This is a genomic window from Bacillus hominis (assembly GCF_030348325.1).
In the GTDB taxonomy this organism is placed as follows: Bacteria; Bacillota; Bacilli; order Bacillales; family Bacillaceae_G; genus Bacillus_A; species Bacillus_A hominis.
Genome location: NZ_JAUCFS010000005.1, coordinates 3477852 through 3535522 on the forward strand (window position 1 = coordinate 3477852; position 57671 = coordinate 3535522).

The window sequence follows — 57671 nt, forward strand, 5'->3', positions numbered from 1 at the left end:
ATTTAACTTTTCTGGCATGCGATCTTTTAGCGTAGTATCCCATTCAAATTCAGGATGCTCTTGTAAAAATTGCTTTATTACTTGTTCATTTTCTATTTTTTCAATTGTGCACGTACTATAAACAAGACGACCGCCTCGTTTTAACAATGGTGCTATTTTTTCTAGTATCGCAAGTTGAATCGTTGATAACCTTTCACTATCGCCCTTATCTTTACCTAACTTAATATCAGGTTTACGTCTAATAACACCAAATCCAGAACATGGTGCATCTACTAATATTTTGTCAAAAGATTCATTTGCAAAATGCTCTTGAACTTTTCTAGCATCTAAAGCCATCGTTTCTACATTTTCTAAACCAAGCCTCTTCGCCTGTTGTTCAATTAAACGTACTTTATGTGCGTGTAAATCAAGCGACATTACCTTACCAGTTCCGTCCAAACGCTCTGCAATATGAGTTGTTTTTCCACCAGGAGCAGCACAACTATCTAGAACTGCATCTCCTTTATTCGGTTCTAAAGCACGTGCTACAAGCATCGAGCTTTCATCTTGAATAGAAAGGAAACCGTTTTTGAACGCTTCTGTATGTGCTACATTTCCTCTTTCAATTTGAATTGCATCCTCTGACAATTCGCCACGTTTTGCTTCTATACCCTCATCAGCTAATAACGCAACCGCTTCTTCTACCGTTACTTTATCAACATTTACGCGTGCTGTTGGTACAGGTGGCAACATATTTACTTCACACATTTTCTCTGCTGTCTCTAAACCATATTCAGATGCCCATTCTTGTACAAGCCACATTGGATGACTCGTTGCAATTGCAAGACGTTCTACTGGATCCTTAATTTCATCTAAAGAAGGTATACCTTCTCTCTGAATCGAACGTAATACACCGTTCACCATGCCTGAAATCCCTTTATGCCCGCGACGCTTTGCAATCTCAACCGCTTCATGAATAGCCGCTCTTTCTGGCACTCGGTCTAAATAAATCATTTGATATAAAGATAGGCGAAGCAATACTCTTACCCACGCCTCAACCTTTTTTCTTAAAAAAGGTTGTAAATAATAATCTAATGTGTCACGACGTTGAATCGTTCCATATACAATTTCAGTTAATAAACCTATATCTTTTCTATCGATTGTACTTTTTTCAATTAGGTTATTTAAAAGTAAGTTGCTATATGCACCACTTTTTTCTACTTGAATTAAGCCATCCAGAGCTAACTCACGAACATTTTGTCTCATGCATTTTCTCCTAACTTCGTACCAATTTCAGGTTTTGTTCCACGTAAAAATTGTGAACAACTCATACGCTTTTTACCAGACGGTTGCAATTCAGTGATTTTAACACCTGTCTCATTCCCTGTTGCAACAACAAATCCATCTTCTTCAAGAGCTACTATTGTACCTGGTTCAGCTTTCTCTGTAATAGAGACCTTCTCTCCCCACCATACTTTAATAACTTGTCCTGCCAAAGTCGTATAAGCAACTGGCCATGGATTCAATCCGCGAATGTGATTGTATACTTCTTCACCTGTTTTTGTCCAATCAATTATCTCTTGCTCACGTTTAATATTATATGCAAACGTCACTTCAGCTTCACTTTGTTTAATTGGTTCTAGTTTACCCTGAATTAGTAAAGGAACCGTTTTAGATAAAAGGTGTGCTCCTGCTTCGCTTAACTTATCAAATAATGAACCTGTTGTTTCACGCTCTTCGATTTCTACTTCTACTTGCGTTAATATATCGCCAGCATCTAATTTTTCTACCATATACATAATTGTAATACCTGTTTTCTCTTTACCTTCCATGATCGCATAATGAATTGGTGCACCACCGCGAAGTTCTGGAAGTAATGACGCGTGGACATTAATACATCTATACTTTGGCGCTTCTAAAATTTCATTAGGTACGATTTGTCCAAATGCCGCTGTTACAATTAAGTCTGGCTCTAGTGCTAATACTTTTTCATATTCGTCTTTTTCACGAATTTTTAACGGCTGTAATACTGGAATACCATGTTTCTCCGCTTCTACTTTAACAGGAGTAGGTGTTAAAACCTTTTTTCTACCAACTGGACGATCAGGTTGCGTGACAACACCAACTACGTCATATCCGTCCTCTATAAGACGACGAAGCACCGGCACAGAAAAGTCCGGTGTCCCCATAAATACTACTTTCATCATTCAAAAACCGCTCCTTTTAAACCTATTCTAATTCGCCTGCTTCATAATATCTTTTCACTTTAGATGTAAATAAAACACCGTGTAAATGATCGATTTCATGCTGAATTGCACGCGCTAAGAAGTCATCCGCTTCTAATAAAAATATTTTACCGCGACGATTTTGCGCACGTACTTTAATGTAATCCGCACGCTCCACTTCACCATAAAGTCCCGGAAAGCTTAAGCAGCCTTCGGGACCTACTTGTTCACCGCGTTTTTCTAAAATAACAGGATTAATTAATTCAATTTTACCCGTATCATCACCGATATCAACAACAGCAACTTGTAAGCTTACACCTACTTGTGGCGCAGCTAGACCAACGCCGTCTGCAATTAACATTGTTTCATGCATATCTTTTAACAATTTCACTAACTTTTTATCAAAGTTAATTACTCTTTCGCATGGTGTTTCTAACACTTCATTTGGATGCTTTACAATTTCTAAAACTGCCATATTTCCCTCCGCTACATTAACATTGTTGGATTAAAATCAATTGAGATTTGTAGCTCTTTTTGCATTTCTGCTTGATAATGTTCATTTACCATTTTGAGCACGTTCTTTAAGTTTGGTTCCCGTTTGTATTTTATCATGCATTGGTAACGATATCTATCTTTTATCCTTGGAATTGCTGAAGCAACCGGCCCTAACACCATTGTTTGCCTTGAACAATGCGTTCGTAAATGGCCGACAATTTTTTCCGTTACTTGGACTGCCTTTAATAATTCCGGATGAGATACAGTTACAAGTACAACGTAGTAATATGGCGGATATTGTCTCATTCGCCTCATTTGCATTTCTTGCTCATAAAATACATCATATTGTTGATTCTTTGCTAATTCTACACTGTAATGTTCCGGCGTATACGTTTGAATTACAACTTCCCCTGGCAATTCATGTCTTCCTGCACGTCCACTCACTTGTGTCAATAGCTGATATGTCTTTTCACTCGCTCGAAAATCAGGTAAGTGGAGCATCGTATCCGCCGTTAAAACACCAACAAGTGTCACCTTCGGAAAATCAAGCCCTTTTGCAATCATTTGTGTTCCAAGTAATATATCTGCTTTCTCTTCACCAAACGCCTTTAATAATTTTTCATGCATTCCTTTACGACTTGTTGTATCCACGTCCATTCGAATGACCCGCGCTTCAGGAAATAGTTTTGTGATTTCTTCTTCAACCTTTTGCGTCCCTGTACCAAAGAAACGAATATACGTACTATTACAAGCAGGACACTCCGTTGGCATATTTTCCTCATGACTACAATAATGACATTTTAAACGATGGTTCATTTTGTGATATGTCAACGAAATATCACAATGCGGACATTGTACGACATACCCACAATCACGGCACATCACAAATGTAGAGTGACCCCTTCTATTTAAAAAGAGAACCATTTGTTCTTTCTTTTCTAATCGATCTGCTATTTTTTCATGCAGTGCCTTTGAAAACATTGAACGATTTCCATCACGAAGCTCTTCCCGCATATCAACAATTTCTACAGTCGGCAAAGCTTGTTTGTTCATACGTTTTTCCATTGTAAGCAACCCATAGACACCTTTTTTCGCTCTAGCAAACGATTCAAGTGTCGGCGTTGCACTTCCGAGAACGATTGGACACTTATGGTATTGTCCTCTCCACACTGCTACATCTCTCGCATGATACTTCGGGTTATCTTCTTGCTTATAACTCGATTCATGTTCCTCATCAATAATAATGATTCCTAAATTTTCAAAGGGAGCAAAAATAGCTGAACGCGCACCAACTACCACTTTCACTTCTTTTCTTAAAATTTTGCGCCATTCATCATACTTTTCTCCAACAGAAAGCGCACTATGAAGAACTGCAACTTGCGAACCGAACCTACCTTTAAAGCGATCTACCATCTGGGGTGTTAGCGCAATTTCAGGAACAAGCACAATTGCTTCTTTTCTTTTCTCGAGCACCGCTGCTATAGATTGTAAATACACTTCTGTCTTACCACTTCCTGTAACACCATATAGTAAAAATGGATTGTAAGTTTCATTTGTAATTGATGACAAAATCGGTGTAATTACTTGTTTTTGTTCCTCAGTAAGTGGAAATGGTTTCGTTTGTTCAAAATCATCATCGTCATACGGATTTCGGTATACTTCCACATACTTTTCTGAGATTAATCCCTTTTTAGCAAGTGCTTTTATTGGGGCATCTGTTATTTGTAACTCTTCTGTTATCACTTTCAACGGTACACTTTTGTAATTCTCCACAAAATAATAGAGCACATCTTGTTGTTTTTTACTTTTCAGTTCAAATGCCGCTAATTCCAATTTATCTTCTGGCAACTCTGGTTGAACAACTCTTTGCTTCTTCTTCTGCACTTTATCTTTCACTTGATAAACTAGTTCCACCGTGCCGTTTTTAATCTCTTGTTGAATCATGCGGTATAAATGTGGTTGCGCCTCGATAATTTCCCAATCGATTGCTTCCTTATCCTGAAATAAATACAGTATTTCAGGTGCTACTTCTTCTTTTTTACGCAGTTGTAGACGCTTTTTATACGTTGCTTTTATCGCCGTTGGAAGCATTACTTGAAAAGCTGAAATCATATAACATAATGTTTCACTTGTAAGCCAATATCCTAGCTTTAATAATTCTTCATTTAATACCGGCGTCACATCTAATATTTCATGGATTGTCTTTAATTTCTTACTCTCTACGTCAACTGAATCTTTGATCCCAATAATAAAACCTTGCAATTTCCTTGGACCAAATGGAACTACTACACGCATTCCCGTCTGGACAATATCTTCCCATTTTTTAGGAATAATATAATCAAACGGACGATCTGTTTGACGTGCAGGTACATCAACAATTACACTTGCAAACTTCATACACGATCATCTTCTAACATCATTTCAATTTGCTTTAATATTTCACGAGCAACTTCTTTCTTCGTTAAAAGTGGCAGCTCAATAATTTCTCCATCTTTTCTATACATTGTCACAATATTTGTATCTGTACCAAACCCAGCTCCTTGAGCTTTCACGTCATTCGCAACAATCATATTTGCATTTTTCTCACGTAATTTTCTCATTGCGTATTCCTCTATGTTTGTCGTTTCAGCTGCAAAACCGATAAGTAGCTGTCGGTCCTTCTTCTCACCTAACGTTTTTAAAATATCCACTGTTCTTTCTAATTCAATTACAGCATCGCCATTTTTCTTTTTCATTTTATTATCATGAACATATTTCGGACGGTAATCTGCAACGGCTGCTGTTTTAATGACAACATCCACATTCTGATAATGTTGAAGGACTGCCTCTAACATATCTTGTGCAGATTCTACTTGTATTGTTGTTACATGTAATGGTGACTCTAATGCTGTCGGTCCTGACACAAGTATGACATCAGCACCTAAGCTTGCTGCAACTTCTGCGATCGCATACCCCATCTTTCCAGAAGAGAAATTCGTCATAAAACGAACTGGATCAATCTTTTCACGTGTCGGTCCAGCTGTTATTAATATTCGCTTTCCTTGCAATGGTTTTTGTTCTGAGAAAGCCTCTTCTAATCGTCCAATAATCACTTCAGGTTCTTCCAGTCTTCCTTTTGCTACATAACCACATGCTAAAAAACCTTCCCCTGGCTCAATAAATGTATATCCTAATGTTTTTAACGTCATCATGTTTTTTTGAACAATTTTATTTTCATACATATGCACATTCATAGCAGGTGCAATCCATACTGAAGCTGTAGTAGCTAACAAAGTAGTTGTAATCATATCATCGGCAATACCACCAGCTAACTTTCCAATACAATTAGCTGTAGCAGGTGCAACAAGCACAACATCTGCCCAATCCGCTAAATCAATATGAGCGATAACAGCCGAGTCTTTCTCATCGAATGTATCTGTATATACATCATGGCGAGAAAGTGCTTGAAATGTAAGAGGCGTTACAAATTTCATTGCTGACTCACTCATCATTACTTTTACAATTGCCCCAGCTTGTGTCAATTTACTTGTTAATGCCGCTGCTTTAAAAACCGCAATGCCTCCTGTTACACATAGAAGTATTTTTTTCCCTTTTAGCATATGACTCGTCCTCTTTCTTTTTAAAACTTATTCTGCTGAAATGGAATTTTTTCAGCTCGTCAGTGCTAGCATTTCGTTTCATCTTTATCCAAGTTCTTTTCAGCTCTGTCGTAAAAAAATAACAACCTACTTGTAAATAGGTTGTTACCGTTACATAGAAAATTATAAAGTCTATGTTTTAATTTGTCGAAAAGAATGTCTTAATCAATTATTTTGTCATCGCTTGGTACATATTTTAATACTTCTGCATCGATTTCTTCTAATGATTTACCTACACATTTATGAGAAACAGGCTTTTCAATAACACAATTGTCAGCAATTTGCATTTCACGTGCACGCTTTGCAGCTACTGTTACAAGTGTATATTTAGAATCGATTTTTGTTAATAATGAGTCAATTGATGGATTTAACATAATTATAGACCCTCCGTCATTTCTTTATAGTATTTTGCCACTCTTTCGCGGCGGCAATGTTCACCAACCACAATTGCTTTAATTCGGTCGCAAGCTAATTCAACTTGATCGTTTTCTACAACATAGTCATAAGCGTCCATCATTTCGATTTCTTCTTTCGCTACAGTTAAACGATTTTCAATAACATCTTCAGTTTCTGTACCACGGCCGACAATTCGGTTCTTTAGTTCAGATAAACTTGGAGGTGCTAAGAAAATAAATACACCTTCAGGGAAGGCTTTCTTAACTTGAATTGCTCCTTGCACTTCAATTTCTAAGAACACATCTTTTCCTTCTTGTAACGTTTTTTCAACATAATCAATCGGTGTTCCGTAATAATTACCAACGAACTCAGCCCATTCAAGTAACTTTTCATTACGAATCATTTCTTCAAATTCTTCTCTCTCTTTAAAGAAATAATCCACACCATCTACTTCACCTTCACGCGGTTTACGTGTCGTTACTGAAATAGAGTACTGAAAACGTGTGTCTTCATGGCTAAACAGCTCTTTTCGAACCGTTCCTTTCCCGACACCAGAAGGTCCCGAAAGAACGATGAGCAATCCTCTTCTACTTCTCATAAATATGTAAAACCTACCCTTCCTCACTTAAATCTTCTTTATTATTCAAACGATGTGCAATCGTCTCTGGCTGAATTGGACTTAATACTACATGCCCATCATCCATAACAATAACCGCCCTTGTTTTTCTCCCATACGTAGCATCAAGCAAAGCATTATGTTCACGTGCTTCCTGTACTGTTCGTTTAATAGGAGCTGACTCCGGACTTACAATAGCAATAATTCGATGAGCAGATACAATATTTCCGTACCCAATATTTAAAAACCGCATGGCCATAGTTTGCGCCTCCTAGTAAGTCTATCCGATTTCTCCACCACGTATAACTTTGTATATTTTTTGAAAGCTACTCAATATTTTGTACTTGTTCACGAATTTTTTCAAGGTTATTTTTCATTTCTACAACATATTTTGAAATTGTTAAGTCATTTGCCTTAGAACCTATCGTATTAACTTCCCTATGCATCTCTTGCACGATGAAGTCCATTTTCCTTCCAACAGGCTCTGTAATTTGCAGTGCTTCACGAAATTGTTCTAAATGACTTTGTAAGCGAACTAATTCTTCGTGAATATCTGAACGCTCTGCAAAGATTGCTATTTCTGTCAACAATCGTTGTTCATCTAAATCTTGGTTATGTAATTCTTTTAAACGATTTTCTAATCGTTCACGATATTTTTGTGTAACAATTGATGCATGTGGAATAATTGCATTTACACAATTATGAATCTCTTGCAAACGATATGCTATATCTTTATGTAATCGTTCTCCTTCGCCATCTCTCATCGTTTTCAACATATGAGCAGCTTGGCGAACAGCCTCATATAAACTGGTTTCAAATTGTTCATTTACATTTTCTATTTCTTCAATTGCCGTTACTTCTGGCATTCTCATTAGTTGCCCGAGTGTAATAGAATCTTGTAATTGAAATTTCCCTTTTATATCTTCCATAATGGATTGGTACTGCTTGAGAAGTTCCCAATTCACAGTTAATTTTCTTTCAACAAGCCCTTTACCTGTTATACTAATAGACACTTCAATACGTCCACGGCGAACTTGCTTTGCAATTATTTTACGAATCTTGTCTTCAAACACCATCATTTGCTTCGGAAGCCGAATACTCATTTCTAAAAAGCGATGGTTCACCGACTTCATTTCTACTGTTATTTGAAAAGTATCGTTTTCTACTTTCGACCTTCCAAATCCTGTCATACTACAAATCATCTTTATCACATCCAAGCCATGAAATAACTCAATGAAAAAGGTAATAGAGACAAGGCTCTACTACCTTCTGTAAATTATATCATACTTTCATATCATTGACTATTTCAAGTTTAATCCCTTCTTATATAACAGTGGCTTTTTCTTTTTCTCCTTTTTTCTTGTTAATAAGGATCCTACTAATAAGAAGGTCGGAATAGATGATAATCCCCCAATTAACAACCAATCTCGTGCTTGTATCGGCATTGTGCTAAAAATTGGCTGTAATGGTGGATAATATATAACTACAAGCATTAACAGTAAAGAAATAATAACCGCCCCTACTAAATATATATTTCCAAACGGGTTGCGGTGAAATATAGAATGTTCACTACGACAATCAAATACATGAATAAGCTGAGCAAGTACTAATGTTGCGAAGGCTACCGTTTGTGCATACTTCAATTCATTTGGATGCTGGTTAAATGCAATAATGAACGCTACTAATGTCACTGCTCCGATTAGAAAACCACGACTTATAATTTTCCACGCAAGCCCTCTAGCGAACACCCCTTCTTTCGGATGGCGTGGTGTTCTCTTCATCACATCTCCTTCAGCCTTATCCAAACCTAATGCCATCGCTGGTAAACCGTCAGTAACTAAGTTCACCCATAAAATTTGAATTGGAACCATCGGCAATGGCAGTGCAAGTAACATCGCAAATAACATAACTAAAATTTCACCAACGTTAGATGCTAACAAATACCGAATAAACTTCCGAATATTTTCATATATGTTTCTACCTTCTTTAATCGCCGATTTAATCGTAGCAAAGTTATCATCTAACAACACAAGTGAAGAAGCTTCTTTTGCAACATCTGTCCCTGTAATTCCCATCGCAATCCCTATATCAGCTGTTTTTATGGCCGGGGCATCGTTCACTCCATCACCTGTCATAGCTACTATATGCCCCTTATTTTGCAGCGCCTTAACGATTTTTAATTTATGCTCAGGAGACACACGAGCGAATACATATGTATCTTCTACAATATCTTCTAATGCCTCTACATCCATATTCGCAAGCTCTACACCTTCAACAACGCGTCCACCTGCTGGTAAAACCCCTAACTGTTCCGCAATTGCCATTGCTGTCACTTTATGATCTCCCGTAATCATTACCGTTCTAATACCAGCTTCCTTACACTCTTTCACCGCTTGCGCCACTTCTGGTCTTGGCGGATCTATCATTCCTTGTATTCCAACAAGCATAAAATCCTGCTCGACTTCTCTTTCATGTTCAATTGAATCTGTAGCTTTTAACGGTTTAAATGCCACCGCAATCGTTCGTAAAGCTTGACTTCCTAAACTATGAATCGCTGCCTGCACTTCTTTTCGATACATTTCACTTAAAGGCTGCTGCTTATTTCCCCACAAAATTGTTTGACTCATTTGCAAAAGAACATCTGGTGCTCCTTTTGTAATAACAAATTTTTTCCCTTCACGATCACGAACGATAACGCTCATCATTTTTCTAGTTGAATCAAAAGGAAATTCACGAATGACTTCAAACTTTCCTTTAAGAACTTCACGTGATATTCCCGCCTTCATTGCAGCAGCAACGAGAGCTCCCTCTGTTGGATCTCCATCTAACACATACATCTTTTTCTTTTGAATAACATTCGCATTATTACATAAACAGCCAAATGTAAGTAGTTGATACAGTGATTTCGCCTTAGTAGGGTCAATTACTTCTTCACCTTTCATAAACGAACCCGTTGGCTCATAGCCTTGACCTGTTACTTTCCACAATTCTCCACCTGACCACATATGCGTTACCATCATTTTATTTTGTGTCATTGTTCCTGTTTTATCTGAGCAAATAACAGAAGCACAGCCTAACGTTTCTACAGCTGGTAACTTTCGCACAATTGCCCTCTTTTTAATCATACGCTGTACGCCGAGTGATAGCGCAACCGTAACGATAGCTGGTAATCCTTCTGGAATAGCTGCAACAGCAAGCGAAACCCCAGCCAAAAACATGTGATACACTTCATTCCCTTGATATACACCAGCTAATACAACAAGAGCCGTCAAAATAAGAGCAACGATAATTAAAATTTTTCCAAGCTGTTCTAATCTTCTTTGTAATGGCGTTTCCATTTGCTCAGCATTTTGTAACATATTTGCAATTTGCCCCATAGCTGTATTCATTCCAGTCGCTACGACTACTCCCGTTCCAGCACCTCTCGTTATCAGCGTCCCCATAAATGCCATGTTTTTTTGATCACCAATTGAAACATCTTGCCCTTGTAACGCCTCTACCTTCTTTTGTACAGGCAATGACTCTCCTGTAAGAGCCGATTCTTCAATATATAAACTTGAAGATTCCACAAGGCGAACATCCGCGCCAATACGGTCACCACTAGAAAACTTAATAATATCACCTAGTACAAGCGCTTTTGACGGCGCTTTTATCCACTTCCCATTTCTTAGTACAGTAACTTGAGGGGCTGCCAATTCTTTTAAAGCTTCCAACGATTTTTCAGCTTTCCTTTCTTGAAAGAAACCGAGGACACCGTTGATAATAACAATTGCAACAATTGCAATCGAATCAATATACTCTCCTAAAAAAGCTGAAATAATTGTAGCACCAAATAAAACAAGTACCATAAAGTCTTTAAATTGCGCTAAAAACACCATAAGCGCAGAAGGACGCTTTGCTTCTTGCAATTCATTTGTACCAAATTTCTTTAATCTACCCTCTGCTTCTTGTTCTGTAAGACCTACCTCCACATTCGTATTCGTTCTTTCCTCCACTTCATGTGCTCGCATTTCATACCAATTCATCCTGCCATCGACCTCCTGATTCCAGACATACTCTAATGAAAGCTTATTCAGCCTCGTCCAAAAAAATGCTATAATTAACTTTTAGTTAGAAAGGAGTGTTCATTCATGGCATTCGATGGATTATTTACAAGAGCAATTACACATGAAATTGCAAATTCTCTTCAAACAGGAAGAATTTCAAAAATATATCAACCCTCAAAATATGAAGTTTTATTACATATTCGAGCAAACGGAAAAAACCAAAAGCTGATTCTTTCATCTCACCCTACATATGCGCGTATGCACTTAACAAATCAAAACTACGATTCACCAGCGCTACCGCCGATGTTTTGTATGCTTCTTCGCAAACATTTAGAAGGTGGATTTATTGAGAAAATCGAACAAATTGACTTAGAACGTATTATTCAAATTACAGTCCGCAGTCGTAATGAAATCGGTGACGAATCAGTAAAAACATTAGTAATCGAAATAATGGGACGACACAGTAATATTATCTTAGTAGATACGAAAACAAATGTTATTTTAGATAGCTTAAAACACGTTTCTTTAGCGGTAAACCGACATCGTACTGTATATGCGGGAGCTGAATATGTTGCCCCACCAGCACAACATAAGGTTAATCCGCTTCTTATCGAAACAGAAGATGATTTTATTAGACCGCTAGACTTTTTATCTGGCAACATGGACAAACAACTTGTCGGAGCATTCATGGGAATTTCCCCATTATTTGCAAAAGAAGTTGTAAAAAAAGCAGGTATGGCAAATGAAAAAGCATTATCTGAAGCTTTCTTCAGCTTGCAAAAACCTTTGCTAACACATCAGTACGTGCCAGCAATGATAACAGCAAATGGAAAAGAGTTCTTTTACCTATTCCCTCTTTCTCACTTACAAGGAAATGAAAAAACATTTTCATCTGTCAGTGAATTATTAGATCGTTTCTTCTTTGGTAAAGCAGAGCGCGATCGTGTAAAACAACAAGCTCACGATTTAGAACGCTTTATGCAAAATGAAAAAACAAAAAATGAAAAGAAGCTAAGTAAACTAGAAAAAACATTACAAGATGCCGGAAAAGCAGATAAATATCAACTATTTGGAGAGCTACTTACAGCCAATATGTACGCTTTGAAAAAAGGCGATAAAGATATTGAAGTCGTTAACTATTACGACGAAAATGGTGGGACTGTAAAAATCACATTAAATCCTTTAAAAACACCATCTGAAAATGCACAACGCTATTTCCAAAAGTACCAAAAAGCGAAAAATTCAGTTGCTATTGTAGAAGAACAAATCGTAAAAACAAATGAAGAAATTCTTTATTTTGATAGCTTACTTCAACAAATGGAGGCTGCTTCTTCAAAAGATATTGAAGAAATTCGTGAGGAATTAGCCGAAGAAGGTTATGTACGTAGTCGCAAGACAAAGAACGCGAAGAAAAAACCAACTAAACCAGTATTGGATAAATATTTATCAAGTGATGGTACAGAAATTTTCGTCGGTAAAAACAATAAGCAAAATGATTATTTAACAACGAAATTCTCCCGTCGTGATGAAATTTGGTTACATACGAAAGACATACCTGGTTCCCACGTTGTCATTCGTTCTCTTGAACCTACGGAAGAGACTTTACACGAGGCCGCTAAAATCGCCGCTTATTACAGTAAAGCAAAAGATTCTAGCTCTGTTCCTGTAGATTTCACAAAGGTACGCCATGTCAAAAAACCGAGTGGTGCAAAACTTGGATTTGTTACATATGACAATCAACAAACATTATATGTAACACCAGATGCTGATACAGTAATGAAATTAAAAGCGTAAATATTAAAAAATGCGTTGCTTGTAAGCGACGCATTTTTTTAATGTTTTCAATTTAGTTCATATATCCATTCACTAATTCATAACATCTTTCTTTTGTCATCTTATATTTTTCATCTGCAGCTTCGATATATCTCATCGTTCCATTATTTTCATCTGTAGCAATTGCTTTAACTTTACTTTCCTTTTCTTTAACCCATGCAACTTGTTTCGTTTTCAACGACTGAAACGCGTCAGCTGACATAGTACTCTTTAATGTACTATAAATTTCATTTAGTTTATTATCCCAAAGTTGATAATTTCCTTCTATTTCATTTACTATGTCATTTGTTGACATAACGTTTGTATGTTTTTCTTCGTTTTCTAGAACAGCTAACTCATTTAGAACCTTAGTTTTACCTAACACGGAAGAAGATTCTTTTTTTGGCTGCTTCTCTTCTTTTAAACTAGTATACGTACTGGAACCATTTCCCTTAACTGTTTCTTGCTCTTGAATAAAATCTTGTTTCGTTACCTTTTCTTGTTCTTTATCATCTACATTGTGAGTAATAACAGATGTTTGGGCATCCACAGCAACTACTCCGTTACTTTCTTTAAAAATATATTTCTTATTTCCACTATTCTCTTCTCTAACAAAAGAAACATTCTTAAAACCTTGAACTCTAAGAAGTTCGTTAGCTTCTTCTTTAGTTAACTTTAAATCTGCTGGCGTATTTGATGACCATCCATCCATTAGCCATTTTCCATCTGTATAAACTAAAATAAATTCCCACGTCTCTGCATCATTCCCCATATCATTTGCAAGGGTAAGCGTCTCAATCTTTAAAACATCATTTTTCTGCGAATAAGTTATCCGCACGTCTGGTTCAATATGAATTGGGAATGGCAACATATCCGTTTCCCTTGACCTATTAAATGTATCAAGCAATCCTGGAAGCTGTTTCTCCACAAACTTATCTGAAACTAATCCCTTAACTCCTTTTTTAGCTGTCCCCAAATCTCCAGGATTATTTCGACTCCATCCATTCTCTTTTTCCATTTCACTAAAAGAGTTTGCAATTTCATCTACACTCTTTCTTACAATTTTTTCAGCTTCCTTCTCTGTCACTTCTGGTGCTTCATCCAGTTGCTCAATTTTTTCACTTAGTTGAGCATTGTTATTACTTTTTTCACAGCCTGTTACAACGAACATACTAGCTACCAAGCAAAATGACATCACTTTATTTAATTTCTTCATGTACTCACAATCCTTATCCCTTTCATATTCGTTACGTATCCCTATCTTCGAGAGAAATCCAACAATTACCTATTATATCAATACTCATCATTTATTTATATATTAAATTTTATACTCGAATAAAACAAATAACATACTTTCCAAATATATAATCTAAAAGTCGCTTATATTTTCCTTTCCTAAATTCAATATTATCAAAAAATTTGACAGTTCTATTTCGTATTTGTATAAATTTTTTTACAGTGTGTAAAGAAAGTGAGCCTTGAGTTGATGTTTTTTTCATTCTTCCACTGCTAATTGAAGGAATCTGTATTTCACGAGCAGCCCACCGCCCACAAATAATGGGCTAAATTTCTTATCTTCTCTAAAACATATGTAATTCCCACTATCTTTTCTCTAAAGATATTTTTTGGCATGCTATTTGCTTTATTCAATACTGTGAATAGGAGGAGGAATTAACATGACTTTACAAATTAATAAAATCCAAAAACAACTACAAAACTATGGGATTGACGGGTTACTCATTACAAAAAAAGAAAATCGCCAATATGCAACAGGATTTACAGGTAGTGCTGGCGTCGTCTTAATCTCTGCGGATACAGCTGTTTTTATAACCGATTTCCGCTATGTAGATCAAGCAAAATCACAAATAAAAAAAGCTGAAATCATTATGCATAATGGGAATTTAGAAAAGGAAGTTGCAAATCAAGTATCAAAATTAAATATCCAAAAACTTGGAATTGAAGAAAACAATATAACTCTGCAACAATTTAAGAAACTACAAAAATATATACATACGGAAATGGTTCCAGTTTGCGAAATCATTGAAAATATTCGCCTTATTAAAGACACACCTGAAATAGAAACAATGAAAATTGCAGCTAATATCGCTGACGAAGCATTTCACCACATCCTTCAGTTTCTAAAACCAGGAATAAGTGAGACTGCTGTCCGAGACGAATTAGAATTTTTCATGCGAAAAAAAGGAGCTGCATCTTCGTCGTTTCAAATCATTGTAGCTTCTGGTGTTCGTTCTTCCCTTCCTCATGGAGTCGCATCGAATAAAATAATCGAACGCGGCGATATCGTTACATTAGATTTCGGCGCCCTTTATAATGGATATTGTTCCGATATTACACGTACTGTAGCAATCGGCGAGCCATCAGAAGAATTCAAAAAAATATATAATGTTGTGTTAGAAGCATTAAAGCGTGGAACTGAAGCGATTAAACCTGGAGAAACTGCGAAAAGTATCGATGATGTAACGAGAAATTACATTACAGAACATGGATATGGTCAATATTTTGGTCACTCTACAGGGCACGGTCTTGGCTTAGAAATACATGAACCTCTTCGCCTATCCCAAGAAAGTAAAGCTACTTTAGAAGAAGGTATGGTTGTTACAGTTGAACCAGGTATTTACATACCAAACTGGGGCGGTTGTAGAATTGAAGACGATATCGTAATTACAAAAGACGGATATGAAGTTATTACAAAATCAAATAGAGAGCTAATTGTTATTCCTTGTTAAAAATTATGAACTTTTTTAACAGGAGTTTTTCTCTGCACATAGAATTCCTTCTTTGGAGTATTCGTTTAAAGAGGGGGAATTTTAATTGAACTTTGTAATTGATAAAATAGATGGTTTACAAGTTGAATTTTCAAAACTTGTTTCCATGATGAATTACGCTCGTTACACAACGATGCAAGCGGTGGAAGGTTTAACAATTGAAGAACTTGATTATTTATATGATGATGAAGCAAATTCAATTGGCATGCTATTATATCACATGGCTGCTATTGAATTTTACTACCAAATTCATACCTTTGAAGATCGTGAACCGACAGATGCTGAATTAGAACGTTGGTTACCTGCTGTTGAACTAGGGAATCTTGGACGAGAAAAAATAAAAGGAAACTCCATAGAGTTTTACATAAATACATTACAAGAAGTACGCTCTAAAACAATTGAAACTTTTCAATCGTTACCCGATGAATGGTTATTTAAAACGACAGATTTTTGGTATGACAAACCAGCTAACAATTATTTCAAATGGTTTCACGTATTTGAAGATGAGATCAATCACCGCGGACAAATTCGTTTGATTAAGAAGATGCAAAAAGCTCATGCAGTGAAATGAGAAAATGCCACCGAATAAGGTGGCATTTTCTTTTATTCATTAACGAATAACTTTTCGTTTACTGTTTTAGTGACTACCGCTACCAACATTAAAATGCATATTAAATATAACAACTTCGCAATAAACAACCACCCTTGAAACATTACAATTCCATCTATTATCTCATTTCCTTTCAATAATAAAAACGGTATCGTGCTAATTATAATGACAAACTCGATACTAAAAATAATTTTCTTTTTTCGACTATATGCTTTCCATTCATTCCAGCGATACATAGGTGCAAAAATCAATACTCCTATACATAATATAACTGGTACCCATTCACTTTTAAGAAATTGCCCTGAAATAACTGATAATAGTAAACAAACGAGCACACCATAATACCCTATTTTCCCTCTCATTCGTACTCCCCCATTCTACTTCTCTTTAAATTCCATTTTTAGGATTAATTGCATTGTAACATCCATTTCTTACTCTTACCATTACAGTACATGAAATTTCATTTTTCTTTTTCCTATACTCACATACTTTCACTGCTTTCATACAATGAACTACACGAACGCCTAAAGGATGTGAATGTTATGGGAGTTGAATTAACGCTTTTGCACGCTCTCTATGTTCTTTGTTTACTAACCATTATTACCTTCTTTATTCTTCGGAAAGATACGACGATCATTTGTATCGTTTTTATCTTTTTACTGGCACTAACCGCAACAAGTTCTATCCCTCTTGCCATTAGCGGTATTTTTCAAAGTTTCATTTACGCCATTACTGAACTATTACCAACTATATTAATCATTTCCATTATCGTATCGATGAGCAATTTACTCGTTCATACCGGCATAAATGATACGATGATTTCACCATTTACAAAAATGATTCGCACTCCTACACATGCCTACTGGATTATCGGTCTTTTAATGATGACAATTTCCTTTTTCTTTTGGCCCTCTCCGGCTGTCGCTTTAATGGGAGCTATTTTATTACCTGTCGCTGTACGCGTCGGTCTTCCGCCAATTGGAGTCGCAATTGCTATGAACTTATTCGGACACGGCATCGCCTTATCTGGAGATAAAACCCCTTAATGTAAAGTATTTTTAAAAGGATGTATGATGAAACTTCACTTTGTCCTATTTCATTCTCATTTTGCAAGTAGGTAATTGTAAGGTTCAGAAATTAAACCACTAAACTTGTAGAAAAGGAATGATTTAAAATGACAAACATTGTAACAAAGATCAAAGGAACGGAAATTATTTGTAAAGGGAATGTTGAAGGTAACTTTGAACAAGTACCAATGCAATTATTCGATTATATTCAGTTAGGATTGATTACTCATACTGATTTAGTGGTATATGTGAAGCTATTGCAACTATATAATGAAAATTATGGTTATGCATTCCCAACTATTGAACATTTAATGATTGATACTCGTATAGGTGGAAAAGCAACTATTCATAACAGCCTTAAAAGATTAGATGAAGTTGGGCTAATACAGAAAAGCAAGACAAACAAAGGAAATAATGTTTACGTGGTCTACAAGCCATTAAACAGGACAGCATTATATAAATGTGTTCCTGATAAGGTTGAACAATTTAAAGAGTTTGAAAGTAAGTTAATGAAAATATCAGTTCATGACAAGGAACGTTTTCAACAGCATCTACAAGACAAGCAAATGAGGGAACAACAAGAACAGCAAATTCAAGCAAAACAAGTTGTTCCTAAAGAGAAAACAATACCTTATGATGAAATGGAAAATCTTTCACTTAAAGAATTAAAAATGTTACTGAAAGAACGTGGTGAAATGTAATAGTACAAATTATGTACCTCAAAGTCACAAGAATAGGGATTAAGTAGTTCAAATAATGAACCTCAGTAGTTCAATAATTGTACTTGAGATAGTTCGGATTATGAACGTTATACATACTTACTTTAAACAAACTTATATAATCAAACTTAAATATATTCTCTAAAAGAATACTATGAAAAGGATAAAAGAAATCTGTTAAAAGAATGAAGTGAAGTAAAGAAAGTATTAACGTTCATTATTTGAACCGTGCACAACGAGTCTTTGCTGAGAATCCGCATGATAGCAACGTTTGTGACATATTTAGCTTGTTCATTTTTGTGCAATTCCTCACGTTTTTCCGCTTCCATGCCCTCTTTATACAGCCGACTCAGAAATGTTTTTCCTGCACAATTGAACAGCCAAAATAAAAGAAGACCACCAGCATTAGCTGTTAGCCTTTCGTTTTGCACGTATTAAGGTACTTTTACTAATGCCAGTCTTATTTTCTACTTCTTTGTAAGACTCGGTTTCTAATAGCTTTAAAGCATGTTCTATCTGTTTTTTACTGTATTTATTTGGACGCCCTTCTCTAAAGTCGTCACGCTGTTTAGCAATGGCTTTGCCTTCCTGAGTACGTTCTACAATTAAATTTCTCTCCATTTCTGCCACTGCTAGTAATGTAGTTAAGAAGAATCTACCCATTGTCGTATCTTCTAATAGTCCCACATTTAAAACATGAACTCTTACACCTTTAGAAAATAGTCCTTTTACGATTTCGATTCCCTCAACAGTGTTTCTTGCTAATCTATCTAGTTTAGTGACAACTAATGTATCACCTTCTTTTAGGATTGAAAGAACTTCTTGTAATTGCGGTCTATCTGATTTAGTTCCTGTAAACTTCTCAGAATAAATATTGTCACAGCCTTCATTTTCTAATGCTGTTAATTGTACCTCTAATTCCTGTGACACCGTACTTACTCGTGCGTATCCGTATTTCATTATGTATTATCCCCTTTTTTACGGTTCATTTATGACACTAAGTTACGACACCTTCCGATACCTTGATAATACAGCAATGACTTCTCGGTGTCAATACTGTTAAGTTATGACCCTTCTATTTGTAATGGATTTAATATTGTATACTAGTTCAAAGAGGGGGCTGTTAATGGATAATGATGGGGGTTCTTTATACGATAGGTTACCGTTAGAAATGTTAGCAGGTTTTTATTACCACATAAGCAAAAATATAGAGAATGGAATTTTATCTAATGCTATGTACCATGAAATAAACCTAATTGAACAAGTAGCCATCAAAAGGGGGATCTCATTGATAGACCTATATAATCAAGGTTCATTTATGAAATAATATACACAGATTTTTTTAGAGATAATTTAAAGGGTAGCAACATTATGTTGTTATCCTTTTTACTATTATGTACGTCTATTAAAAGGGCGGTGCTATGGCATGGCTATATAGCCCCTATTGGAATGGTAGTGTGGGTAGTAGTAGGACGAGGGACGGTGCTGGGTAGCGAGGATAGAGGGACAGGGAATGGCAACAGTACCAGCACTGACAGTAGCAACGATGGTAGCAAGGACTCAGTGAGGTGAGATAAGAAAGAAGAAGAAACAAATGAGAATGAGATCAGTGAGATAAATGAGAAGAACGAGGATTGGTGATAACGTCATGCGGTAATAGTTGCGACGCCTACTATATTTTTATATAGGGATACCCCACCCTATGGGGGGGGCCCCCCTGTATATGGGCTGTCTGGTGTCTGCAAAATATACGCACCATTTTCAAATTCCTGAGTGGAAATAACTGGAAGTTCAAAAGGGATACACAACCTAAATAAAACAATATGTCAAATAGGTGCGTTGCTGAGGGCTATTGTAAGGAGATTAACTTTTACTTTATTGATAGTTACCTTATTATTAAACTAATTGGGCAGTTTAGTTTAACTACACATTTTTAACATTATGTAAAGCAAGGATGTGATTGTATGTTTCAAGAGGGGTTTCCAAACTATTTGAGAGACGATGTTACTAAAGCGGTTGGATCGATACCTAATAAAACTTATAATAATGTCACTATTGGTGTGTCTCAGGATATTATTCAATATTTTCAAGATAATAACGTAATTAGGTTTCCTTATCGTATCTACTACATTGATAGTTCAGATGAAGTTATAGACAATTTAAGTGAACGACAAAAGATGATTTTGCATTGCATATATTCAAGAAGTTGTGACGGGCTTGTTCGCCAAAAGCATATGTATTCGTTGCTTCAGATGGATTATGAAGATTGGGCTATTCCTTATATCGTAAAAATCTGTGATGAATATGTCGTAGAAATATTAGAAATGACTTATGATATTTTAAAAGAACAGGATACAGAACGGATTAAAAAATTTTGTATTGAAAATATTGGGGCGTTTTGCAAAAGCTATAATAGAATGATTAGCTATTGGAACGAATATTACAGATATAAATACAATAATTTTCAACAATATATTGGTAGGAAGTTATTTAGAGATTGTTTTGGTTACTCTAAATCAATGGAACGCAGGAAAAAAGAAGTTTGTGAAACAATACACTTTAACTAACGGGTGCTTTACTTTAAGAGGGTTTACCTTGCCATTTGTTAATAATAAATAATTTTGCGACGGATTTTGAAAACTTTTTAGGGGGTCTAGCTGCATGACAGAAAATGAGAAGAAACTAATGGAACAGATATATGCAAAGTTATGTGAAATGGAGAAGAAAATGGATAAGTTAGATGGTAGGTTAGATAATTTAGATAATAAGTTAGATAGGTTGGAGGGGAAAATGGATAGTTTGGAAGGTAGTTTTAAAGGACTACAAGCCACATTCGAACAGGGCTTTGCTGACGTGCATAAAGGATTAAATGAAATCATTGAAATAAATAAGCATCGAAAGACAGCAAGGGAAATCGTTGAGGGCATCGCCGGGAATGGAAAATAAAAGGAGTTTTTATAAGTCGAGAAAAAACAAATCGAAAATTTATGTGAAAGTGTTTATTCTTTATTTCATTATATTGATCCTATATGCTGTATTGTTTGAGTCTGGTAAAGAGTATATGGAGGTAAGAATAGATAATGTTCTTTTACCTCAATTATATTTGGCTGTAGGGCGTACGCTGTTGGGATTGTCGATATGGCTTCTTCCGGATAAGTTAGGTATTAAGATTCATTTTATTTGTAAAATTCTTATATATGTCATTACGATGATACCTGTGTTTATCTTTTTAGATGTGTTGGGTTTGTTGGAGTAGTAGAGTTTGATACTTCCACCCCTATTTTACTGGAAATAAAAGTAAGGGTATGACCTATCTTTACACATATCTCGGCTGAACCCCAAATGAAGACAGAAAAGGAATCCGGTTCTTTATAGAACAGATTCCTAATGTCCGCTAATCCTTGTTGCGTGATTTTGTTCCATTGCTACACACACACCGAATATACCTGACCTTCATTTTTTGGATTAGAAATGCCTTATACCAAGCCCTCATTTTGCAAAGCTAATCCATATTGCATAGCTAACACTGGTGGTAGTCCCTTCAATACGTCTGTATTTCCCCTTCTCAGTTCCGCTAGTACGTCCTGCTTTACAATGCTAGTTAAGTTAGGTGTATTCATATTTATTTTGCCTCCTTAGGTTGCTTTAAGTGTTCTGGTAAATTCCCACGAGTAGCTGAAAACATATCGTTCTTGGAAATCACTGACTTATCAAACCAACTAAAGTGTGGTTGATACTGGTCTTGTTCGAAAGAATATTCTAGTCGTGGAAACACTTCTTTTACCTTTGTATCTTCAAATATTTCATGAATATCAGGTGCAATCGAATGGTATTGTTTTTGGAACTGTTTACCCATTTCAGCTACCTCAGTAAGTAATTCATAACGGTGGCGGATGGCAAGTTCTGTCACGTTATACTCATTAGCACTAGTACGGTCTCTTCTCAGTACCTCTTGAAATACTGGAACATACGCAATCTTTAAAGCTGATCTTTTCTCATTTAATTCTTCTAACATAGAATGAATGATTTCTACTTTAGAGTTGATTCCCTTTGCCTGTGCCTTTAAATAAATACGTTCTGACAAGTTTGCATTCTCCTGGTCTAACAGAATTGCTGTCATTTCCTCTTGCATTGCTGCCAATTCCATTTGTAGTTCCTGTTCTTCTTTGTCCAGTCCCTCAGCATATTCCTTGTATTCAGCTACAATTTTCTTAGTTTCAACAAACAAATCTTTAACTTCCATTTCTCCATACCTCCATTTAGTTATTTAATTCTTTGTTCCTTTAGTTCTACAATTCTTTTCACTGATACCAGTTCTAGTTGACTGATATTCAAAGCATGAATACCGTCCATGATTTTAGCTTCATAGTGTGGCGAAAGTGGTAACTCACCACGTTCCAGCTTTGCTAGTACACTTTGGTCTATTTTGCATACCTCACCGAACTTTCCCTGAGTCATATTTCTACTTAAACGAACGTATTTAATCATTTGATAATTTACCTTTCGTTCGTGCGGTAAGCTGTTCACATTTACACCAATCATTTATCTCACCTCAGTTTCTTTAAAGTTCCTATTTTAGGAAGTCATGACAAATTAAAAATGACGCGTCATAAGACACGCCTTCACATAGGGAAATTATTCACGTAGGAAATCCTCAACAAGACTTCCACACTTACTTGTTCTTGACGACTAGGGACATTACTGGTGATAAAAACAAGTTTTTTAAATTTATTTTCAAATCAATGTCCTAATTCATTCCGTATTTGCAAGTACCTAACTGACAACACAAATTCAGTGAGGTGCTAGTACAGATGAAAGATGTAAATAGAAGTAGAAAAACGGAAGGAAATAATGGATTATTAAGTAACAAAAAAAATCAATCTGAATACCATGGCTTACATGGGGTGATGTGTTTATGAAAAATAAACGTATACCTAAAGTAACCATAATTAAAGCCACTAATCCTAACTATAAACAAGTAGCTGAAACAATCGTGAAATTATCTCAGCCTAACATAGAAACAAAGAAAGACGTTTCCTAATTGGAGACGTCTTTTTCTTTTAGCCTTATTTCAAATTCATCCACTGTATTTACAAGTTCTAGATGTTCAAACAGTAGTCTGTATACCCTATTTTGATTTTCAATGCTTTCGTTTTCAATGTTAATTAGCGAATCAACAGCGTTTTGAATAACTGCACTTCTATCATAGTCAGTCAAACTAGCAAGTAGTCGTTCATTATCTTCTAGTGCCACATTTAAATCCTTTAAATCCTTCGCTAAGGGTGGTACTAATCCTACATAATCTGCTTCAGATAAAACTCCTTTGATTAAATAGCTTTTAGCGTTTTGTATTTCAATTTGTATTTCAGCTATACGTTTTGATATATCCTTTATTTGTTCCATGACTTTAATTTTCATATCACTGGTTGTATCTATTTCTACACTTTCTATTTCTTCTCTTAATGAATCCTTATAGCTTTCAATAGCAATATAAAAGTGTGGAAGTAGTTCCTTCAATGAAATCGATTTATTAGGACATTTCTTCTCATTGTATTCACCCATAACCTTTTGGCATTTCCCCACCTGATAAGATGTAACCCCTTCTTTATTAGTCCATGATTTATGAATTGGTAACCTATTACCGCATATTCCACATACAACTAATCTATCCAGCACTGTATTGATTTTAGTATACCTGATACCTTGTGGGTTCCTGCTACGTGAACGAATCATGTTACTTATTTTTTGAAATTCTTCAATAGTTAATAATGCTGGATGTGTATCACGCACTATAACATCTTCCTCAAACATCTTACTGTAATAGTGGCTTTCACCTAAGTAAACACGATTAGCCAACATCCTTGTAATTGTACCTACGTCTTTCCATTTCTTATTAGATTTTGTGGTATACCCTAGTTGGTTAAGTTTCCCAATGATTTCAGCTATTACATATCCTTCTAATACTTTGTCTACAATAAACCTAAACGTCTTGCTTTCAATAGGGTGTGGTGTCAGTTTGTCCTTATCTTTGAAATAACCGAAAGGTAGCTTATTGACATATTTACCTTCCTTCGCACTTGCTAAAACCTTTACATTCATCCTATAAGCAAAGTTTTCAAGTTCTTGCTGATTCATAGCACCACGAATGATATTAGTTAGAAACTGATTTCTATCATTAGGGAAGATGTAGCCTTCACGTATGGAAAGGATAGCTATGTCAGTTCCCTTTAATTCTTCATACACATTCGTCTGTTCATTTACTGTACGATATAACCTTGATTCTTCCACAACAACAATTAAATCGTGCTTTCCATCTAAACAAGCATTCAGCATTTTATTGTATTCAATTCTATTTATGTCCGTTGACTTTGCAACATAATCATTATAAATCACGTAGTTGTTCCAGCCTTGATCTTTGCAGAAGTCCGTTAAACGCTTTAAATGGCTTTCAATTGTTTCTATCTCAGTCTTGCCTTGACTCTTCTTAGACTTCCTTATATACAGTGCTTTAGGCTTATCAGAGGGCTTATAGTCTGCCTGTGAGAACGGTTTATACAATTGCGTTTCACCTCATTTAATAAGTATTTATATACATTATAATAACATACTTTATCAGGTGACTTCGTTATTCAAGGTGCACCAAAATTAACCGCCGACGCCGCTGGGCTTCCTGTTTCTAGCGTCGTATCTGCAAGTGTTCCCCTCGTTATAGTCATGGGCGTTGTTACAACTTCTGTCGCTTTTTTCTTCTTACGAAAAGAATTTCATACAGGATTATCGTTGCAAGACTCTTCTTCATCAACTGAACCATCTAAAACTACTATTTTATTATCTCCTCGCATAAAAAAATGGCTTGCCATATGTATCCCTATCATATATGCCATCGATATCCTCTGCATGATTCAGTTTAAACTACAAGGAAGCGATGCGACTGCACTTATCGGCGGAACGACAGTTATTATGATTATCATCATTTCTCTCATCGCCTACAAAGAAAATGGCCTAAATAAAACGACCGATTATTTTATAGAAGGGCTCCAATTTGGGTTTAAGATTTTTGGTCCAGTTATTCCGATTGCTGCACTTTTTTATTTAGGGGATAGTGGATTTGTAAAAATTATTGGAGACTATTTACCGAAAGGTTCACACGGAATCATTAATGACTTAGGAATCGCCTTATCTCAAACTGTTCCTTTAAATCAATATGTATCAGCGGGAACTTTAACTATCGTTGGTGTCATTACCGGTTTAGATGGATCCGGTTTTTCGGGTATTTCGCTTGCGGGTTCGATTGCAAACCTTTTCGGAACAGCACTTGGGCATGGAACAGCTACATTAACAGCACTCGGGCAAATCGCTGCCATATGGACCGGGGGCGGAACGTTAATTCCTTGGGCCCTTATTCCTGCCGCTGCTATTTGTAAAGTAGATCCATTTGAACTTGCACGCCGCAATTTTTTACCAGTTATCATCGGCTTAATCGTCACCACGATCGTTGCGATGTTTATCCTATAACGTAAGCAAATATTCTCTTGCTTACGTTTTTTTATTGTAAAATTCATCATAATGTACTGACTTTCAAAAGGGATTCGTTATTACTTAGCGAAATTATATTAGGAGAGTAATTCTTTTAAAACGTTTACGAGAAACAGATTACTTCAATTAGAAAAGGGGACATAACTATGAATGAATTGATTTTCGTCTTATTTCTTTGTCCATTACTTATCTTTATCGTTTCTGTTATTGGAACACGTAGAACGAAAACGTATTACGTAATGCCGATTGTAACGTTTGCTAGTTTTTTAATAATAGGTGTTATCGCCTTTACTCCAAAGTTTTTCTTTTGGGTCGGTATGTATAGTATCTTCTCATTTATCGTTTCTTATATGACTCTATTGTTTGTAAGAGGGTATGAATATTATCAAAGTAGTAACTAATGATGACCATTACTATTTTTTTATAAAAAAAGACGACTGCGTTTCCCCACACAGTCGTCTTTTTTCGTGTTACGCTGTAACCCAAGCCTCATCAGCTGGATTTTTACGCCACTCTTGTAATTTTTTCGTTTCAGCTTGTCCGATCATACCTTTTTCTGCTGCTACTTCAATTAATGCACTGTAGTCACTTAAAGAATATGATGCTACGTTTGCTGCTTCTAGTTTCTCTTTTCCTGACTCAAGCTCGTATGTGAAGATTGATACGATTCCTAATACTTCACAACCAGCTGCGCGAAGTGCCTCTACACATGTAATTGCACTACCGCCAGTTGAAATTAAGTCTTCTACTACTACTACTTTTTGACCTTTTTCAGCTTTTCCTTCGATTTGATTCCCTTTACCGTGACCTTTTGCTTTACTACGTACGTAGCACATTGGTAAATCCATACGATCGCTTACCCATGCAGCGTGCGCAATACCAGCAGTTGCAGTTCCTGCAATAACTTCTACAGTTGGGAAGTGCTCTTTAATTAACTCCTCTAATCCAGCTGCGATCGCTTGACGTACTTTTGGATAAGATAAAGTTAAACGATTATCACAATAAATTGGTGATTTCATACCAGAAGACCACGTGAATGGATCATTCGGTTGTAAAAATACTGCTCCAATTTCTAATAAATGCGATGCGATTTCTTTTTTCATACTGTTACACCTTCCCACTGTTGTTTTACTGTTTTATACGCTTCAAGCGGATTTTCTGCTTTTGTAATACTACGTCCTACTACGATGTAGCTTGAACCAAGTTCCCTCGCACGTTTCGGTGTTGCAACGCGCACTTGGTCATTCACATCATCGCTTGCAAGACGAATCCCCGGTGTTACTGTTACAAATTCATTTCCGCATACTTCACGTAATTTCGGAACTTCCAGTGTTGAACAAACAACTCCATCAAGTCCACTTTCTTTCGTTAATTTTGCATAATGAGCAACCGCTTCTTCTAACGTTTTCTCAATGCCGATCTCTTTTTTCATCATAGCTTCCGAAGTGCTTGTTAGTTGTGTAACTGCAATACAAATCGGTCTCTCTTTTCCTTCTTGCTTACCTTCCTCTAATCCCTCAATCGCAGCTTTCATCATACTACTTCCCCCAGCAGCATGAACATTTACCATATCTACATCTAGACTAGCTAGGCTACGCATAGCGCTTTTTACTGTATTCGGAATATCATGAAGTTTTAAATCTAGAAAAATCTTATGTCCTTTTTCTTTTAAGTACGTAATAATTGCAGGACCCTCTTTGTAAAATAACTCCATACCAACTTTGACAAATAACTCTTCCCCTTCAAAGTGATGTAAGAATTGTTCTACCTCTTGTTTCCCTGGAAAATCTAGTGCAACAATTAGCGACTGTGACATACTTACTTCCAGCTCCTTCCTTGACATTCCGAAATGTGATCAAATCCTAATTCATCTAGTAATGCTGGTAATTCTTCAATAATTGTCGGACATACGAACGGATCGATAAAGTTCGCTGTACCTACTGCAACCGCGCTTGCACCAGCATAGAAAAATTCAATTACATCTTCCGCTGTTTCAATACCACCCATTCCGATAATCGGAATGTTAACCGCTTGACTTACTTCATGTACCATACGAATTGCTACTGGCTTAATCGCAGGACCTGATAATCCGCCTGTACGGTTTGCTAAAATTGGTTTAGCTGTTTTTAAATCTAGACGCATACCAAGCAATGTATTAATCATCGTTAAACCGTCTGCACCTGCATTTTCAATCGCTTTTGCAATCTCCACAATGTTTGCCACGTTCGGTGACAACTTCACGTATACAGGTACTTCAGAAACCTCTTTTACTCGCTTCGTTAAATCAGCAGCAATTTCAGGATTTGTACCAAAGGCGATACCACCTGTTTTGACGTTTGGACAAGAAATATTTAATTCTAGTGCATGAACATTAGGTGCTTTTGAAATTTCCTTCGCAACCGCTACGTAATCCTCAGCTTGTGAACCAGCGACGTTTGCAATAATCGGAAGATCAAATTGTTCGAGAAAAGGTAATTCAGAATTCATTACCTTTTCTAATCCAGGATTTTGAAGCCCGATTGCATTTAGCATTCCACCTGGTGTTTCAGCAACACGAGGCGTTGGATTTCCATAACGAGGTTGTTCTGTCGTCGCTTTAATCATAATTGATCCAAGTACACTTAAATCATAAAACTGTGCATACTCACGACCAAATCCGAAGCAACCAGATGCTGGGATGATTGGATTTTTTAATGATAACCCTGGTAATTCAACTTGCAATCTGTTCATAATACAACCTCCCCGATTGGAAATACTGGTCCGTCGCTACACACCTTCTTGTAAGAATGTCCACTTGGATCTTCTTGTAAGTGGCATACACATGCGAAACAAGCTCCAATACCACAACCCATGCGTTCTTCTAATGAAATATAGGCTTTTTTCTCTTTATAACGTCCTTCTAATGCACGAAGCATCGCTAACGGACCACATGAATAAAGAATGTCAAAGTCAATTCCGTAATTATCAATTACATCTGTGACAAACCCTTTTGTACCGTGTGTACCGTCTACTGTCGCAACGTACGTATCACCAAGTTCTGCGAATTTTTCTTCATAGAAAACAACATCTTTCGTTTGAAAACCTAAGATGTGAATAACGCGTACACCTTTTGCAACGAGGCGCTGTGATAATTCATAAAGTGGTGGTACACCAATTCCCCCGCCTACTAACAAAGCTGTTTGTCCAGCTTCCGCTTCTTCTACAGGAAAACCGTGTCCTAGTGGTCCTAGAACGTCTACCATTTCACCTTGTTTTCTAGTTGCTAATGTTTTTGTCCCTTGTCCTTCCGCACGATATAGCATTGTAAATTCGTTCTTCTCTTGATCGACATTACAAATACTAATTGGGCGGCGCAGAAGGGGCGCAATGCCCTCTGCTACCTTAATGTGTACAAACTGCCCTGGTTCGTTCATTTGCTGTACTAAAGTTCCTTGAAGCACTAATTCGTAAATGTTTTTTGCGATTTCTTTTTGATTAACGACGATCATATTTTGCTTTTGCATCATGCATGTACCACCTCGTGACGCTTTGTTTGCGTAATTTCTTTCATTGAATGAGCTGAGAATGTCATAGATTCTAATACTCGTAAGATTGCTCTCGTTGTATCAAGTGATGTTAAGCAAGCTACACCATTTTCTACTGATTCACGGCGAATGCGGAAACCATCACGCGCTGGTTGTTTGCCTTTTGTTAATGTATTGATTACAAACTGTGCTTTTCCTTGACGGATAATATCTAGTAAGTTATAGTCTTCAGAATCAATTTTGTTTACAACTTGTACTGGGATATTTTGCTCTGCTAACGATTGTGCTGTTCCAGCTGTTGCTAATAAGTTATAGCCAATTTCGTGGAAACGTTTTGCAATTTCCATCGCCTCTTCTTTATCTTTATCCGCTACAGTGATGATTACTGATCCGTGCGTTGGAATGTTAATTCCAGAAGCAACAAGACCTTTATATAGTGCTTTTTCAAGCGTTAAATCTTTACCCATTACTTCCCCTGTTGACTTCATTTCAGGTCCTAATGTTGTATCAACTGAGCGTAATTTCGCAAATGAGAATACTGGTGCTTTTACATACACTTCTTTCTCTTCTGGGTGATAGCCAGTTCCATATCCTTGTTCTACAAGATTTTGGCCTAAAATTACTTTCGTCGCGACATTCGCCATCGGTACGCCTGTAATTTTACTTAAGAATGGTACTGTACGGCTCGCACGTGGGTTTACTTCAATTACGTACACTTCATCTTTGAATACTACAAACTGGATATTTAGTAATCCAATGATGTTTAAACCTTTTCCAAGTGCAATTGTATGTTCGATAATTTGTTCTTTCAGTTTTGCAGATAAGCTCTGTGGTGGATATACTCCAATTGAATCACCAGAGTGAACTCCAGCGCGTTCAATATGTTCCATAATACCTGGAATGAATACATTTTCACCGTCTGAAATTGCGTCTATTTCAATTTCTTTACCAACCATGTAACGGTCGATTAATACAGGATGCTCTGCGTGAACTTTAACTGCGTTTTTCATGTAGTGCAGTAATTCTTCTTGACGATATACGATTTCCATCGCACGTCCACCTAGTACGTAAGATGGTCTTACTAATACTGGGTAACCAATTTTGTCAGCGATTGCTACCGCTTGTTCTACAGTTGTTGCTGTTTTACCAACTGGTTGCGGGATACCTAATTGTGTTAATGCAGCTTCGAATTTATCACGATCTTCTGCACGGTCTAAATCTTCAAGTGATGTTCCTAAGATTTTCACGCCGTGTTCTTCTAATTTCGCCGCTAAGTTAATTGCCGTTTGTCCACCGAACTGAACGATAACACCTTCTGGCTTTTCTAAATCAATGATGTGCATTACATCTTCTATTGTTAGTGGTTCAAAGTATAATTTGTCAGAAATACTGAAGTCTGTTGAAACTGTTTCTGGGTTGTTATTAACAATGATTGCCTCATATCCAGCTTCTTTTATTGCCCATACAGAGTGAACTGTTGCGTAGTCAAACTCAACACCTTGACCGATACGGATTGGACCAGACCCTAGTACAACCACACTCTTACGATCTGTTATAACCGATTCATTCTCGTCACCATATGTGCTGTAGTAGTAAGGTGTTGCAGATTCAAACTCCGCCGCACAAGTATCTACCATTTTATACACAGGAGTCATATTGCTTTCTTTACGTATATCGTAAATTTCGCGCTCTGTTTTGTTCCAAGCATTGGCAATGTAATGGTCACTGAAGCCCATTTCTTTCGCAGATTGTAACACTTCCATATTTCCTACATTCGCTTTTACTTCGCGTTCCATGTTTACGATGTTTTCAACTTTTTGTAAGAAGAAGAAGTCCATTTCACACCATTCGTTGATTTCTTCTTTCGTTACCCCTTGACGGATCGCTTCTGCTACAACGAACAGACGCTCATCATCAGCTTTTATAATACGCTTTTTCATCGTTTCTTTATCAAGCTCTTTTAAGTGGTCTAACTCTAGGTGATAAACGCCAAGCTCTAAAGAACGGATCGCTTTTAATAATGATTGTTCTAAGTTACGTCCGATTGACATAACTTCACCTGTTGCCTTCATTTGTGTACCAAGTGTTCTGTTTGCTGATTCAAACTTATCAAATGGCCAACGTGGAATTTTTGAAACAACATAGTCTAATGCTGGCTCGAAGCAAGCGTATGTTTTTTGTGTTACTGGGTTTACAATTTCATCTAATGTTAAACCGACTGCAATTTTCGCCGCTAGCTTCGCAATTGGATATCCAGTTGCTTTAGATGCTAGTGCAGACGAACGACTCACACGTGGGTTTACTTCGATTACATAGTATTGGAAGCTATGTGGATCAAGTGCAAGCTGAACGTTACATCCACCTTCAATTCCTAATGCGCGAATAATTCTTAATGAAGTGTTTCGTAACATTTGATACTCACGGTCACTTAATGTTTGGCTCGGTGCTACAACGATAGAATCACCTGTGTGAACCCCAACCGGATCGATATTTTCCATGTTACATACTACAATCGCGTTATCATTCGAATCACGCATTACTTCATATTCAATTTCCTTACAACCAGCAATACTCTTTTCTAATAAACATTGTGTTACTGGACTATGTTTTAATCCACCTGATACGATTTCAATTAGTTCTTCTTCATTACTACAGATTCCGCCACCTGTTCCCCCCATTGTAAATGCCGGGCGAACAATTACTGGATAACCAATTTCTTTTACAAATTCATGTGCTTCTTCCAGCGTATGAATAATTGTGCTAGATGGAATTGGTTCATTTAATTCCTGCATTAATGTACGGAATAAATCACGATCCTCCGCTTGCTCGATTGCTGATAATTTTGTTCCTAAAATTTCAACTCCGCACTCTTCAAGTATGCCTGATTTCGCAAGTTCAACTGCCATATTCAGGCCTGTTTGACCACCTAATGTTGGTAGGATTGCATCTGGGCGTTCTTTACGAATAATACGGCTTACGAATTCTAGTGTTAATGGTTCTATATATACTTTATCTGCTGTTGCAGTATCTGTCATAATTGTTGCTGGGTTAGAGTTAACAAGGATTACTTTGTAACCTTCTTCTCTAAGAGATTGACAAGCTTGTGTACCAGAGTAATCAAACTCTGCTGCTTGCCCAATTACAATTGGTCCTGATCCGATTACTAAAATTGTGTTAATGTCTAGGCGTTTTGGCATAACTCTTCCCCTTCTTTCTTGAAGTTTTCAATCATTGCTAAGAAATCTTCGAATAAATCATTTGCATCTTCTGGTCCTGCAGAAGCTTCTGGATGGTATTGCACTGTAAATGCTGGGAACTTCGTATGACGAAGACCTTCTACTGTTCCATCATTTAAAGCAACATGTGTAATTTCAAGTTCTGTATTTCTAACTGATTCTTCTTCTACTGCGTAACCATGGTTTTGAGATGTAATTGCTACTTTTCCAGTTGCAAGATTTTTTACTGGATGATTTAAACCACGGTGACCGAATTTTAACTTACTTGTATTCGCACCAGATGCTAGGGCGAACAATTGATGTCCTAGGCAAATCCCGAATAAAGGAACTTTACCAATAATGTCTTTTAACATTTCAATTGCTTCCGGTACATCTTTTGGATCTCCAGGTCCATTACTTAACATAATTCCATCTGGGCTAAGGCGTAAAATCTCTTCTGCTGTTGTATTGTAAGGTACTACAATTACATCACAGTCACGCTTATTTAATTCTCGTAAAATACCATGTTTCATTCCGAAGTCTACAAGTACAACTCGATGACCACGGCCTGGGCTTGGATATGGATCTTTCGTTGATACGCGTTTTACATGATCTGTAAAGACAGTTGCTTTCAATTGGCTAACGATGTCCTCTACATCCACATCCATATTGCAAAGACGTCCGCGTAATGTACCGTATTGACGGATTTTTCTCGTTAATTTTCTCGTATCAATTCCTGCTAATCCTGGGATATTTCTTTCTTTTAAATAATCATTTAACGAAATTTCATTACGGAAGTTTGATGGGTGATCACAAATTTCATTTACAATTAAACCATTTACAGACGGGTGAATTGATTCAAAATCGTCACGGTTAATGCCGTAGTTTCCGATTAGTGGATACGTAAATGTTACGATTTGACCGCAGTATGATGGATCAGATAAAGTTTCTTGATATCCAGTCATCCCAGTTGTAAATACAACCTCACCTGACTTTTCGATTTCTCCTCCGAAACCTTTTCCAATTAATACTGTTCCATCTTCTAAGATAAGTTGTCTTTTCATACTAATGCACTCTCCTTTTGCCATGCGATCTTACCACCAACGATTGTCATAACCGGCCAACCTTGGCATTTCCAACCTGCGAATGGTGTATTTTTTCCTTTTGATAAGAATGTTGTTGGATCAATCTCTTCTTCTTGTTCTAAATCAATGATTGTAATATCAGCTACTCTACCTTCTTTCAGGCGACCTGCTTCTAAACCGAATGTATCAGCTGGCTTTTCTGTTAAGAATTGAATTAACTGTTCTAGTGTGATAATTCCTTTTTTCACAAGGTTTGTGTATAGAAGTGGGAATGCTGTTTCAAAACCAGTAATTCCGAATGGTGCTCTTTCAATGCCTTGCGCTTTCTCTTCCGCAGTATGCGGTGCATGGTCAGTTGCGATCATATCGATCGTTCCATCTAGTAACCCTTCAATTAACGCTGCATGGTCTTCTTTTCCACGAAGCGGTGGGTTCATTTTAAAGTTAGGATCAGCTGATGGGATATCATCTTCACATAACACTAGGTGATGCGGTGTTACTTCTGCTGTTACTTTAATTCCAGCGCGTTTCGCATCACGGATTACACGTACAGATCCTTTCGTACTTACGTGACATACGTGATAGTGACAATCTGCCGCTTCAGCAAGCAGTATATCCCTTGCAATATGTACAGATTCACATACTGATGGGATACCGTTTAATCCGTGTTTCTCAGAAAACTTCCCTTCATGTACACAACCTTTATTAATAAGTGTATTCTCTTCACAGTGTGCAACTACTGCCATATTCAGTTTTGCTGCACGCTTCATAGCAGCTAACATCATGCTAGCATCTTGTACGCCTACACCGTCATCAGTGAAAGCAAATGCTCCAAGCTCTTTTAACGTTTCAAAATCTGTCATTTCAGAACCTGCTTGGCGTACTGTAATTGCTCCGTATGGCAGTACATTAACATGTGCTTTTTCTTTAATACGTTTTTGTAAGTCTTCCATATGCTCTTTACAATCTGGCACTGGGCGTGTATTTGGCATTGCACAAATTGTAGTGAATCCACCTTTTGCTGCTGCAAGTGTTCCTGTTTCAATTGTTTCTTTATGTTCACCACCTGGTTCGCGAAGATGTACGTGTACATCTACTAATCCAGGTGCGATTAACTTTCCGTTTACATCGATTACTTCAGCATTATCTGCCGTAATATTTTCTGCTACCTTCGCAATTTTACCGTCTTGTACGAGAAGATCTGTTGCTACAATTTTTCCTTCTTCATTCATATAACGACCGTTTTTAAACAAATAATTCATGTTTCATTCCTCCTAATACATTTGGTAATGCGCGTTTTAGTACAGCCATTCTTACGTAGACCCCGTTTTCCATTTGCTTAAATATGCGTGAGCGTTCACACTCGACAAGTTCACTCGCAATTTCAACATCACGGTTTACAGGGGCTGGATGCATAATAATGCTTCCTTCTTTCATACGTTTTTCTCTTTCAACTGTTAACCCATGTTGCTCGTGATACTCTTTCATAATGTCTGTTTCATAATGGTCATGACGCTCATGTTGTACACGAAGTAACATCATCACATCCACTTCTGGAACAAGTTCATCTAAATTCTTGTACGTTCCAAATTTGTTCTCTTCATCTTTCCAATCTTCTGGGCTTGCAAAGTAAATTGTCGCGCCCAGTTTCGTTAATGCTTCTGCATTAGAACGTGCTACTCGGCTATGACGAACATCCCCAACTATTGCAATCTTCAAACCTTCAAATCTTCCAAACTCTTGTTTAATTGTTAGAAGATCGAGTAGACATTGCGTTGGATGATTTCCACATCCATCTCCAGCGTTCAAGATTGGGATATTCACCTGATCTTTTAATTCATCGAAGTAACGATCTTGCTCATGGCGGATGACTACCGCTTTTGTTCCGATTGATTCTAGTGTTCTTATCGTATCGTATAAAGTTTCTCCTTTTTGTACGCTAGATGAATCTGCTGAAAAGTCTAATACTTCAAGTCCTAATCTCTTCTCAGCAACTTCGAAGCTAAATCTCGTTCTCGTACTATTCTCAAAGAACAAGTTTGCAACAAAAGTTTGCTCTGTCGTTTTGCTCTCTTTTCCATTCGCAAAATCTTCTGCGTCTTTTAGGATTTCTGAAATTTCTACTTCCGATAATTCACTCATCGTTAACAAATGGCTCATCGTCATCCCTCATCTTTCTGATTTTTATGTTACCACTTTTGTATATTTATAACAACCTTTGTATAAAAATACCCTAGTCATGTAAGACTAGGGTGCAAGGAAGAAGCCACTCTTTTCTGTCTCACAGGACTGAATTAAAAGGTTATTTTTATGAAGCAATCTGCTTAGATTGTTTTGTATGTTTTTCTTGTTTTGTTTCTGGTAGTAGTAGATTTAACAGTACACCTACAATCGCTGCAAGCGCCATTCCTTCTACTTGGAATGAATCCCCTACGTGAAGTACCGCTCCACCAATACCGATTACTAGTATTACTGATGCAATCATTAAGTTTCGTTTGTCACTTAAATCTGTTTTATCATCTACCATCATGCGTAATCCGCTTGATGCGATTACACCGAATAGTAAGATTGATACCCCGCCCATAACTGGTGTTGGGATCGAATGAATCAGTGCAGAAATCTTACCGATAAATCCGAATGTAATTGCGAACACTGCTGAACCGATGAATAAGTATACACTGTATGCTCTCGTAATTGCTAGCACACCGATGTTTTCACCATACGTTGTATTCGGTGGTCCACCGATTAGTGATGCAATCAATGTTGCTACTCCATCACCGAAGATTGAACGGTGTAAACCTGGTTTTTCAATTAAATCTCTTTTGATAACATTTCCTAATACAATTTGATGTCCGATATGTTCTGAAATTGTTACGAGTGCAACTGGTACCATTAAGAGTACAATCTTCCATGAAAACTCTGGTGTGTATGTTACAAATGGTACTGTGAAATCTGGTATGACAAACCATTTTGCCTCAGCTACCGGCTTTAAATCAACTAGCCCTTGGAAGTAAGCAAAGATGTAACCTCCGATGATTCCAAGTAAAACTGGTATGATACTGAAGAACCCTCTCCCGAATATGGAGCAAATGATTGTAATTGCTAATGTTACTAATGCTACTGAAAAGTGTGTAAAGCTATACTTGCCATCTGCACCGTTCATCGCCATATTTACTGCAGTGTGTGCTAAAGCTAAACCGATTACCATTACAACCGGACCAACTACGATTGGTGGAAGTAATTTCATAATCCACGCTGATCCAGACTTCTTAATTCCGATTGAAATTAACAGGTATACAAGTCCTGCAAGTAAACCACCAAGCATTGCTGCTCCCGGTCCACCTGCTGTTTTCGCTGTTATAATCGGTGCGATAAAGGCGAATGATGATCCTAGATAGGCAGGTACTTGACCTTTCGTTATAAGAAGAAACGCTAACGTTCCTAATCCACTTGATATTAATGCTACTGATGGATTCAATCCTGTTAAAAACGGAACAAGCACTGTTGATCCAAACATCGCGAACAAATGTTGTATACTTAAAAATAACCATTTTCCCGGTTTCGGTACTTCATTAACGTCTAACACTGGCTTTTGTTCCATTGTTACATCCTCCTTCAGTTGAAATCTTTACAATAAAAAAACTCTTTGCGCCTGTGCACAAAGAGTCCTATACTTTCGTATGCCAAATTTGACATATGAAAGCCAAGACCCTTTGGCAGCCTCACAGGACTACATTTAAAAGGGCTTACTTATCATATATACTTACTCGATCTTGTTGATCTGTCTCTTGCAAATCAACTTCAATACGTTCTTCACTTGATGTTGGAATGTTCTTTCCTACATAATCAGCGCGAATTGGTAGTTCACGATGACCTCTATCAACAAGAACAGCCAATTGAATTTGTGATGGTCTACCTAAATCCATAAGAGCATCCATTGCTGCTCGAACTGTTCTTCCTGTATATAACACATCATCCACAAGGATAACTTTTTTCTTCGTAATATCTACAGGAATATCAGAACCTTTTACAAGTGGTTCTTTATGTTTTGATTGTAGTGTTAAATCATCACGATATAACGTAATATCTAACTCGCCTACTTCCATTTCTTTTCCTTCAATTTGACCAATTCGTTCTGCCAAACGTTGTGCAATAAAAATTCCACGTGTTTTAATTCCGACAAGAACGCAATTATCGACACCTTTATTTCGTTCCACGATTTCATGACTAATTCGTGTTAAAGCGCGGCGAATCATTTGGTCATCTAAAACGACAGCTTTTTCCTGCATGTTCTACACCTCCAAGCTTTTTTCTTGCATGAGAGGAATGGTATAAAAAAAGTCCTCTCAGCGTGTGCGAGAGGACTTTTGAAAAAAGGGTACAGCATACCCTAAGTATTTCAAACCGTTACCTTCTCAACCTCACGGGGCTGTGTTAAAGGATCATTATTTAACTGTTGTCAGTATCTCAGTTTTCGTGTGATTTGTCAATACTATTTTCGTAAAATATTTAATGCATCTTCAAACACTTCTGGAATAGGTGCTTCAAACTGAATATATTCACCAGTACGAGGATGGTCAAATCCTAAAATACCTGCATGAAGTGCTTGTCCATTCATATCTAATGTTTTCTTTGGTCCATACTTTGGATCTCCCGCAAGTGGATAGCCAATATATTTCATATGAACACGAATTTGGTGCGTACGTCCCGTTTCTAAGCGGCATTCTACAAGTGTGAAATTCTTAAATCGCTCTAACACTTGGAAATGTGTAACTGCATTCTTACCATTTTCATCAACAGTCATACTTTGACGTTCTTTTTTATCACGACCAATTGGAGCATCAATTGTTCCTTTATCATGTGGAATTACACCATGTACAATCGCTTTATAGCGTCTTGTTACCGTTTTTGCTACAAGTTGATTTACAAGTGACTCGTGTGCCATATCATTTTTTGCAACCATTAATAGGCCAGATGTATCTTTATCAATACGATGCACAATACCAGGGCGCATTACACCGTTAATACCTGATAAATCTGTACAATGGTGCATAAGGCCGTTTACAAGCGTACCACTTGTATGACCTGGCGCTGGATGTACAACCATACCACGTGGCTTATTTACAACGAGTACATCTGCATCTTCATAATAAATTTCTAAATTCATATCTTCTGGTTGAATATCTAATGCTTCTGGTTCAGGAATCGTTACTGTAATTTCATCATTTGCTTTAACTTTATAATTCCCTTTAATCACTTTACCATTTACTGTTACAACAGCATCTTTAATCCATTGCTGCACTTGTGAACGTGACCATTCACTGTTTATTTCTGCAACGAATTTATCAATTCGCTCGCTCTTTTGTTCTTCTGCAACTGTTACTTGTACTACTTCACTCATTCAATTACTCCTTCGTTTTCTTTCCTTCTAATACTGTTTGAATAATAATTAATACAACTCCAATACATAATGCTGAGTCAGCTATATTGAATACTGGATAGTTATACGAGAAAATATACACGTGAATGAAATCCACTACTTCTTGTCTAAATACACGATCAATAAAATTGCCAATTGCTCCGCCTAAAATTAGACCTAATGAAATACCTAGAAGCTTGTCTGTCTTCGCATACTTTTTCATATAAAATACGATAAACACTACGAAAACGACTGTAATAATGTAGAAAAACCACATTTTATTTTCTAAAATACCCCAGGCAGCTCCTCTATTTCGATGTGATGTTATGTATAATACATTATCGATAATCGGAATGCTTGTACCCAATTCCATGTTCTTTACAATTAGCCACTTCGATATTTGATCGATGGCAATGACAAATAACGCTATTACATAATATATCATTTTCATTTCCCCCACAAAGACAGTGTACCTCAAAATTTTAGCATAGCTGCTACCTTTTCACAATGAACCTTTATAGAAGAATAAAATAAATTAAAAAAAGGTAACATAATATCGTTGTGCGTATTCATACATTTACCTTTTCATAGAAAAATTCATGAATCGTACGGGCAGTGGGCATTGTTTTCATTTGTTTTACCGAAATTACTCTCCCCGTTTCTTCACAAATACCGTACATATCTATTTCCATTTTAAATAATGCACGTTCTACATCCTTTAAATCCTCTTTCATATCATGTAAGAGCAATTTTTTCTTTATCTCTTCCTGAATTTCATATCCGAGCTCCCCACTAAACTCCATATCGTATTTATGCATTACTTCTTTAGCTAGTCTCTCTTGCAACTCTTTTCTCATCAATTGCAATTCTTCTTTTATTTCCATGTAGATTTCATTCACGTGTACATTCCTCCTAGCTGTAATGTACAGTTAGTGTGTCCGAAATCTATTTGCTTACCTCACACACATTTTTCCTTCATAGGAAAGAGAGTGAAAGTTATTTCAATATACTGTTAACAAAAAAATGACTGCACTTTACGTGCAGTCATTCCTTATTATTTTACATAGTTTTCTTTAACAACTGTTGCACAACGCTCACATAATGTTTCATGTTCAGCATCTTTACCAATTGTTTCTGAAACTACCCAACAACGTTCACATGTTTCACCAGTTGCTTGAGCAACAACAACCGCTGTATGCTCATATTTAGGCGCATCTGCTGGAGCTGCTTCCATTAGACCACCAAGCTTATACTCAGAAACGATGAATAATTGCTTTAAGTCTTCGCTAATAGACTCTAACATAGCTTTCATTTCTGCAGTTGGATATAGTGTAATGCTTGCATTTAATGACTTACCGATGACTTTTTCATTACGCGCTACTTCTAACGCTTTTAATACGTCATCACGTAATGTCATAAATGCATCCCATTTTGTTTTTAATGCTTCCGCACCATCTATTTCTGCAGCTTCTGGCATATTAGTTAATTGTACGCTTTCTTCTTCTGCACCAGGAACATAAGGCCATACTTCATCAGCTGTATGAGGTAAGATTGGTGTTACAAGTTTTGTTAATGCAACAAGAACATCATATAATACTGTTTGAATTGCGCGGCGATCTTGGTGATTTGCACCTTCAATATATAAAATGTCTTTCGCAAAGTCTAAATAGAATGAACTTAAATCAATTGTACAGAAGTTATGGATTGCATGATATACTGCTGCAAAGTCATATGCTTCATATGCTTCTTTCACTTTTGTAATTAAGTCATTTAATTTTACTAACATGTAACGGTCCACTTCACGAAGCTCAGCTGCCGCCACTTTATTTTCACCTGGATTAAAGTCATCTAAGTTTCCTAATAAGAAACGGAATGTATTACGGATTTTACGATATACTTCTGCTACTTGTTTTAAAATATCATCTGAAATACGTACATCAGATTGATAGTCAACAGAAGAAACCCATAAGCGTAAAATATCTCCGCCTAATTGATCCATAATTTTCTTCGGTACGACGATGTTTCCAATCGACTTACTCATTTTACGTCCGTCACCATCTAATACGAAACCGTGGCTTAGAACACCTTTATACGGTGCTTTACCTGTTACAGCAACTGCTGTTGATAATGAAGAGTTAAACCAACCACGATATTGGTCAGATCCTTCTAAATATAAATCTGCTGGACGTTGTAAATCATCACGCTCTTCTAATACCGCTTGGTGAGAAGAACCTGAATCAAACCATACATCCATAATATCTGTTTCTTTACGGAATTCACCATTTGGGCTACCTGGATGTGTAAATCCTTCTGGTAATAGATCTTTCGCTTCACGCTCGAACCATACGTTAGAACCGTGTTCACGGAATAAATCTGCTACATTGCTAATTGTTTCATCTGTAATAATCGGGTCCCCATTTTCCGCATAAAATACTGGAATTGGCACACCCCATGCACGTTGACGAGAAATACACCAATCACCGCGGTCACGAACCATATTATGAAGACGAGTCTCACCCCATGCTGGCACCCATTTCGTTTCTTCAACAGCTTGTAATAATTCTTTACGGAATGCTTCAATAGATGCAAACCACTGTGCTGTTGCACGGAAAATAATTGGTTTTTTCGTTCTCCAATCATGTGGGTATGAATGCGTAATAAATGTTAATTTTAGTAACGCACCTACCTCTTCTAATTTTTCCGTAATTGGCTTGTTAGCTTTATCATAGAATAAGCCTTCAAATCCAGGTGCTTCATTCGTTAATACACCTTTATCATCAACTGGGCAAAGTACTTCTAATCCATACTTTTTACCAACAACGAAGTCATCTTCCCCGTGTCCTGGTGCTGTATGAACACAACCTGTACCTGCATCTGTTGTTACATGATCTCCTAGCATAACTAATGAATCACGATCGTAGAATGGATGTTTTGCAACTGTATACTCAAGTTCGCTACCTTTTACCGTTTTCACAACTTCAGCATTTTCCCATTCTAACGTTTTTGCAACTGTCTCAAACAGCTCAGAAGCGATGATATATTTCTCATCATTTACTTTTACAATGCTATATTCAAGTTCTGGATGAACAGAAATACCTAAGTTTGCAGGTAACGTCCAAGGTGTTGTTGTCCAGATAATGAATTTCTCATCACCTTCTAATACGTTCTTTCCATCTTTAACAGGGAATGCTACGTAAATAGATGCTGATTTTTTATCTTGATATTCAATTTCAGCTTCTGCTAAAGCTGATTCACTCGTTGGAGACCAGTAAACTGGCTTTTGTCCTTTATAGATATAACCTTTTTTCGCCATGTCACCAAACACTTTAATTTGTTGTGCTTCATAAGCTGGCTCTAAAGTAATATATGGATTATCCCAATCTGCACGTACACCTAGACGCTTAAATTGTTCACGTTGACGCTCTACTTGCTCATATGCATACTCTGCACATAACTTACGGAACTCAGCAACCGTCATTTCTTTACGTTTTACACCTTTATTTGTTAAAGCTTGCTCAATTGGTAAACCGTGCGTATCCCAACCTGGTACATATGGTGCACTAAAACCAGTCATTGATTTATAGCGAACAATAAAGTCTTTCAATACTTTATTTAATGCATGTCCCATATGAATGTCACCATTCGCATATGGAGGTCCATCATGCAATACGAATAAAGGACGACCTTTTGTATGCTCTTGCACTTTTTCATAAATGTTCATTTCAGCCCATTTTTCTTGCATTGCAGGCTCACGCTTTGGTAAATTCCCACGCATTGGGAACTCTGTTTTTGGCATTAGTAATGTATTTTTGTACTCCATGCTCAATTCCTCCTTACATGTATAAAAGAAATACTTAAAAAACGGAATAAAAAAGAGACCTTCTCATCCCCAAAAGGGACGAGAAAGTCTCCCGCGGTACCACCCTAGTAGACCATATACGTATGTATAAGATCCTCTTTATATTCTTAACGCGAATATACGCCTACGCTTACTCTATTTGTTCAGCGCGGAACTCCAGGGTGATATTCCCATTATCTCCTTATCCTGAGCTTACACCATCCTCAGTTCGCTATATAAGGTGTGAAAAGGTACTTATCCCTATCTTCGTTTTTCTTAATAAATATGTTGTTTAAAATTATATGTAATAATGAGAAAAACGTCAAGCTTACACTGTTTCTTCTTTTTTCAACAGCTCGTCCACTTCGTCTTCTAACTCAATTAACTTATCCCAATCATCGTTGTTTAACATTTCAAGCTGTGTTTCTAACAGCATACGGAAACGAGTTCGGAATACTTTTGCTTGTTTCTTCAGCTCTTCAATATCAAAGGCAACTTTTCTTGATTTTACTAACGCTTCGTTAATGATACGATCTGCATTTTTTTCTGCTTCACGTACAATTAATTTCGCTTCTTTTTGTGCATTACGCTTCACTTCTTCAGCAGCTTCTTGTGCGACAATGATAGATTTGTTCAGCGTATCTTCAATATTAGAAAAATGATCTAACTTTCCTTCTAATTGTGCAACCTTTTCTTCTAAAGCTTTTTTCTCACGAATGACTAATTCATAATCTTTGATAATTTGATCAAGAAACTCGTTTACTTGATCTTCATCATAGCCACGGAATCCGCGACCAAATTCTTTGTTATGAATGTCTAATGGTGTTAACGGCACAACGCCACCTCCAAGTAGTTATCTAAATTTCCTCTTTCAATTATATCTTTTCTTCGACAAAATAGGAGGATTTCCTTCTAAAAAACCAATCATTTTAGTATACCATACAAAATTCTCCATTTGTCGCGTTTTGTTCTACCTTCTACAGAAAATAATTTACTTCGTCCGTATCCTCTTACAGAATAAACATCTCCTGGATAACATTCATAAGAAGTTTGCTCTACTGTTTTCCAATTGACTTTTACTAGTCCATTTTTTATGAGAGGTTGTACTTTCTGCCTAGATATATGTAGCATTTCAGCTAATAAAACATCTAGCCGCAGTGACGAAACAGTCCCAGATTTTTCTCCCCATTTTTCACTTACCTGCAATATTTGCTCTACTTGTATAGGAGAGAGTGTAACTTTCATTTTCCCTATTGATTGTAAGTTCATTTCAATATAAGATACAACTTCTTTTGCAACTGCAATTTGGGCACGATCTTCTTGAAGCAAAATATCACCACATTTTTCCCTTGTTAAACCAAGCGACATGAATGCACCTAATATTTGCCTATGTTCTAGCGTGAAAAACTTGGAAGGATAGTCAATTTCTAATACTTCTACTTGAAATTCCTCTTCATTTAATTCTAGATAATCTGGATAAATTAGTGCTCTTTTTCGTTCGGATTCAGGCATCGCACCATCAAAGCGTACAGCTACATCTCCTTGCCCTATTACCATAGAAACAATTTGTTGCTGTCTTGGATCAAGAAAATCTGTTAACTTGACTTGATGGTACTCAGCAGCCTGTTTCCACTCTAATACTTTATCCACAAAGACCTCTTCATCAGGTCTAAAATGCTCGTAGATGCTCATGTATTTAACCTCACACTATAAAAAATAGTTGAATAAACTCACTAAACCACCTCTAGCAAGTTTCAAGGCAATAATAGCAACAAGTGGAGAAATATCAATCATACCAAATGGTGGAATAAACCTCCTAAACGGCTCTAAATACGGTTCACAAATACGTGCAAGAAAATCTCCAAAAGCTGATTCCTTTGCTCCAGGAAACCATGATAGGAGAATGTAAATAATTAGTGCCCACGAGTAAATCTCGATAGCAGTAACTAACACTGTTAAGATTGTTGTCATGGCGTATTACCACCTCTTTATATTTGTCTCTTCTTCTTCACCGAATAACTCTGAAATCGCACCAACGATATCAACATTTTCAGGTGTACACATAAATGTTTTCGGGCCTATTTTTTGAATATCCCCGCCTATAGCGTATACAGTACCACTTAAAAAGTCAACGATACGTACAGCTTGATCTGTAGACATTCTTTGCAAATTAATTACAACAGCTCGTCTACCTTTTAAGTGATCCGAAATGCCTTGTGCTTCCGAATATGTGCGTGGTTCTAGTAAAACAACTTTTGAAGATTGCTTCGCTGTTTCAATACTCACTACATTTTGCTTCGGTTGCACTTTCGCAAACGGAACATCTTGTTGTTCTGGGGGATCTTGTTGCTTTTTCATGTCTGTTTGCTCCTTTTCATAACTATATTGAGCTGCTTCTTTTTCTTCCGGTGTGTCAAAAAAGAAGTATTTTACTTTTGACCAACTCATAATAACTTTCTCCTTCCTCTTACGCTTTTCCTACTAAAACCGTTCCCAAACGAATATATGTAGCGCCTTCCTCAATTGCAATCGTGTAATCATTTGACATTCCCATTGATAATTCTTTACATGGTGCATGTAATAATTCTAGCTCCTGCACCTCTGTTTGTAGCATTCGCAATTCCTTAAAGCAGCGACGAATTTCTTCCTCTTCTCCTGTAAACGGAGCCATTGTCATTAATCCTACCACTTCAATCTTATCCAATTCTTGCAAACTTTGAATAAAAGAAATTGTTTCTTCTATCGCCAATCCTTGCTTTGATTCTTCAGATGATGTTTTCACTTGAATAAAGCATTTAACTTTCTTATCAGCACGTTTTTGAATTTCTTTTGCAAGCGAGAGACGATCTAATGAATGTAAATAATCAATCTCATTAATGATTTCTTTTACTTTTCTCGTTTGCAATGAGCCAATAAAATGCCAATTCACTTTTGAACCGAAATGCTCGTATTTTTGTAAGAAACCTTCATTTCTATTTTCACCTAAATCAATAATTCCCGCTTCAATTACTTCGCTTGTTTTTTCAATTCCTACAGTTTTTGTAACTGCAACGAGCTTAATATCTTTCATCGAACGTCCAGCTCGTGCACAAGATTCTTTAATTGTTTCGTTTACAGCTGCTAAATTCCCTTGCACTGTCACTTGCTTCACTCCCCCTTAAAACCTATGAAACTCAACATTCTCCCCGTCTTACCTTGATCACGACGATGAGAGAAAAATAATTGTTCTTCACAGCTTGTACAAAGAGATGACATTACAATATGTTCTTCTTTTATGCCTGCTTGTACACATAATATACGATTAACTTCTTTTAAATTAATTGCATACTGACCATCAGAAATTACTTTATGAGGAACAGATCCGTTTACTACTTGCTGTGCTGCTGTTAATACACGATCATCAACAACATAACAACAAGATCCGATTGCAGGACCAATTGCGACATGAATTTCATCACTTGAAACACCTTCTGCATTCCACTTTTGAATCATTTCTTTCGCAATCTCTGTTACAGTCCCTTTCCATCCAGCATGCGCAAGTCCTATCATACCATGTGATGGTGCATAAAAATAGAGTGGAACACAATCCGCGTAACAAGATGTTAAGAGTACATCTGTATTAGTTGTATAAATGCCATCCGTTTTTGGAATACCGTCTTCATATGAATAGACGCCTTTTCCTTTTTCTTGTTGCCCTACTTTTTCAACATGATGATCATGAACTTGTTCAGAACAAATCCATTTTTCTAATGGTTTTTGCAACTTATCCGCTAAAATGCGTCTGTTTTCATGAACATTCTCCACGTTATCATTCACATGTAATCCTAAATTCATCGCATGAAAGGAGCCTGTACTTACCCCACCATCTTTTGTCGTAAATCCAGCAGTAATGTTTCCAAGTTCTTTCCACGCTTGTATATACAGTATACCGTCCACATATTTAAATGGTTCTCTCATAAAGCGGCTCCTTTTAATTAAAATAACAGAAAAAAGCATGGTACTTCCTGTCTATTTTACCATACTTTTATTTTTTCATAATGCCAACAGAAAAAAAAGAGGAATTTGTAATATTCTTTATGAAATTGTCGGTGTTTGTATTGATTCTGTTACAGAATTAACATGATCTACTTTTACAAGTATGACATCTTCTCCAATTTTCATAATTTGTTCCCATGGAATTACTAATTCTACTTCCTTCCCAAAGAGTCCAAGCATTCGTGCCTGCTTAGAAATAATAACCGCCCTAATCTTTCCTGTGTCTATATCAATATCAATATCTCCAATATTCCCAAGCCTCTTTCCATCTGAAACATTTACAACATCCTTCATTTGAAACTCCGAAATCCGTATCATATTCATCCTCTCCCTTATATCATGAATCGTAAGTACGCTCTCAAATAAAGTAAAACCTTAATCAGTGGGATTTCCCCCATCCCTACTGATTATTAACCCATGCTAATCGGACTTTTACGGGCAGTCCCGCTTCCATCTAACTTTTTACTTCAGCCTAATTTTGAAGCGGATAAACAGTATATAACCGCTACTAATAGAACATTCATTTTATTTTCATTATATGAACCTACCCACTCTACTATGAGCGCAAAATATTATATATAAAAAGGCCTCACCATAACTGGTGAGAGCCTTATCCTTGAATCGTCTTATTCATTTGCTTAATAGCAGACTTCTCCAAACGTGATACTTGCGCTTGAGAAATCCCAATTTCTTCGGCAACTTCCATCTGTGTCTTTCCTTGGAAGAAACGTTTTCGAATAATCATTTTTTCACGATCATTTAAACGCTTCATTCCTTCTTTCAACGCCAGTTCTTCAACCCACTGCTCGTCCTTTTGTTTTTCATCACTTAATTGATCCATAACAAAGATAGGATCTCCTCCATCGTTATAAATCGGTTCAAATAATGAAACCGGATCTTGAATCGCATCTAGCGCAAAAACAATCTCTTCATGTGTCACTTCAAGAACTTTTGCAATATCCATTGCTGTTGGTTCTTTTGAATTTTCAGCAATCAACTTTTCTCTTACTTGCAATGCTTTATACGCAATATCGCGTAATGAGCGAGATACGCGAATTGGATTGTTATCACGCAAATATCTGCGTATTTCCCCAATAATCATCGGCACAGCATACGTTGAAAATTTAACATTTTGGCCTAAATCAAAGTTATCAATGGATTTCATAAGTCCAATGCAGCCGACTTGAAATAAATCATCAACATATTCTCCTCTGTTATTAAATCTTTGGATGACGCTCAGTACAAGACGTAAGTTTCCATTCACTAATTTCTCTCTTGCGCTTATCTCTCCACTTTGCATTTCACGAAATAATTTACGCATCTCTTCATTTTTTAGTACTGGAAGTTTAGCTGTATCAACACCGCAAATTTCTACTTTGTTTCTCGTCAAAGTGTTCCCTCCTATCGGGAGTTGCTGTACAGTGTAAAGTATTTCCTTTGAAGGGGATTTTATGCATATGCTTTTCTCATCATTTTTCATAGACGTTACATTTCCTAATGCAACAAAAGAGAATAAGACCAGCCTGGATCCAGGCTGGTCTTATTCTTCACACCATTTTATTAAATTCTTTTCGCAATCTTTTTATAATTCTTTTTTCCAAACGAGAAATATAAGACTGTGAAATCCCAAGCATATCAGCCACGTCTTTTTGTGTCTTTTCTTCTTCACCAGCGAGTCCAAACCGTAGCTCCATAATTTGTTTTTCACGATCATTTAATTGATGCAATGCTTTCATTAAAAGATGACGATCTACAGTAGCTTCTAAATCTTTTGTAATAATGTCATCATCTGTACCTAAAACATCTGATAATAACAGTTCATTTCCATCCCAATCTATATTAAGCGGTTCATCAAAAGAAACTTCTGAACGGTTTTTATTATTTCGACGCAAATGCATTAAAATCTCATTTTCTATACAACGAGATGCATATGTTGCTAATTTTATTTTCTTTTCTGGATTAAATGTATTCACTGCCTTAATAAGACCAATTGTTCCTATACTAATCAAATCCTCAATATTGATCCCTGTATTTTCAAATTTCCTTGCTATATATACAACAAGCCGTAGGTTACGTTCAATAAGCATCGACCTTGCAGCTTGATCTCCATTTGGTAATTTATTCAAAAGAACTGCCTCTTCTTCTTTCGTTAACGGCGGCGGCAACGCTTCACTTCCGCCAATATAATAAATTTCATCGGTCTTAATTCCTAATTTCAGCAATACTTTATACCAAAGGTATACCAAATAAAATTTAAATTTCACCATATTATCCCGCCTCTCATAATTAAGCAATTACCATCTTTTGCGAAATCAACATTTTCGGATGTACAATGCATTGATACTCTCCATTGGTAGATAATTGTTGTGTATTTAATCCAATCAGTACTTTGTTTACAACAACCGAACTCCCTTCATGATAAACTTGCACACAATCTGGCTTAATTGCCCATAAAAATTGATTCTCTACTCCTACTGCTCGGAAAGGAATTAAACGCAGTTTCGTCGCCCATCCGAAATCATTTTCTGGTATTTGAGGAATTTCTATTTTGGAATAAATTTGTTCTGTTAACCAAGTTGGCAAACAATGTTCTAATGATGAAATATGCATAATCATAACGGGTGTTTTTGTTAACGGGTCATAAAGTTGGTTCCCACTATCAATTAGACCTGCTAGTTCTAGTTCCTCTCCAGCTAATTGAATTTTCACTTTCACGATTTGATCATAGTGTATCTTTGTGACTTCTACGCTTTCTATACGCTTTTTAGAAAAATAATAAATTACTGGAAAACCAAAAATAACAAACAACCAACTAATTGGATCACCGTAAGAAACTGATTTAGATTGAACTAACCCATTTACCATTTCGTTCGTTTGCAAAAAGTAATGCGTTCCAATTAATCCTCCACCAACCATAAAGGTTACAAAATAGAAAGTAAAAACAGTTTGTGTATAATTTCTAAATGTTGAAAACCCAAATGCTGTATACACAATAAGTAACGAGTACAATAGTTTCATAATTGGATGTGTCATCATAGAAGCAAAAGGCGTAAAGGCGAAAATAACAATAGTTGAACCTATAAATGCCCCTAACACAAGCCTCCATCTTTTGATTCTCTTTTTTAACACGGTGGCTGTTAATAAAAGTAAAAGAAAATCAATGCAGGCGTTTAACAACCAAACAATGTCGGCGTAAACAACCAAACAATTCACCTCTTTTTTTAAGTTGAGACTAGTATAATGCATATCCAATAGGAAAGTGTGTCAATTGGTGGAGGGGTTTTTTTGTTATTTTGTGATTTCTAGACATAATCTGTCGTTAAAAAATAAAAGTGTATTTTTCATAGAATAATATAAATTTCTTACTTATATACATAATAATTGAATTATATGTATACAAAGTTTATCCTGCTATTTGCGAGCAGTAAGACCCCTACCTCCAAATTCAGCTATAAAAAAGTACAGAAGTTAAGTGGGAGTCGAGCTAACAATCATTTTTGGATGAACAACCCTGACTAGTTAAAGTTTCACTTTATTTATCACAGCTTATAACCTAAAAATAGGACTGGACTCTCCATATGTAAAATAATAAAAAAAGATCTGCTTAGCAGATCTTTTCCATTTAGACAACAAAAAAAGGAGCATGAAAGCTCCTTTTCTTTTATCGTCTACGACGGTTACGTAAGAATGCTGGAATATCGATGTCATCTGAATCTGTATGACGATCATGCACAACTGGCTCTTCACGTTTCATTTCACGCTTCACTTCACGTTGTTTTGAAGGTTGAGCTACTGGTTGTTGTTGTTGCTGTTGCGTGTGATTCGCAGTCGGACGGATAATTGGTTTTGGTGGCTGCGTCGCAGCACTATCATCAAAACCAGTTGCAATTACAGTGACAACGATATCATCTTTTAATCCTTCATTAATAACAGAACCGAAGATCATATTTACTTCTGGATCCGAAGCTGAAGCTACAATGTCTGCTGCTTCTTGTACTTCATATAAACTTAAGTTTGCGCCGCCCGTAATGTTCATAATAACACCTTGAGCTCCATCAATAGATGTTTCTAGTAATGGACTAGAAATCGCTTTTTTCGCAGCTTCAGCTGCACGATTTTCACCATTACCAGAACCGATACCCATTAAAGCAGAACCTCTATTAGACATAATTGTTTTTACGTCTGCAAAGTCTAAGTTAATTAGACCTGGTGTAGCAATTAAATCAGAAATACCTTGAACACCTTGACGTAATACGTTATCTGCTTCACGGAACGCTTCTAACATTGGCGTATTTTTATCAACAATCTCTAATAAGCGATCATTTGGAATTACAATAAGTGTATCTACATTTTCTTTAAATGACGCAATACCAGATGCAGCTTGCGTTGCACGTTTACGTCCTTCAAATGTAAATGGACGTGTTACAACACCAACTGTTAACGCACCTAGTTCTTTTGCAACTTGAGCAACAACTGGAGCTGCACCAGTTCCAGTTCCGCCGCCCATACCAGCAGTTACGAAGACCATATCCGCACCACGAAGTGCTTCCTGAATCTGTTCTTTACTTTCTTCTGCAGCTTTTTTCCCTACTTCAGGGTTTGCGCCTGCACCAAGTCCACGCGTTAATTTTCCACCAATTTGCATTTTCGTTTCAGCTTTTGATAGATTTAATGCTTGTGCATCAGTGTTCACAGCGATAAAGTCTACACCTTGTACACCGTGTTCAATCATACGGTTTACAGCATTGTTTCCGCCACCGCCGACACCGATAACTTTTATATTCGCTAATTGATCTTGAGTAGTATCAAACTCTAACATGTCGAAATCCCCCTAGAACCTCATTTTTCGTGTCCAATTTTAATCCCATAAATAACGGAATACACGTTTTACTTTTGACATCATGCGGTCATCATTTTGATTAGTATTGTTTTGATTACGAGTTTTTTGTTTCGCAGGTTGCTGTTGTACCGGCATTGGTGCTGGTACTGGTTCAAAATGTTCTTGCTTTTCCTGCACATTTTTCCCACGTAATTTAGCTTTTTGATAAGAATGTTTAATTAATCCAACTCCACTTGTATATTGGGGCTCACGAACACCAATATAATCAGGAGTTGCTATACGAACATTTTCATGTAAAATATCATATGCAAGATCAAGAACACCTGGCATAGAAGCTATCCCACCAGTTAGTACATATCCAGAAGCTACTTGCTTTACTCCTAACTTACGCACTTCATCTTGAACAAACATTAAAATTTCCTCTACACGAGCCTCTATTATATCCGATAATTCCAACTGAGAATATTGTTCTGTTTGATCGCTTCCCATAATAGGAACCGTAAACATCTCTTCTTCAGATGCTGTATCATAAAAAGCATGTCCATATTTTAGCTTAATTTGATCTGCATTTTCTGTTGAAGTTTTCAGCCCAATCGCTATATCCTTCGTTATATGCTCTCCACCTAATGGCAATACGCTCGTTGCTTGCAACTCTCCATCTTTAAAAATAGATAAGGTTGTAGATCCTCCACCCATATCAACAAGGGCTACTCCTCTATTTCTTTCATCCGAAGATAACGCAACTGTTGCTGCCCCTAAAGGTTGCAGACAAATATCAACAATTTCAAGACCTGCTTTTTCTACACAACGAAGTAGGTTATGTAGTAAAGTTCTCGAGCCTGTAATAAGTGTACCTTCCATTTCTAATCTTACACCGATCATCCCGCGTGGATCGTTAATCTCGTCAAGACCGTCTACAATGAACTGTCGAGGTACCACATCAATAAATTCACGTTCAGGAGCAATTGACACAACTTGCGCTGCATCTAGAACGCGTAAGACATCTTCATTCCCGATTTCACGATCTTCATTTGAAACAGCGACTACTCCGTGACACGGGAGCAACTGTACCTGGTTTGCATTGACACCTACTACAACTTGCTCAATGTGGATACCCACCATGCGCTCAGCTTGTTCAATTGCTTTTTTAATTGATCGAACAGTTTCATCTATATCAACTATCGATCCCTTCTTCAAACCATTTGATTTTACGTTTCCAACACCAATAATGTTTAAGCTGTCATTAACCATTTCACCAATGATGACTTTAACATTGGATGTACCGATGTCAAGACTAACATATATTTCATTGCTGTTCATTCTTTGGCACCTCCTTCTTTATTTATACCATACAACTCAATATATGGAACAACAATCGCAACTTTACTATTTATAAGAAAAATATTCAACGTCTTTATACGTTTCCCTTTTTTAACCCTATATTTTTCTTATTTTTATTTAACATTCATTTAAGAATATCGCAGTAACCTGTGAATAACTGCTTTATCTTGAAATAATTATATTTCAAGTGTAAAGATTACCGCCAAGTATAAGTCTACACTAAGATGTACTTGTAGAAAAGTGAAACTTGTACCAATCCTAGTATGAATCTAAGAAAATTTACATTTTTTTCATCAAATTAAGCATTCTTGCAAATTAGCATCCATATAAAAGAACGTTTGTTTCATTTCATACGTAATAACGCAGTAAAAACGATCATTTTATTCTTTCTTTTCTTCAGCACCTAGTTCCTTCGTATATGCACCCACTTCTAAGTCAATTAAAACCTTCTTACCAGGTTCAATTGTTTTTAAAATAAGTGGATAAGCTTCCATGCGCTTTGCGAAATTTTGAATAGTCGTGCTCACTTCATATCCTTCATTCATATATAAAGTAAGATGATCTTCATTTGCGTTCGTTGGTGTATAACGAATTTCAGAAATAGACCTTAAAATAGTCGGCGTTAATTTTTCTAGTTCTGCAATTAATTCCTTCATTTTCCCCTCTTTAAACGGTTCAAAAATTGGTGCTGCAACTGGAAGTTTTCCGTTCGGAAGTACATCGAGTGTTTTCCCATTTTCTAATAACGGTTGTAATTTCCCATCTTTGTTTATATAGCCAATTGTTAAATATTCTTCGATATGAACATCAATTTTGTTTGGGAAACGTTTTTTTACATTTACCGCTTTAATTTCTTTTCGTTTCGTTAAGTTTTCTTCTGCTTTATGTGCTGTTACTCGGAAATAACTCGTATCATATGTCACACCTGATTCCTTCATAACTTGTTCATCTGTCATATAATGATTTCCAAACACACTTATCTTTTTTATATTACTAAGCGGAGACCGAAAATAAATTAAAAAGAGTACTAATAAAAATAAAATCGATATGTATAAAATTAACCGATGATTAACCGGTTTCTTATTCTTTTTCTTTTGATTCTTTAATTTTGGTACACGATCTTGTAGTTTAATCACTTTACTATTTTTCATGTACGATCCCCCTATGTAACATAAAGAACGGCATGTTCCTCATGCCGTTCTTATCTTCTTATTATAACATAAATGATAATGAGCGGAACGAATAACCGTTATCTTCCAATGATTTCTACTTCTGTATGCATATCAACACCAAATTTATCCTTAATTGTACGCTTTATCAATGCGATCAAGTCTAATACATCTTGAGCTGAAGCCACACCAGTATTAACAATAAAATTTCCATGCATTTCAGAAATTTGAGCTCCACCTATTTTATAGCCACGAAGCCCTGCTTTTTCTATTAAATTCCCTGCAAAATATGGGACTGGATTTCGAAATATACTTCCTGCACAAGGGTGATTCCAAGGCTGCGTTTCACGGCGATACTCTTTATTCTTTTGCATGCTTCTTACAATTTCCTCGCGTTCGCCTACCTCCAATTGGAATTCAGCTTCTAAAACAATACCAGGGCGTTTCATTTGCAATACAGATGTGCGATAAGAAAACCCCATTTCGGTATTCGTCAACCAATTAATTGTTCCATTTTCAAACAAAATAAGAGCTTTCGTTAATACACTCGATATGTCGGACTTATGAGCGCCTGCATTCATATACACTGCACCGCCAACACTGCCTGGAATACCACTTGCAAATTCCAAGCCAGCTAATCCCTGTCGACTAAGTAAAGTTGACAATTTAATGAGGGGATATCCAGCACCAACTCTTACCCTATGTTTTTCGACTTCTAAGTGGTCTAATCCTTCTCCTAAACGAATAACCACACCTTCTATACCTTGATCAGATACGAGAAGATTTGAACCACGACCAATTACAGTCCACCCTGTCTTATACTTCTTTACTAACTCTAGCGTCTTCTCAATACCAGTAACATGCTTTGGCACAATTAAAATATCAGCTGGTCCGCCTATTTTCATAGTCGTGTAACGCGCTAACGGTTCATTAACTAACACACGGCCAACATTTGCTTCTAAAAGCTCTTTTACTAATTGTTCCATAGACAATCTCCCCCATATTAAGTCTCCTTATTACAGTAATATGCAGGGCGTTCACCTAATGTTATTTTTTAATAAGCTTGTTCATTACTTCATATAGCTTATTTGCTGCATCTGGAATACCAAGTTGCTTAGTAGCCAGTTTCATATTTTGTAATGTTTGTGTATCCAATAAAATCTCATCAATGTCACGAATAAGCGTTTCAGATGTTAAATCTTTTTCAAGTAGCATTTTAGCTGCGCCTTTATCAACAACTGATCGTGCATTTTTTTCTTGATGGTTATTTGTTACATACGGACTTGGAATTAATACACTTGGCTTTCCTAACGCTGTTAATTCTGCAAGCGTTGTAGCCCCTGCTCTTGAAACAACAAGGTCTACACCAGTCAGTACCTCTGGCATATTATGAATAAAAGGTTTAATAATAACATTATCCGGATTCCCTTTTTGTTTCACGGCTTCCATAACTTTATCATAATGTACTTCGCCTGTTACATATAATACTTCGTAACTTTTATTCCCAAATTGTTCAATCGCTTCTACAAAGGCATCGTTAATCGGTCTAGCCCCGCGACTCCCACCAAAAATAAGCACGGATTTTTTAGAAAGGGATAATCCTACCGAACGTTTCCCTTTCATTCCATTTTGGTCCATTACTTCTGATGCACGTGGATTACCTGTCATAACCACTTTTGACTGTGGGAAATGTTCTGCAGCTGCTTCAAAGCAAACTGCGACTTTATCGACATAACGACTTAAAAATTTATTCGTTACACCAGGTACACTATTTTGTTCATGTACAATAGTCGGAATACCTAATTTAGCCGCAGCATATACAACTGGCCCACATACGTATCCACCCGTACCAATCACAATATCAGGGTTAAAACGACGAATATATCGTTTACTATCTTGAACACCTTTTAGGAAACGCATCACTGTTTTTACATTATCAAGAGATATTTTTCGTTTAAATCCACTTATAACAATAGATTGGAACGGAATACCCGCTTTCGGTACGATGGTACTCTCTAATCCATTCTCTGTACCAATGTATAAAAACCTTGCTTCCGGATTTAGTTTTTTTATTTCTCTAATTAAAGCAAGAGCTGGATAAATATGTCCTCCAGTACCCCCACCACTTACTAATACTCGCACTACTGATTCCTCCACTTCCCTGTTCTTATTCAATCGTATTTATTTCTATATACATATTGTATTTTCACACACACACGAAAAACCCTGTCTTTTAAACAGGGTTTAATAGCGAGAATGGCGACTTATATTCAATAATACACCTACTGCCATTAACATTAAGGTCAAACTTGATCCACCATAACTTAAAAACGGCAAAGTAATACCCGTAACAGGCATCAGTCCTGTTACAACACCAACATTAATCATTACTTGAATCGCAATCATCGCCACAATACCTACTGCTAAAAAAGTACCATATAAATCTGGCGCTCCTAATGCTATACGAATCCCACGCCATAATAATAGACTAAATAATAATAACACAAATGAACCACCAATAAAACCTAATTCCTCGGATAAGATTGCAAATATAAAGTCTGTTTGTGGTTCAGGTAAATAAAGAAATTTTTGTCTACTTTGTCCAAGTCCAAGCCCAAATAAACCACCAGGTCCAATTGCGAGTAACGATTGGATAATTTGAAATCCACTTCCGAGCGGATCCGACCACGGATCTAAATATGATGTGATGCGTTTCATTCGATATGGTGCTGATGCAATTAACCCTACAAACCCCGCTGCACCAAGCAAACCAAACATTGCAAAGTGAAAAACCCTTGCTCCCGAAATGAATATCATAATAATACATGTCCCAACCATTACCGTTCCCGTACCAAGATCTGGTTGTAACATAATCATCCCAAAAGCAAGAAATACAAAACTAAGAGCCGGTAGCAAACCTCGTTTAAACGATGTAATTAATTTTTGTCGTTCCGCTAAAAATTTTGCTAAGAAAATAATCATCGCGAATTTCATAAACTCTGACGGTTGGATAGAAAATGCTCCGATTCCAATCCAACTTCGCGCTCCCCCACGAACGAGACCTACTCCAGGAATAAGAACTAGAATAAGAAGAACGAAACAAACTAGTAAAATTACTTTTGAATACGTACGCCACACCCAATAATCAATTTTCATGAGAAAAAACATAGCTACTACCCCAAGACTTGCAAATAACAATTGTCTTTTTGCAAAAAAGAATGAATCCCCCATTTTATAAGAGGCCCAAACCGCACTCGCACTATAAACCATAATCATTCCG

Annotated in this window: 55 protein-coding genes, 2 pseudogenes and 1 other annotated feature (2 of these 58 cut by a window edge); of the genes and pseudogenes, 10 read left to right on the forward strand and 47 right to left on the reverse strand. The window is 36.7% G+C overall.

Annotated elements, in window-relative coordinates:
• From rsmB to QUF93_RS20500, 10 genes are all read right to left on the reverse strand, one after another.
• Positions 1-1245, reverse strand: the 5' portion of a protein-coding gene (gene rsmB / locus QUF93_RS20455) for a 16S rRNA (cytosine(967)-C(5))-methyltransferase RsmB (RefSeq protein ID WP_289360025.1). 90 nt of this gene lie to the left of the window's left edge; the window shows 1245 of its 1335 coding nt (coding positions 1-1245); the start codon lies at positions 1243-1245; the stop codon falls past the left edge of the window.
• Positions 1242-2186: a methionyl-tRNA formyltransferase gene (gene fmt, locus QUF93_RS20460; RefSeq protein ID WP_002121827.1), complete on the reverse strand. Its 945-nt coding sequence runs from the start codon at positions 2184-2186 to the stop codon at positions 1242-1244. The genes rsmB and fmt overlap by 4 nt, the downstream gene beginning before the upstream one ends.
• 22 nt (positions 2187-2208) lie before the next feature.
• Positions 2209-2679: a peptide deformylase gene (gene def / locus QUF93_RS20465; protein WP_002014496.1), complete on the reverse strand. Its 471-nt coding sequence runs from the start codon at positions 2677-2679 to the stop codon at positions 2209-2211.
• Positions 2680-2690: 11 nt separating this feature from the next.
• Positions 2691-5096 carry a primosomal protein N' gene (priA, locus tag QUF93_RS20470; RefSeq protein ID WP_289360026.1) on the reverse strand — a complete coding sequence of 802 codons (2406 nt, stop codon included), beginning with the start codon at positions 5094-5096 and terminating at the stop codon, positions 2691-2693.
• Positions 5093-6298, reverse strand: a complete 1206-nt coding sequence (coaBC, locus tag QUF93_RS20475) for a bifunctional phosphopantothenoylcysteine decarboxylase/phosphopantothenate--cysteine ligase CoaBC (protein ID WP_289360027.1) — start codon at positions 6296-6298, stop codon at positions 5093-5095. Before coaBC ends, priA begins: the two co-directional genes overlap by 4 nt.
• 200 nt (positions 6299-6498) lie before the next feature.
• Positions 6499-6711 (reverse strand): DNA-directed RNA polymerase subunit omega, encoded by a 213-nt coding sequence (gene rpoZ, locus QUF93_RS20480; RefSeq protein ID WP_098777351.1) that lies wholly within the window; start codon positions 6709-6711, stop codon positions 6499-6501.
• 2 nt (positions 6712-6713) lie between these two features.
• Positions 6714-7331, reverse strand: a complete 618-nt coding sequence (gmk, locus tag QUF93_RS20485; RefSeq protein ID WP_001257739.1) for a guanylate kinase — start codon at positions 7329-7331, stop codon at positions 6714-6716.
• A 13-nt stretch (positions 7332-7344) separates the two neighbouring features.
• On the reverse strand, positions 7345-7608 hold the full coding sequence (remA, locus tag QUF93_RS20490; RefSeq protein ID WP_001251456.1) for an extracellular matrix/biofilm regulator RemA: 264 nt from the start codon (positions 7606-7608) through the stop codon (positions 7345-7347).
• Between the two features lie 67 nt (positions 7609-7675).
• On the reverse strand, positions 7676-8551 hold the full coding sequence (locus QUF93_RS20495; RefSeq protein ID WP_289360031.1) for a YicC/YloC family endoribonuclease: 876 nt from the start codon (positions 8549-8551) through the stop codon (positions 7676-7678).
• Positions 8552-8650: 99 nt separating this feature from the next.
• The gene (locus tag QUF93_RS20500) at positions 8651-11374 is read right to left on the reverse strand and encodes a calcium-translocating P-type ATPase, SERCA-type (protein ID WP_289360032.1); all 2724 of its coding nucleotides are present in this window, start codon (positions 11372-11374) and stop codon (positions 8651-8653) included.
• Between the two features lie 105 nt (positions 11375-11479).
• Between QUF93_RS20500 and QUF93_RS20505 the strand changes: the two genes are divergently transcribed.
• Positions 11480-13189 carry an Rqc2 family fibronectin-binding protein gene (locus QUF93_RS20505; protein WP_289360033.1) on the forward strand — a complete coding sequence of 570 codons (1710 nt, stop codon included), beginning with the start codon at positions 11480-11482 and terminating at the stop codon, positions 13187-13189.
• A 52-nt stretch (positions 13190-13241) separates the two neighbouring features.
• On the opposite strand, the gene QUF93_RS20510 is transcribed toward QUF93_RS20505, so the two are convergent.
• On the reverse strand, positions 13242-14423 hold the full coding sequence (locus QUF93_RS20510) for a lysozyme inhibitor LprI family protein (protein WP_289360034.1): 1182 nt from the start codon (positions 14421-14423) through the stop codon (positions 13242-13244).
• Between the two features lie 460 nt (positions 14424-14883).
• Between QUF93_RS20510 and QUF93_RS20515 the strand changes: the two genes are divergently transcribed.
• Together QUF93_RS20515 and QUF93_RS20520 are read left to right on the forward strand one after the other, a co-directional pair.
• On the forward strand, positions 14884-15954 hold the full coding sequence (locus tag QUF93_RS20515; protein ID WP_289360035.1) for a M24 family metallopeptidase: 1071 nt from the start codon (positions 14884-14886) through the stop codon (positions 15952-15954).
• Between the two features lie 85 nt (positions 15955-16039).
• The gene (locus tag QUF93_RS20520; protein WP_002199527.1) at positions 16040-16564 is read left to right on the forward strand and encodes a DinB family protein; all 525 of its coding nucleotides are present in this window, start codon (positions 16040-16042) and stop codon (positions 16562-16564) included.
• Positions 16565-16596: 32 nt separating this feature from the next.
• Here QUF93_RS20520 and QUF93_RS20525 read toward each other — a convergent pair whose 3' ends face one another.
• Entirely contained in the window at positions 16597-16965 is a 369-nt protein-coding gene (locus QUF93_RS20525) for a YoqO family protein (RefSeq protein ID WP_289360036.1), read from the reverse strand.
• A gap of 180 nt (positions 16966-17145) precedes the next feature.
• Between QUF93_RS20525 and QUF93_RS20530 the strand changes: the two are divergent.
• Positions 17146-17637 (forward strand): annotated as a pseudogene (locus QUF93_RS20530) (hypothetical protein); the annotation flags it as partial.
• Between the two features lie 140 nt (positions 17638-17777).
• Complete coding sequence (locus QUF93_RS20535) at positions 17778-18371, forward strand: hypothetical protein (RefSeq protein ID WP_000182187.1); 594 nt, start codon at positions 17778-17780, stop codon at positions 18369-18371.
• Between the two features lie 423 nt (positions 18372-18794).
• Here the strand turns inward: QUF93_RS20535 and QUF93_RS20540 are convergent, their stop codons facing one another.
• Complete coding sequence (locus QUF93_RS20540; RefSeq protein ID WP_000873665.1) at positions 18795-19349, reverse strand: recombinase family protein; 555 nt, start codon at positions 19347-19349, stop codon at positions 18795-18797.
• A gap of 166 nt (positions 19350-19515) precedes the next feature.
• Between QUF93_RS20540 and QUF93_RS20545 the strand changes: the two genes are divergently transcribed.
• The 3 genes from QUF93_RS20545 (at position 19516) to QUF93_RS20555 (ending at position 21335) form a co-directional block, all read left to right on the forward strand.
• Complete coding sequence (locus tag QUF93_RS20545; protein WP_000368103.1) at positions 19516-19716, forward strand: hypothetical protein; 201 nt, start codon at positions 19516-19518, stop codon at positions 19714-19716.
• Between the two features lie 637 nt (positions 19717-20353).
• Positions 20354-20956 (forward strand): hypothetical protein, encoded by a 603-nt coding sequence (locus tag QUF93_RS20550; RefSeq protein ID WP_000485075.1) that lies wholly within the window; start codon positions 20354-20356, stop codon positions 20954-20956.
• Positions 20957-21050: 94 nt separating this feature from the next.
• Positions 21051-21335 carry a coiled-coil domain-containing protein gene (locus QUF93_RS20555; RefSeq protein ID WP_000138197.1) on the forward strand — a complete coding sequence of 95 codons (285 nt, stop codon included), beginning with the start codon at positions 21051-21053 and terminating at the stop codon, positions 21333-21335.
• A gap of 530 nt (positions 21336-21865) precedes the next feature.
• Here QUF93_RS20555 and QUF93_RS20560 read toward each other — a convergent pair.
• The 4 genes from QUF93_RS20560 to QUF93_RS20575 all read right to left on the reverse strand — a co-directional run bounded on the left by QUF93_RS20560 (position 21866) and on the right by QUF93_RS20575 (position 24947).
• Complete coding sequence (locus QUF93_RS20560; RefSeq protein ID WP_001095849.1) at positions 21866-22009, reverse strand: hypothetical protein; 144 nt, start codon at positions 22007-22009, stop codon at positions 21866-21868.
• Between the two features lie 2 nt (positions 22010-22011).
• Positions 22012-22632, reverse strand: coding sequence for a hypothetical protein (locus tag QUF93_RS20565; protein WP_000453158.1), 621 nt, complete (start codon positions 22630-22632; stop codon positions 22012-22014).
• 20 nt (positions 22633-22652) lie between these two features.
• Positions 22653-22931: a helix-turn-helix domain-containing protein gene (locus tag QUF93_RS20570; protein WP_000580590.1), complete on the reverse strand. Its 279-nt coding sequence runs from the start codon at positions 22929-22931 to the stop codon at positions 22653-22655.
• Positions 22932-23426: 495 nt separating this feature from the next.
• Positions 23427-24947 (reverse strand): recombinase family protein, encoded by a 1521-nt coding sequence (locus QUF93_RS20575; RefSeq protein ID WP_000277762.1) that lies wholly within the window; start codon positions 24945-24947, stop codon positions 23427-23429.
• A 51-nt stretch (positions 24948-24998) separates the two neighbouring features.
• Here QUF93_RS20575 and QUF93_RS20580 point away from each other — a divergent pair.
• Positions 24999-25904, forward strand: a pseudogene (locus tag QUF93_RS20580) (hypothetical protein); the annotation flags it as partial.
• 167 nt (positions 25905-26071) lie between these two features.
• Complete coding sequence (locus QUF93_RS20585; protein ID WP_002121853.1) at positions 26072-26326, forward strand: YbeF family protein; 255 nt, start codon at positions 26072-26074, stop codon at positions 26324-26326.
• A gap of 69 nt (positions 26327-26395) precedes the next feature.
• Here QUF93_RS20585 and pyrE read toward each other — a convergent pair whose 3' ends face one another.
• From pyrE to spoVE, 30 genes are all read right to left on the reverse strand, one after another.
• Positions 26396-27028: an orotate phosphoribosyltransferase gene (gene pyrE, locus QUF93_RS20590; protein ID WP_289360039.1), complete on the reverse strand. Its 633-nt coding sequence runs from the start codon at positions 27026-27028 to the stop codon at positions 26396-26398.
• Positions 27025-27741 carry an orotidine-5'-phosphate decarboxylase gene (pyrF, locus tag QUF93_RS20595; RefSeq protein ID WP_000083510.1) on the reverse strand — a complete coding sequence of 239 codons (717 nt, stop codon included), beginning with the start codon at positions 27739-27741 and terminating at the stop codon, positions 27025-27027. Before pyrF ends, pyrE begins: the two co-directional genes overlap by 4 nt.
• Before the next feature lie 2 nt (positions 27742-27743).
• A complete protein-coding gene (pyrD, locus tag QUF93_RS20600) occupies positions 27744-28655 on the reverse strand; it encodes a dihydroorotate oxidase B catalytic subunit (RefSeq protein WP_002121858.1) in 912 nt (303 codons plus the stop codon).
• A complete protein-coding gene (pyrK, locus tag QUF93_RS20605) occupies positions 28652-29431 on the reverse strand; it encodes a dihydroorotate oxidase B electron transfer subunit (RefSeq protein WP_000983359.1) in 780 nt (259 codons plus the stop codon). The genes pyrD and pyrK overlap by 4 nt, the downstream gene beginning before the upstream one ends.
• Positions 29428-32646 carry a carbamoyl-phosphate synthase large subunit gene (gene carB / locus QUF93_RS20610; RefSeq protein ID WP_289360040.1) on the reverse strand — a complete coding sequence of 1073 codons (3219 nt, stop codon included), beginning with the start codon at positions 32644-32646 and terminating at the stop codon, positions 29428-29430. The genes pyrK and carB overlap by 4 nt, the downstream gene beginning before the upstream one ends.
• On the reverse strand, positions 32631-33728 hold the full coding sequence (locus QUF93_RS20615) for a carbamoyl phosphate synthase small subunit (protein WP_289360041.1): 1098 nt from the start codon (positions 33726-33728) through the stop codon (positions 32631-32633). The genes carB and QUF93_RS20615 overlap by 16 nt, the downstream gene beginning before the upstream one ends.
• Positions 33725-35011, reverse strand: a complete 1287-nt coding sequence (gene pyrC, locus QUF93_RS20620; RefSeq protein WP_289360042.1) for a dihydroorotase — start codon at positions 35009-35011, stop codon at positions 33725-33727. Before pyrC ends, QUF93_RS20615 begins: the two co-directional genes overlap by 4 nt.
• Positions 34995-35909, reverse strand: coding sequence for an aspartate carbamoyltransferase (gene pyrB, locus QUF93_RS20625; protein WP_289360043.1), 915 nt, complete (start codon positions 35907-35909; stop codon positions 34995-34997). The genes pyrC and pyrB overlap by 17 nt, the downstream gene beginning before the upstream one ends.
• A gap of 148 nt (positions 35910-36057) precedes the next feature.
• Complete coding sequence (uraA, locus tag QUF93_RS20630) at positions 36058-37350, reverse strand: uracil permease (RefSeq protein WP_071713206.1); 1293 nt, start codon at positions 37348-37350, stop codon at positions 36058-36060.
• A gap of 145 nt (positions 37351-37495) precedes the next feature.
• Complete coding sequence (gene pyrR / locus QUF93_RS20635) at positions 37496-38038, reverse strand: bifunctional pyrimidine operon transcriptional regulator/uracil phosphoribosyltransferase (protein WP_001156489.1); 543 nt, start codon at positions 38036-38038, stop codon at positions 37496-37498.
• A 203-nt stretch (positions 38039-38241) separates the two neighbouring features.
• A complete protein-coding gene (locus tag QUF93_RS20640; protein ID WP_289360044.1) occupies positions 38242-39150 on the reverse strand; it encodes an RluA family pseudouridine synthase in 909 nt (302 codons plus the stop codon).
• Positions 39151-39154: 4 nt separating this feature from the next.
• On the reverse strand, positions 39155-39613 hold the full coding sequence (lspA, locus tag QUF93_RS20645) for a lipoprotein signal peptidase LspA (RefSeq protein WP_000642182.1): 459 nt from the start codon (positions 39611-39613) through the stop codon (positions 39155-39157).
• Between the two features lie 124 nt (positions 39614-39737).
• On the reverse strand, positions 39738-40067 hold the full coding sequence (locus tag QUF93_RS20650) for a TraR/DksA C4-type zinc finger protein (RefSeq protein WP_001002953.1): 330 nt from the start codon (positions 40065-40067) through the stop codon (positions 39738-39740).
• 155 nt (positions 40068-40222) lie between these two features.
• Complete coding sequence (gene ileS2, locus QUF93_RS20655) at positions 40223-42988, reverse strand: isoleucine--tRNA ligase (protein ID WP_289360045.1); 2766 nt, start codon at positions 42986-42988, stop codon at positions 40223-40225.
• A 71-nt stretch (positions 42989-43059) separates the two neighbouring features.
• Positions 43060-43283, reverse strand: a binding site (T-box leader).
• Between the two features lie 51 nt (positions 43284-43334).
• Positions 43335-43841, reverse strand: coding sequence for a septum site-determining protein DivIVA (gene divIVA / locus QUF93_RS20660; protein ID WP_001131609.1), 507 nt, complete (start codon positions 43839-43841; stop codon positions 43335-43337).
• An 89-nt stretch (positions 43842-43930) separates the two neighbouring features.
• On the reverse strand, positions 43931-44698 hold the full coding sequence (locus QUF93_RS20665) for a YlmH family RNA-binding protein (protein ID WP_289360047.1): 768 nt from the start codon (positions 44696-44698) through the stop codon (positions 43931-43933).
• A gap of 15 nt (positions 44699-44713) precedes the next feature.
• The gene (locus QUF93_RS20670; RefSeq protein WP_002121879.1) at positions 44714-44977 is read right to left on the reverse strand and encodes a YggT family protein; all 264 of its coding nucleotides are present in this window, start codon (positions 44975-44977) and stop codon (positions 44714-44716) included.
• 6 nt (positions 44978-44983) lie between these two features.
• Entirely contained in the window at positions 44984-45454 is a 471-nt protein-coding gene (locus QUF93_RS20675; protein WP_002014721.1) for a cell division protein SepF, read from the reverse strand.
• 19 nt (positions 45455-45473) lie between these two features.
• A complete protein-coding gene (locus QUF93_RS20680; RefSeq protein ID WP_002121881.1) occupies positions 45474-46148 on the reverse strand; it encodes a YggS family pyridoxal phosphate-dependent enzyme in 675 nt (224 codons plus the stop codon).
• 5 nt (positions 46149-46153) lie between these two features.
• Complete coding sequence (pgeF, locus tag QUF93_RS20685) at positions 46154-46963, reverse strand: peptidoglycan editing factor PgeF (protein WP_128281166.1); 810 nt, start codon at positions 46961-46963, stop codon at positions 46154-46156.
• 117 nt (positions 46964-47080) lie between these two features.
• Positions 47081-47359 (reverse strand): YlmC/YmxH family sporulation protein, encoded by a 279-nt coding sequence (locus tag QUF93_RS20690; RefSeq protein ID WP_033711972.1) that lies wholly within the window; start codon positions 47357-47359, stop codon positions 47081-47083.
• Between the two features lie 292 nt (positions 47360-47651).
• Positions 47652-48431 (reverse strand): RNA polymerase sporulation sigma factor SigG, encoded by a 780-nt coding sequence (sigG, locus tag QUF93_RS20695; RefSeq protein ID WP_000197755.1) that lies wholly within the window; start codon positions 48429-48431, stop codon positions 47652-47654.
• Between the two features lie 157 nt (positions 48432-48588).
• Positions 48589-49308: an RNA polymerase sporulation sigma factor SigE gene (gene sigE / locus QUF93_RS20700; RefSeq protein ID WP_002121888.1), complete on the reverse strand. Its 720-nt coding sequence runs from the start codon at positions 49306-49308 to the stop codon at positions 48589-48591.
• A gap of 19 nt (positions 49309-49327) precedes the next feature.
• Entirely contained in the window at positions 49328-50245 is a 918-nt protein-coding gene (gene spoIIGA, locus QUF93_RS20705; RefSeq protein WP_002121890.1) for a sigma-E processing peptidase SpoIIGA, read from the reverse strand.
• A 457-nt stretch (positions 50246-50702) separates the two neighbouring features.
• Entirely contained in the window at positions 50703-51860 is a 1158-nt protein-coding gene (gene ftsZ, locus QUF93_RS20710; RefSeq protein ID WP_289360051.1) for a cell division protein FtsZ, read from the reverse strand.
• A gap of 39 nt (positions 51861-51899) precedes the next feature.
• A complete protein-coding gene (gene ftsA, locus QUF93_RS20715; RefSeq protein WP_002121894.1) occupies positions 51900-53201 on the reverse strand; it encodes a cell division protein FtsA in 1302 nt (433 codons plus the stop codon).
• Positions 53202-53602: 401 nt separating this feature from the next.
• On the reverse strand, positions 53603-54373 hold the full coding sequence (gene divIB, locus QUF93_RS20720) for a cell division protein DivIB (RefSeq protein ID WP_215553994.1): 771 nt from the start codon (positions 54371-54373) through the stop codon (positions 53603-53605).
• A 98-nt stretch (positions 54374-54471) separates the two neighbouring features.
• Positions 54472-55377, reverse strand: coding sequence for a UDP-N-acetylmuramate dehydrogenase (gene murB / locus QUF93_RS20725; RefSeq protein ID WP_002121897.1), 906 nt, complete (start codon positions 55375-55377; stop codon positions 54472-54474).
• A 61-nt stretch (positions 55378-55438) separates the two neighbouring features.
• Positions 55439-56533, reverse strand: coding sequence for an undecaprenyldiphospho-muramoylpentapeptide beta-N-acetylglucosaminyltransferase (murG, locus tag QUF93_RS20730; RefSeq protein ID WP_002121899.1), 1095 nt, complete (start codon positions 56531-56533; stop codon positions 55439-55441).
• 102 nt (positions 56534-56635) lie between these two features.
• A protein-coding gene (spoVE, locus tag QUF93_RS20735; protein WP_002121901.1) for a stage V sporulation protein E crosses the window boundary here: on the reverse strand, positions 56636-57671 show its 3' portion. Its footprint extends 56 nt past the window's final position; the window shows 1036 of its 1092 coding nt (coding positions 57-1092); its start codon lies off the right edge, out of view; its stop codon occupies positions 56636-56638.

Coding starts and splice junctions, on each gene's coding strand:
- rpoZ (WP_098777351.1), bottom strand. CDS start 6,711: ATGTTAAATCCATCAATTGACTCATTATTAACAAAAATCGATTCTAAA.
- ftsA (WP_002121894.1), bottom strand. CDS start 53,201: ATGAACAGCAATGAAATATATGTTAGTCTTGACATCGGTACATCCAAT.
- QUF93_RS20510 (WP_289360034.1), bottom strand. CDS start 14,423: ATGAAGAAATTAAATAAAGTGATGTCATTTTGCTTGGTAGCTAGTATG.
- coaBC (WP_289360027.1), bottom strand. CDS start 6,298: ATGCTAAAAGGGAAAAAAATACTTCTATGTGTAACAGGAGGCATTGCG.
- QUF93_RS20505 (WP_289360033.1), top strand. CDS start 11,480: ATGGCATTCGATGGATTATTTACAAGAGCAATTACACATGAAATTGCA.
- QUF93_RS20545 (WP_000368103.1), top strand. CDS start 19,516: ATGGATAATGATGGGGGTTCTTTATACGATAGGTTACCGTTAGAAATG.
- pyrB (WP_289360043.1), bottom strand. CDS start 35,909: ATGAGCCATTTGTTAACGATGAGTGAATTATCGGAAGTAGAAATTTCA.
- ftsZ (WP_289360051.1), bottom strand. CDS start 51,860: ATGTTAGAGTTTGATACTACTCAAGATCAATTAGCGAATATAAAAGTT.
- pyrC (WP_289360042.1), bottom strand. CDS start 35,011: ATGAATTATTTGTTTAAAAACGGTCGTTATATGAATGAAGAAGGAAAA.
- gmk (WP_001257739.1), bottom strand. CDS start 7,331: ATGAGAAGTAGAAGAGGATTGCTCATCGTTCTTTCGGGACCTTCTGGT.
- QUF93_RS20640 (WP_289360044.1), bottom strand. CDS start 39,150: ATGAGTGAAGTAGTACAAGTAACAGTTGCAGAAGAACAAAAGAGCGAG.
- QUF93_RS20535 (WP_000182187.1), top strand. CDS start 17,778: ATGACAAACATTGTAACAAAGATCAAAGGAACGGAAATTATTTGTAAA.
- QUF93_RS20615 (WP_289360041.1), bottom strand. CDS start 33,728: ATGAAAAGACAACTTATCTTAGAAGATGGAACAGTATTAATTGGAAAA.
- remA (WP_001251456.1), bottom strand. CDS start 7,608: ATGGCCATGCGGTTTTTAAATATTGGGTACGGAAATATTGTATCTGCT.
- QUF93_RS20540 (WP_000873665.1), bottom strand. CDS start 19,349: ATGAAATACGGATACGCACGAGTAAGTACGGTGTCACAGGAATTAGAG.
- pyrF (WP_000083510.1), bottom strand. CDS start 27,741: ATGTCACAGTCGCTAATTGTTGCACTAGATTTTCCAGGGAAACAAGAG.
- QUF93_RS20690 (WP_033711972.1), bottom strand. CDS start 47,359: ATGATACGGATTTCGGAGTTTCAAATGAAGGATGTTGTAAATGTTTCA.
- def (WP_002014496.1), bottom strand. CDS start 2,679: ATGGCAGTTTTAGAAATTGTAAAGCATCCAAATGAAGTGTTAGAAACA.
- QUF93_RS20555 (WP_000138197.1), top strand. CDS start 21,051: ATGACAGAAAATGAGAAGAAACTAATGGAACAGATATATGCAAAGTTA.
- QUF93_RS20565 (WP_000453158.1), bottom strand. CDS start 22,632: ATGGAAGTTAAAGATTTGTTTGTTGAAACTAAGAAAATTGTAGCTGAA.
- QUF93_RS20560 (WP_001095849.1), bottom strand. CDS start 22,009: ATGAATACACCTAACTTAACTAGCATTGTAAAGCAGGACGTACTAGCG.
- lspA (WP_000642182.1), bottom strand. CDS start 39,613: ATGATATATTATGTAATAGCGTTATTTGTCATTGCCATCGATCAAATA.
- QUF93_RS20515 (WP_289360035.1), top strand. CDS start 14,884: ATGACTTTACAAATTAATAAAATCCAAAAACAACTACAAAACTATGGG.
- QUF93_RS20525 (WP_289360036.1), bottom strand. CDS start 16,965: ATGAGAGGGAAAATAGGGTATTATGGTGTGCTCGTTTGTTTACTATTA.
- pyrE (WP_289360039.1), bottom strand. CDS start 27,028: ATGAAAAAAGAAATCGCATCGCATTTATTAGAAATTGGAGCAGTATTT.
- QUF93_RS20570 (WP_000580590.1), bottom strand. CDS start 22,931: ATGATTGGTGTAAATGTGAACAGCTTACCGCACGAACGAAAGGTAAAT.
- pgeF (WP_128281166.1), bottom strand. CDS start 46,963: ATGAGAGAACCATTTAAATATGTGGACGGTATACTGTATATACAAGCG.
- QUF93_RS20550 (WP_000485075.1), top strand. CDS start 20,354: ATGTTTCAAGAGGGGTTTCCAAACTATTTGAGAGACGATGTTACTAAA.
- sigE (WP_002121888.1), bottom strand. CDS start 49,308: ATGGTGAAATTTAAATTTTATTTGGTATACCTTTGGTATAAAGTATTG.
- divIB (WP_215553994.1), bottom strand. CDS start 54,373: ATGAAAAATAGTAAAGTGATTAAACTACAAGATCGTGTACCAAAATTA.
- QUF93_RS20665 (WP_289360047.1), bottom strand. CDS start 44,698: ATGAGCATCTACGAGCATTTTAGACCTGATGAAGAGGTCTTTGTGGAT.
- pyrK (WP_000983359.1), bottom strand. CDS start 29,431: ATGATGCAAAAGCAAAATATGATCGTCGTTAATCAAAAAGAAATCGCA.
- carB (WP_289360040.1), bottom strand. CDS start 32,646: ATGCCAAAACGCCTAGACATTAACACAATTTTAGTAATCGGATCAGGA.
- pyrD (WP_002121858.1), bottom strand. CDS start 28,655: ATGAACAGATTGCAAGTTGAATTACCAGGGTTATCATTAAAAAATCCA.
- QUF93_RS20495 (WP_289360031.1), bottom strand. CDS start 8,551: ATGATTTGTAGTATGACAGGATTTGGAAGGTCGAAAGTAGAAAACGAT.
- uraA (WP_071713206.1), bottom strand. CDS start 37,350: ATGGAACAAAAGCCAGTGTTAGACGTTAATGAAGTACCGAAACCGGGA.
- QUF93_RS20675 (WP_002014721.1), bottom strand. CDS start 45,454: ATGAGTTGGTCAAAAGTAAAATACTTCTTTTTTGACACACCGGAAGAA.
- murB (WP_002121897.1), bottom strand. CDS start 55,377: ATGGAACAATTAGTAAAAGAGCTTTTAGAAGCAAATGTTGGCCGTGTG.
- QUF93_RS20585 (WP_002121853.1), top strand. CDS start 26,072: ATGAATGAATTGATTTTCGTCTTATTTCTTTGTCCATTACTTATCTTT.
- QUF93_RS20670 (WP_002121879.1), bottom strand. CDS start 44,977: ATGACAACAATCTTAACAGTGTTAGTTACTGCTATCGAGATTTACTCG.
- QUF93_RS20500 (WP_289360032.1), bottom strand. CDS start 11,374: ATGAATTGGTATGAAATGCGAGCACATGAAGTGGAGGAAAGAACGAAT.
- pyrR (WP_001156489.1), bottom strand. CDS start 38,038: ATGCAGGAAAAAGCTGTCGTTTTAGATGACCAAATGATTCGCCGCGCT.
- priA (WP_289360026.1), bottom strand. CDS start 5,096: ATGAAGTTTGCAAGTGTAATTGTTGATGTACCTGCACGTCAAACAGAT.
- fmt (WP_002121827.1), bottom strand. CDS start 2,186: ATGATGAAAGTAGTATTTATGGGGACACCGGACTTTTCTGTGCCGGTG.
- ileS2 (WP_289360045.1), bottom strand. CDS start 42,988: ATGGAGTACAAAAATACATTACTAATGCCAAAAACAGAGTTCCCAATG.